We start from the raw sequence: 57,671 nt of genomic DNA, 5'->3' as shown, positions 1-57,671 counted from the left end.
CAGGTTTTAGTATCAAAGTTCTTGCAAGTCCAATTCTTTTGCGCATTCCGCCGGAAAGATCAGAAGGCATTTTATCAATGGCATCTTTTAATCCCACCGCTTCTAAAACGTCCTCCACATTCCTGGTGGCCTCATTTTCATCCTTCATCTTTAACACACGCGTCAGCGGAAATGATAAATTTTCCCTCACCGTCATTGAATCATACAGGGCACCACTCTGAAAAAGAAAACCCAGCTTTAATCTTATATCCTTTAACTCCTCATCATCTAACTCTTGTATTTCTTTTCCAAAAACTTTTAATGAGCCGCTATCATAGTCCAGTAAGCCAACAACGCATTGTATGGCGACTGACTTGCCTTGTCCCGACCGTCCCAATACTACAAGGTTCTCGCCCTTGTGCAGCGTAAGATTGATGTCTTTCAAAACCTCTTTTTCGCCAAACGATTTTTGCAAATGTTCTATTTCGATGACTACATTGTCGCCATTTATTTCAATGTCTGTCGATTGTTTATTTTCGATTGTAAGTTCGGTTTGCATACTAACGATTAACTATAAGCGAAAATGTTTGTTAACTGAACAGCAATTCCATCCAATATAATGATCCATAGCGAAGCACTCACAACAGCTGAATTAGCAGCATATCCCACGCTTTCTGTTCCTTTGTTGGAGTTATAACCATGATAACAACCAATAAAACCGATAGCGAAACCAAAGAAAATCGTTTTAAGAAACCCGGGAATAAGATCGCTAAATGCCAGTGCTTTGAACGCCTTGTTGAAGTATAAGTGCAAACTCACTTTATTGTCGAGGTTAGAACCAATAAAGCCCCCAAATAAAGAAATTGCGTCCGCAATCATCGTCAGCAGCGGAATCATCAGTGTGCAGGCCAGAATGCGCGTTACCACAAGGTATTGAATAGGGTCTGCACTGGAAACTTCCATCGCACTGATTTGCTCGGAAACTTTCATACTTCCCAGTTCTGCGCCAATGCTGGATGCTACTTTACCCGCTGAGATCAACGCAATAATAACGGGGCCTATTTCCCGCACAACAGAGACTGATACCATGCCCGGAACATAACTTGTGGCTCCAAAATCTTTTAATGTTGGCAGTGATTGTAAGGTGAGAACAAAGCCAAGTATAAAACCAGTAATAGCAATTAAAGGAAAAGACTTATAACCAATAATAAAGCATTGCCTGATAAATTCGTTCCATTCAAATCCTTTTCTGAAGAGATGACGAAGAAAGGAGAAAAAGAAATTCACCTGATCGCCAACCTTTTCTAGCAACTTGTAAACGCCGGATCTTATCGTTTGTTCCATGGTATGGAAGAACGTTGAGTTTTAACTCCGCCCAGCGGATCAACTTTCTGCATATCAATAGAATAAATCAAGTGCCGCTCGGGTAGTGGCGTTTTGGAGGGGTTTTGTGGAAAATAATGCCCAGGAATGCAATGATTGAATAACTGAATAACTGAATAACTGAGTGGCTCACGTGGGCCAGCATGAGACGTAGCGAGGATGTTTCTGTGCGGCGACTTTTGACAAGCTCAGCGTGACAGCCTGTGCATAGAGTCAAGCTGAACTTGCCGAAGCCTTGTAATACAATCGGATAAGCTCTTTTCAATGTACACCTTTCGACTTTCAAACACTCAGTTATTCAGTCACTCAGTTTATTCAGTTATTTTCCCGGGTAGAAAACCAAAAGAAAAGTTGTTTTTGCAACCAATTTAATTATTTGAATAAATAAATTTGTTTCTTTGTGAAAATTCATGCAATGGATATCAAAAGAGCAGAGAAGATTTCTAAAGCTTTGGCTGATGCAAACCGCCTGACCATTCTTAAGGAAGTGAAGAAGAGCAAAGATTGTCTGTATTGTGTGGACCTCAACGAAACCCTCGATCTGGCCCAACCTTCCATCTGTCACCACTTGAAACAGTTAATCGACAATGAACTCATTTCTTCAGAAAAAGAAGGCCGTAATGTGAAATACTCTCTAAACAATTATGTGATAGATGATTATATTAAATTTTTGGAAGGACTAAAAGTCTAACAAAATTTTTTTTGAGTTATTTATTGATTTATTTAAATAAATCAATAGATTTGTATTCTATTTCAATTTTGAATTCCTCCATAAAGATGCAATTTATTTATTGAAATATTTAAATAAATCGAAAAAAGAACAACCATGCTGACAGATTTTAAAGGGGCGAAACGACTATTAAACTTATCCTTATTCATTATTGGTTCATCTATTTTACTGGCCGCATGCTCCAGCCAGGCAAAGGAACCAAATCACGCGGCCATCAACACCGTACCCCAGGCAACTGCTGTAGACGGTAACATTATAACTCCTTCCGTTTTAACAGACATACTGGAGGTAACCGGTACGCTGGTGGCCAATCAACAGGTGGATATTGCGAGTGAGCTTACCAGGAAAATTGTAAGCGTGAATGTAAAAGAAGGATCGCTCGTGAAGAAAGGCACTCTGCTTTTTCAACTTGACGACGCAGACCTGAAAGCGCAGCTTGAAAAATTACAACAACAGGAAAAGCTCGCAGCGCTTAATGAAGACAGACTTCGTGATTTGATCAAACATGAGGCAGTTGTGCAACAGGATTACGATCAGGCTTTTACCAACTTAAAAGTATTGCTGGCTCAAATACTCGAGTTGAAAGTAATGATCGACAAAACGCGCATCCGTGCTCCGTTTGATGGACAGATCGGTATCATTCATGCCTATCCCGGTGCTATCGTTTCTACGAGCACGATACTGACCAACATTCAAGACAATAGTTCTGTAAAAGTTGAATTCAACGTGCCGGAAAAATACACAAACACAATTGCTCCCGGAAGTTTACAAAAGTTCACTGTTGCTTCTGACAATAAACAGTACACTGCAAAAGTAGTGGCACGTGAAGCAAAACTTGATCAGAATACAAGGACCTTGTTAGTTCGTGCGGTGGCAGATAATTCAGGAAGGACATTGATGGCAGGACAAAGTGCAAGATTGAACCTTTCATTACATTCATCTAATAATGCATTGTTGGTGTCATCACAAGCGTTGATGCCATCTTCACAAGGCTACAATGTGTACGTTGCTAAAGATGGCAAAGCGCAGATTGTGCCGGTGGAAATAGGTCAACGTAACCCCTCGAATGTAGAAGTGCTGAAAGGTTTACAATCCGGCGATACGGTGATAACGAGCAATTTGCTACGATTGGTGCCGGGTTCAGCGATTCGTTTTGTTACCGTTAAATAAGTTGTTAGTTGATAGTTGTTAGTTGTTAGACTTCAATAACGACTATTCAATACTAAAGGCTAACAACTACCAACCAACAACGAACAACTATCACTAAAATCCCGCCCGTTATACTATAAATCATACAACATATTTATGAGTGCTATTTCACAAGTAAGCATATCCCGGCCAGTGCTGGCGGGGGTAATGTCAGTCCTATTGATTTTATTCGGGATCGTTGGTTACACGTATCTCGGTACAAGGGAATATCCCGTAACGGATTCACCCATTGTAACAGTAACCACCGTGTATCCCGGTGCCAGTGCGGATATCATCGCTTCACAAGTTACAAAGCCGTTGGAAGAAGCGGTTGCGGAGGCAAATGGTATTCGTGCCATCTCATCTCAATCAAGAGAGCAGGTCAGCATTATAACAGTAGAGTTTAACTTGAATGCAGATCTGGAAGCTGCTGCAAATGATGTACGGGACAAGGTTTCCAAGTCGCGTCAGCAATTACCTACAGACATTGAACCTACAATAGTTGAGAAGGCGGGTCCTGCAGATTTTCTTGTGTTCTTAACTGTTCAAAGTGATAATAAAAGCCTTGAAGACATTACTGACTTTGTAAACATCAATATCAAAGAAAGACTGCAATCCATACCCGGCGTGCGTTTGGTTGATACATATGCGGGTCGTAAACGTGCCATGCGCCTGCGCATGGACCCGGTAAAACTCGCTGCGTATCATTTAACACCTGCCGATATTCAGACAGCGTTGCAAAAAGAAAATGTCGATTTGCCAAGCGGAAGAATTGAAGGCGACAATACAGAGGTTACACTTCGTACACAGGGAAGATTGGTGACAGAAGACGATTTTAACAACATGATCGTGAGTGAAAAAGGTGGTGGTATCGTGCGGTTCAAAGATGTTGGTACGGCCATCATGTCCTCTCAAAACGAACGTACAGCAATGATCGTGGGCGAAGGACAAACGGCCCGCTACGGCGTGGGTACAGGAGTGCAGCCCCAACGTGGTGCAAACTCTCTGGCTATTGTGGATGAGTTTAAGAAACGCTTTGATGACATCGTAAAATCTGCGCCAAAAGATTACATCATTTCACTTGGTAAAGATTTTACCATTCCGGTACGCAACTCACTGGCTGAAGTAGAAGAAACATTGCTGCTCGCGTTTGGCCTCGTGGCAATGATCATTTTCATTTTCTTACGCGACTGGAGAAGTACGATCATTCCGTTGGTGGCCATTCCGGTGTCAATCATTTCTGCATTCTTCATTATGTACATCTGTAATTTTTCCATCAATGTATTGACGCTGCTCGGATTGGTACTCGCCATCGGACTCGTGGTGGATGATGCGATCGTAGTGCTTGAAAATATTTACAGCAAGGTAGAAGAAGGCATGACGCCATTGCAAGCAGCGCGAAAAGGTTCCGATGAAATTTACTTCGCGGTTATTTCCACCACTGTAACACTCGCAGCAGTATTCTTGCCAATACTGTTCCTGGGAGGAATTACAGGAAGATTGTTTAAAGAATTTGCCATCGTGGTATCTGGTTCTGTGCTGATCTCAGCTTTCGTTGCGCTGACACTTTCACCAATGATGAGTGCTTACTTATTGAAAGCTGGCGCCTCACACGGTTGGCTGTATCGTAAGACTGAGCCATGGTTCGTAGCATTGAACAGGGGCTATGCGAAAACATTGAGAGCGTTCTTTAAAGTAAGATGGCTTGGCTTTGCGATATTGTTGATATCATTTGGGGTTGCCTATTTTCTAGCTCCTAAATTACCATCAGAATTAGCTCCGCTGGAAGATAGATCAATGGTAGGTTTGGCAGTGATCGCACCTGAAGGAACATCTTACGAAAGCATGGAGCAAACCATGAAGGAGATCAGTAATTATGTGTCGGATTCTATTCCTGATTTAAATGAGAACAGAACATACGCAGCAGTTGCAGCTTCATCTGGAACGCTCGTTCAGCCTGTAAATGGCGGCTTCCAGTGGATATTCCTGAAAGATCCGAAAGATCGTAAAAGCGGAATGACGCAGCAGCAGGTGTATGAAAAACTCGTAGCGGCTTCCGCCCGATTCAGAAATGTGATTTGTATTCCTATACAAATACCAACCATCGGAGGTTTTTCCAGTTCACAACCTTTACAATACGTGATACAGGCTCCGGATTTAAAAAGCCTTGAAGATGTTATGCCTAAGTTAATGGGCGAAGTTTACCAAAGCAAAAAACTCAGCTTTCAGGATCCTGACTTCAAGATCAATCGTCCGGAAATAGGCATCACCATTGACAGACAGCGTGCTGCACAACTTGGTATTTCGACACAGGAAATAGGAAGAACCTTGCAACTCGCATTGAGCGGAAGACGATATGGCTACTTCATTTACAACGACAGACAATATGAAGTGATCGGACAACTGGAGAGAAAAGAAAGATCTGCACCAACCGATTTGAGTTCATTGTTCCTGAAGTCAGGTAGCGGAGATATGGTGTCGCTGGATAATCTTGTAACAAGAAATGAAAGTGTGAGTCCGCCTGCTATTTATCGCTACAATCAATCTTACAGTGCTACCATTTCTGCCACACCGGCAGCAGGCGTAAGTCTCGGCGAAGCGATCAAAGAAATGGACGGCATTGCAACAAAAGTTTTACCAAAAGGATTTAGAAAAGATCTAGCAGGACAAAGCCGCGACTTTTCTGAAAGTAGCTCCAGCCTTGTGTTTGCTTTCGTCTTTGCGATCATATTGATCTATCTCGTATTGGCCGCACAGTTTGAAAGTCTCATCGATCCATTCATCATTTTGCTGACGGTGCCAATGGCAGTAACAGGAGCATTGTTGAGTCTGTGGCTCACACATCAATCAATCAACGTGTTCAGTGAAATCGGTATCATCATGTTGATTGGTTTGATTACGAAGAATGGTATCCTCATTGTTGAATTTGCCAACCAGAGAAAGCAGGAGGGAATGAGTGTGAAGGATGCGATCCTAGATGCTGCGATCTCACGTTTCAGACCAATATTGATGACAACATTAGCAATGATTTTTGGTACGTTGCCAATTGCGTTGTCGCTGGGTACTTCATCAGGAAGCAGGACATCACTGGGTATCGTGGTAGTGGGCGGTTTGTTATTCGCCGGTGTACTTACGTTGTACGTAATTCCTTCGGTGTATTCATTCTTCTCCCGCACATATAAAAAGAAAGTTGAAGCTGGCATTGTTTCCGGTGGTCATGGAGAACTGATTGCTCAACCTTCTATTGTTCATTAAGTAAAATAATAATCATGCACGCGGATAATTTTAACTATAAATATTTTGTCTACACATTGCTGCTGTTCATAGCGTTGTGTTCCATCTCGTACGTCGCGAGTGCACAACAGCCGGGTGTTCAGCGGTTGTCCATAAAAGATGCGGTTTCGATGGCCGTACAACATAACAGGGAAATAAAGATCAGCAGCCTGGATATAAGCAAAGCACAGGAAGGTTCAAAGATAGCACGCAGCAAGTATTTGCCTGTAGTTGGCGTAACCGCACAAGTGTCTCATTATTTTTCTCAACCCATATTTTTTGGGTTGGGAAATAATGGCGCCGATGATAAAATTCCATATAGCCGTTTCGGTGGAAAAGATCAGGCGTTGGGAGCGTTCAATGTGATTCAACCTTTGTACGATCCTTCGGCAAAGTCTGCCAACACACAAGCGAAACTTTTGGAAGAGGAAAGCAAACTTTCATTGTCAGATAAACAAACGGCTGTTGCTGCATATGCACGCCAAACTTATCTATTGATAGTCGTTTTAGGCGAACGCATCAAGCTGCAAAAAGAAAGTCTTTCACGTAATGAAAAAGCCCTGCAGGATTCACGATCGTTGCTGGCACAAGGAAGGGCGCTACGCGTAGATACGTTGAGAGCTTATACATCGGTAAAAAATCTGGAACCTGATCTGTTGAAGTTGTCTAACGCAATTGAGGTAAACAAACAACAATTGAAAACATTGCTTGGTCTTGATTCATTACAGACAATTGAACTGATAGATTCCATCGCTTTGCCGCTTGCAGAAAAAACAGTTCCTTCTGAAGAAGATGTTTACAACCAGGCAAAAGAAAAAAGAGCGGACCTGAAAGCCGTTGCTTTGCAACAACAAATAAGCGATCAACAGATTCAATTAGCAAGGGCAGACAAGCGACCTAATGTAGCATTGGTAGGGCAATACATGATACAAACGCAAACGAATCAGTTTAACTATGCAAATGCTTATTATCCTTCTACAACCTTCGTTGGTGCACAGGTAAACGTGCCTATATTTAGTGGCTTTAGTAAAGATGCGAAGATTGCACAGGCGAAGATCGATAAACAACAGGCTGCCTTGCAAACGGAAAACGTGTATGAGCAATTGCATGTGGACGTAAAGCAGGTTGTGTCCGCGTTGAATGAAACAAGTGCACGCATGCAAACAAGAATCAATGTAAAAGAAACAGCACAGCTTAGTTATGACATCACTCAGTATCGATACGCAAAAGGTGTTGCATCACGACTTGAATTGACTGATGCGGAGCTGGCGCTCACCGCAGCACAATTGAATTACCTCGAAGCCGTGTATGATTATTTGACTGCGCAGATTTCATTGTACCGCGTGACAGGGAGAGTTGAAAATTGAAAATGGTAGGGGCGAATCGCATTCGCTCTTGTATCGATCAAGGCAATTTCGTGTTTGATATATTGTTTTTTAAAAAAGGAAAGGGCTGTTTTTCTAAACGGGCCCTTTTTTTGTAGAGACGCATGAAAATGCGTCTCTGTTGCAACAGAATCCTGTTTAGAAAAAACGTTCGGGTGCGACATGTGCCCGAACGTTATAATTAATGTATGTGTATGGGTATTTCGTGCTGGTGCCGCACCAGAGACGGATTTTTATCCGTCTCTAAAGGAGCGAAATAACGATGAGTTCTTTGCCCAAACCTTGCGTGTTGTTGTAAACACAATCGATAAACGTCGGCCCGTATTGCGCATAGAACGGCATAAAATTATCTGTTCTTTCCTGCAGGCTATTGTTTGGGAAGAGAGCCTGTTTAATAACTGCTATCTGACGCTGCTGTGCAGAGAATTTTCTTTTTTCAGCACGAAGCATTTTCTTTTGCAGATTCTGTAGTTGCTTGGCGCTTTTTGTGTGCAGTGCATCTACGTGTTGTAGCAATGTAGTGTCGATGTTGTTCACTATGTCTTTCAAATGTTTGTACAATGCGTCAAAATCCTTGAACTCATTGTTTAAGTCAACCTGTACGTTGGAGTCACGTTTTACCAGTTTCTCCAGCATTATGTTTTCAGGTTTGAAAAAGTCTGCAATGTCAAAATTGAGATGGCTGATCTTTTCATTCCATTTCTTTTCGACTACTAAGAATGAATTGCGCAACAGCAAAACAGGATAGGGCACATTGTAATGTTCGAAAAGATCTTTTAGTTCCAGCCAATACGCCAATTCGCCGCCACCGCCGATGAATACAATGTTCGGCAAAATTGTTTCCTGGAACATGCCGCGCAATATAACATTGGGGCTAAAGCGTTCGGGATGTTGTGCCAGTTCCTGTTGTAATTCTTCTTTGGTAAAATGTATTTGCTGGTGATCTACTTTATAGCCGCCATTATAGTCAACAATGCGTTCGCGAATATTATCTTTTAAGTAAAAGAGATTTATTTCTCTTGGATTCGCTTGTACTTTATAATGGTGATCCAGTTTTTTAATTGTGCCTTCAACAATAGAAGAAGGTGTTTTATACAGAAAATCTTCTTGGAAAATTTTGTACATGGTTGCTTTCAAAGCTGCACTATCAGGGATCAAAATGGTCAAGCCAAATTTTGAAAAAAGTGCATGTGCGAGTTTGAATGTAGCCGTTTGAATATTTGATCCTTCTGCATAACATTCACGCAGCAATTGGATCAAATCTTTGCCATGTGGGAAGACAGATAGTTGCCCGTCAAATGCGTCGATCATTTTCAGCAAAGCCTTGTCAACCTTCATTCTGCCAACAGCGCCGGTTTGTGTGGTTTGCCAAACAAACTTTTGTCCGTCTACTGTTACTTTGCCCAATTCATCAAGGTCAGCATCTTCGCTACCCATATAGTAAACAGGAACAAAATTGTATTGTGGCAGTTGTTGTTTTAGTTCGTTAGCAAGTTTGATCGTGTGCAATATTTTGTAAACGAAATACAAGTAGCCGGTGAAAATATTCGGCTGGTGCGCAGTAACAATCGTAAATGTATTTTCCTGTAATAGACTTTCTATGTTGTTGTTTACTTCAGCAACATTCGCTACGCCAGCATATTGCTCTTTCAATGCATCTACCAGCAATTGCCTGTTGGTTGGGAATGATTGTCGTGCTGCAATAGCTTGTTGAATGCCTTTTATATCCTGTGAATGTTTATAGAATGGTTGTAATGCCTCTGCGTTTGCAATGTAGTCCAAAGTTATTTTAGAGAAGAACCCTGTCTCTGCAAATGAAGCATTGGTTGATGTGCAATTCATAGTTTACAAAAGTACATGTAATTTGAAAATATGAAGATTTGAAAATTTGAAAATGGGGTTCAAGGGCAGAGATTGTGATGATCGGTAGGCATTTGTTTTGGAATTGTAATGTTGAATAAAAATGCCGAAGAATATTCTGCCGACGAACGGAGCGTCGCAAGGATGTTGGGATATGTTACAAATGCTGACAAAATAATTAGATCTATAAACAAACAATGCCGGTCATTAACCGGCACTGCTTGTTATTTGATTTCTTCAAACGTGAATTCAACAACCACGGAGACCGCAATTTTCAAATTATCACATTTTCAAATTCCGACAAATTATTTCAGGTAAGAGCGAAGCATCCACGCTTTTTGCTCGTGGAATCTCAACAGACCCGTAAGGAAATCTGCGGTTCCGGTGTCGCCAAGGCCATCGACTTCTTTGATGTCTTTTCTGATGAGATTGGCTAATGTTTCGTGATCGCTTACGAGGTTTTTCACTTGTTCATCCTGGTTGGTGGTATAAGCGGGTTCGTCTAAGCGAGCCAGTTCAAGATAATCTTTTAATCTACCCTCTGCGTGGTGGCCCAGCATTCTAATTCTTTCAGCAACACCATCGATGTGTTCTGCCAGCTCTTCATATTGTTCTTCATAGAGTTTGTGCATTTCCATAAAATTATCACCCTCGTAGTTCCAGTGGTAATTTCTCGTCTTTGTATATAAAATCGTTTCATCTGCTAAAAGGACGTTCAATTTTTCAGCTGCTTGCTTCAAATGATTTTCTGGAATACCAATGTTTGGTTTCATGATAATGCAGGTTTTATTTATTAATAAGTTTTGAGTAGAGAGTTATGGGTAACGAAAGTTACAAAAAAAATATGCCTGATATCTGAGATTTGCAGCTTCTTCGACTAACAAAACTCAGATATCATAACTGAAAAATTGCAAAAAAGTTTACTCGCCCAGGAGGTCGGAAAGCCCCATGAGCTCGTTATACTTGTACAAATGTTTGTTTTTTTCGAAACATTTGGCAAGTTCTTCCAGCAGTAATTGTATTACTTTTTTGTTATCGAGTGGCTTGAAGTAGGAGGTCACAGGTGGTACTGAAATACGGTGGAAGTAGGTATCCACGTCTTTTTGCGTGTACACTTGTCCATTGGTGGGGTCAATGTAAAATTGAATTCTGTCAGCGGGATTTTTCTTTACCTCTTCCCAGTCACCGTCTTCCACGTCATAATATGCAAGGATAAACTGTCGCGGAATATTAACTGCACGAATGGGAATGTCCAACAGATTTGATATGATCAACAATAGAATTCCATTGTTAAAGGTATTGCCTTTGCGTGCATCCAGCAGTTTGTTGAGCAGGAAATCGTTGGGTTCGGTATAGACAACTTCCACTCCCTTTATACGGTAGTATTTATAAAGAATGGTGGTGATGACTTTCGTTTGTTCCAGACTAGTTAGGTATCCATTCAGCTCCAGCCAGATGTTGCGGCGCATTTTTTCAATTTCCTGCAGAGGTTGTGCGGCTGTCAGTTCCGGATATTGATATTTTGCCGCCAGCAATGCTCCGCCCAGAATATCCGGTTCCGGTTGGTTCTTCCATTTTGTAAAATCATCTGTAAGATCACGGAAATGCAGGCGGTGGATGAGTAATTCGATGCGTTCCTGGGTAGTTTCGTCGGGAGTATTTTCCCAGAGATGCTCCAGGTTGGGGATAATGTTTTTCCCAAATGAAACGATCCGATCGCTTACCAAATTAAAGACTTCTCCATCGGGGTCGTCCATAAGGTGAAAAAGGGCAGATATTTCTCGGTTTTCTTCCATGCAGTTTTCTCATCCAATTTGAAATTAAATTTCGTGTTAAGTCTACAATTTTTCAGATTAACTTTTCCACAGGGGTGCATAAGCGCAGTAATTTGAAAATTTGAAGATGTGAAAATTTGAAAATGGGAGAGAATGGAACGCGGATTTTTACGGTTGATGATGATTAAAATGATTTGAAATTTGAAACGTTTGTCAAATTTCACAGGGTCGTGACTGTCTATGTTCTAATGAGCAATCTCTTCAATTGCTTTCGCGAGCTTTTCCCAGCTGTATTTCTTTTTTTCCTCACGCAAAAAAGGAACGAAGCGTTCTTCACCGAAAATGAAGTACTGAAGAATAGTTTGTGCCAGATCAAGTGCCTCAGGTTTGCAAACAAGGCCCACTTTGCCATTTGGTACATAATCAGGTAAAGCGCCAACGTTCGTGACGATCATCGGCTTTTCAAAATGATAGGCAAGTGGTGTGACTCCACTCTGCGTTGCATTTCTATACGGTTGGATAACAACATCCGCCGCACAAAAGTAGTATTTCACTTCATCGTCTTCTATAAAATCAGAGCTAATGATGACGTTGTCGCCTATATTTAATTGTTGTATTTGTTGCAGGTAAATGTTTTTATCATCGTAAAACTCTCCAGCTACCAGTAGCTTGAATTTACCATAAACGAATCCTGTGTCTTTTACGATTTTAACAGCATCCAGCAAAATGTCTAGGCCCTTGTACTTGCGGATGAATCCGAAGAAAAGTAAAACTTTGTCTTGCTGATCCAGCTTGAGATGTTGCCTGGCTTCAGTTTTAGCAACAGCCTTTCCAAAGTTATCGTACAGTGGATGTTCCACTTTTTTAACAGGAACAGTTATATTAAACTGCTTCAGATCCTTCATTACTTTATCGCTCATGGTAATGAAAGCATCACAGGGTTTGAGGAAATATTTTGTAAACGCAGTATCGCCGGGACGTTTTTCGTGCGGTAAAATATTGTCGGTAATGGCGACGATCTTTGTGTGTTTGTTTTTTCTTACTATTCTTAAAACGCTTCCCAGCGCTGGTCCCATTAAAGGTAACCAATAGCGCACCACCACTAAATCTGGCTTTAACGCCTTAATCTCTCTGCCGGTTTTTAACCAGCTGAGCGGCCAAATGGAATTAAGGCGCTGAAGTATTGTCAAATCCTCCGGAGCCGGGCCGGTTGCGTATTGCGTTTTCCCCGGAAAAAGAAAAGAAGGATACAGCAGTGTGAAATTGTAAATAGTTACATCATTGCCCATGCTCATAAATTCCCTTGCAAGGCGCTCATTAAAAGTTGTAATGCCTCCGCCTCTGAAGGGATGCGCCGGACCTAGAATAACTATTTTTTTGCTCATGCCTGATGTTGGTTCAATCCTAACTTTTGCTCAATTAAATAGGAGTTTCTCGAAGCAGAATTACGTGCGATCAATTCACCCAAAAATCCTGCGAGGAACAACATTGTACCCATTACCATAGTGGTAAGGGCTATATAAAACGAAGGTCTTGTAGTGAGTGAAAAACTGAAATCTATCAGTTTTGAAATGATCAGGTAAGCGCTTACTCCAAAACCGATGAGGAAGAATATTGATCCTGCCAATCCGAAGAAGTGCATAGGACGTTTGCCGTACCTGCCCACAAATGTTATTGAGGCAAGATCAAGGAATCCGTTTACAAATCTTTCCAAACCAAATTTTGTAACGCCGTATTTGCGGGCTCTGTGCTCCACCACTTTTTCGCCAATTTTTCTAAAGCCGCTCCACTTGGCAATTACAGGAATGTAGCGGTGCATTTCTCCATATACTTCAATGCTCTTTACCACTTTTTTGCGATAAGCTTTCAGGCCGCAGTTGAAGTCGTTCAACTTAATGCCAGAAACCGCACGGGTAGCCGCATTGAATAGTTTGGAAGGAATATTTTTAGTGAGTTTGTTATCAAAACGTTTCCTCTTCCAGCCGCTTACCAAGTCGTATCCGTCAACGAGGATCATTTTCCTCAACTCCGGAATTTCATCTGGAGAATCCTGCAAATCGGCGTCCATCGTAATGATCACTTCGCCTGTAGCAGCCTTGAAGCCTTCGTTCAGCGCTGCAGATTTGCCATAATTTCTCTGAAAACGTATGCCTTTGATACAGCCGTTTTCGGAACGAAGTTTTTCAATCACCTCCCATGAATTGTCCGTACTTCCATCATCAATCAGAATAACTTCATAGCTATAGTTATTCGCGATCATCACTCTTTGTATCCATGCACAAAGTTCCGGAAGTGATTCATCTTCGTTTAAAAGCGGTATTACAACAGATAGATCCATTCAATAAAGTTACTGGATGATAAATTGCTATTTATGAATTCTTTTTTCTAAGTGCAGCACCCAAAGCAGAACCGATTGCGCCGGTTACCAGCGTACTGATCAATGCCGATGAAATGGCTATTGGAATATAGCCTTTATTCACACTATCTCTCGCTGTTTTTTCAAAGTCTGCAGGAAGTGTATTCCCTTGTTGTTTCAATGCTTCAATGGTTGCTTTAACGGCTTCTTCTTTTAGTTCGGGAAACAAAATCGTAACGGAGAAAACAGAGTAAGCGATCATAATGACCGAGGTTACGGCGATGCTTTTAAAGCCAAACGCGAATGCGTTGCCAAATGAAAGTGGTTCCTCCGCTTTACGGCTGTAGTTTACAACGTTCAGTGCAGCTAACACAAACAAAACGATCGCCGGCAAAAAGCTTACGGTTGCATTGTTTTTTAAGCTGGTATATGAAATAAGGAGATACGCAATGATCACGGCGATTCCAATTACTAAGCCTGCCAGTAAATGTGCATTTTTGGTCTTCATAAGTACTATTGATTAAGCGACAACTTTTTTCCGTAAACAGTCCCTGCAACTTTTCCTACAAAGTCTTTACCAATGAAAGGAGTGTTGCTGCATTTGGAAGCTACATTTTTTTGAGTAAATTTATAATGTTCATCAGGTTGGTAAAGTGTTAAACTTGCTTTTTGATCAACATTGATGCTTGCGGGCTGGTCAAATATTTTTCTTGGATTAACAGAAAGCAATTCTACAATTCTTTCTTCCTGCAATTGTGGTAAATAAGTTCTGAGAATGCTGTAGCAAGTCTCGAGTCCTATCATGCCATCTTTTGCGTATTCAAACTCGAGCACCTTGGCATCATAATCCTGCGGCAAATGATGGGTGGCTATACAATCGATCACCCCCTCGGCCACGGCTACACGAAGCGCTTCCATGTCTTCACGTGTACGAAGTGGCGGATTTACTTTAAGATTGGTATCATATTGCATCAGGTCCTCATCACAAAGGGCGAGATGATAGGGGGCAACAGAACAGGTTACCTTGACGCCATGCTCCTTTGCTTCTTTGATTAGTGCCACAGATTTCGGCGAGCTGATGCCTGTAAAGTGAACACGTGAATCGGTATATTTTGCGAGTTGTATATCTCTTGAAACGATTAGCTCTTCTGCAATCGAAGGCTTTCCGGGTAGACCAAGGCGCGTGGAAATAATGCCTTCGTTCACCAATCCGTGAGCAGCGATGCTTTCATCGTCGGGCAACTGCAGGATCACACCGTCGAATGCTTTTACATATTGCAATCCTTTCAGCAAAATGCCCGAAGACTGCAAAGGATGGAGACCGTCGGTAAATGCTGCGGCGCCGCTGGCATGCATGTCGTACATTTCAGCCAGTTCCTTTCCTTCGGTTTTCCTGGTAATAGCGCCTATCGGCAAAATTTGTGCGGGAAGACTCTCAGACGCACGAACGATGTATTCCACTTGTGATTTGGTATCGATCACTGGTTTGGTGTTTGGTAAAACCATAACTGTGGTAAAACCGCCCGCAGCTGCAGCAGAAGCGCCTGTTGCAAGTGTTTCCTTATGTTCGATGCCCGGATCACAAAAGTGTGCGAAAACATCCATCCAGCCCGGTGAAACCGAAAGGTTGGGGATATCAACCACTTCATCGGCAGATTCCGTAATAGCAGAATCGATGGCGCGGATGATGCCATTTTCAACTAAAATATCTTTTTTGCTGTTGTGAAAAGGAGAGGCTGGATCGTTGATTTTTGCTTTCTTGATTAGGACCTTCATTGCTTGAGAATTGAGCGAAGTTACGGGTTGTAATTCAATAATTTGAAAATTTGGGAGCTGGAAAATTTGAAAATTTTCGGAGTCCGCTTCAAAATGTTTAGGTGCTTTGATCTTGCGTCTGAATCCTTCATTGACGGCGTTCCTCATTTTCAAATTTTCAAATTATCGTCTTTTCTCTTAGCTTTGCAGCCCTCAATTATATGTGATTGAGTAACTTGCAGGGATCTGACGGGTAAAGTAACTCTTCATTCTGCTGGTAGTTCGGATGTTGGCGCAGCCCGGTAGCGCATCCCGCAGGGCGGGAGGGTCGCAAGTGAGCTGCAGTAAATCGTTCTTTGTATTAGTTTTAATAGAAAGGTTCTTTAAGCTTGCTCACCCCAAAATAGCAAGCAGAAAACTTCGAAATAACCGCAAGACAACTGTCTTGTATGGAGTTCGGGTGGTGGCGCAGCCCGGTAGCGCACTTGTATGGGGTGCAAGGGGTCGCAAGTTCGAATCTTGTCCACCCGACTAAAAGGGTAACAACCCGATTTAAAGAAGCTCATAAAACATTGATTTTGTGAGCTTTTTAATTTTTAGCCAATCAAATAATTTCAAATAAATTCAAATTTTTCGTGTGCAAATCCTTGAGCAAAATGCAATTTTTAATTTGCTCAAGGATTTGCACACAGATTTGCTCACAGAATTTGACATAGTGCGTTGATATTTAGTCGGTTATCTGCTTCGCATTAGGTCATAGTTCGAATCTTTTTGCTTTGCACTGCATGAGTATTTCTAAGGGCTATTTTCTAACATCTTATTTATTTTTTATGAGAACAGAACATAGTTTTAGCGTTGATTTTATTGTAAGAGTTGATAGAACCATTAAAGAGAAAGCTGACGTATTTGCAAGGATTACCGTTGATGGGATTATCCGAGAAATCTCTATTAAGCAAAAAGTAAATCTTGACGAGTGGGATTCAAAAAGAGAGCAGGTAAAAGGCAATAGCATTACCGCAAAAGAAACCAACCGTTACATTTCATGTATACGCTTTCTGATTACCGAAAAATACCGAATCCTTCGAGACAAAGATCTAACAGTGACCGCAGATACTGTTAAAGACGCATACTTAGAAAAACAGACGAGAACAAAAACCGGCCATACACTGAATGAATTGATAAGCTATCATTATAAAATTTATGCAGATCAATTAGAAGAAGGAACAATGAAAAATTACCGCACAACGGCGGAATATCTTAAACAGTTTTTGAAACAAGAATTGCGAAAGGAAGATGTTTACCTGATAGAACTGGATTATCAGTTCCTAACCAATGTAGAATATTTTATTCGGCACCGGCCAATTAAAAAGCATGATCCGTGTGAAGGTAACGGCGTTTATAAGCACCTGGAGAGAATCAAAAAGATGATACGCTGGGCAAAGAAACTAGGGTGGATAAGTTCAAATCCTTTTGAAGATTACGAATTGAAGTTTAAAAAAACGAAAAGAAAAAAATTGCACATTGATGAATTGATAAACATCGAAAATCAATCATTCGGCAACCCGAAGTTAGAATTTGTAAAAGATCTTTTTGTGTTTAGTTGCTACACCGGGCTCGCCTATGCAGATGTAATAAAACTTTCTGAAAAGGATTTCTATGTAAGCAATGATGGCAAACGCTGGCTTACAACTTACCGGAAAAAATCGGATGAACTTTCTCCAGTTCCTTTATTGGAAATCGCTTGTGAAATTATTGACAGGTATAAATGTTTGCCCGCATCTATAGCAAACGGAACTGTATTTCCAAAAACTAGCAATCAGGAAGTAAATAGAAATTTGAAAATTATCGCTGAAATCTGCGGCATAAAAAAGGAGCTTACGTTTCATATTGCTCGTCACACATTTGGTACAACAGTTACACTGAAAAATAATGTCCCTATAGAAACAGTGTCGAAAATGTTAGATCATTCTAAGCTTACTACAACTCTAATCTATGCCGAAGTCGACGAAGAAAAGATCGAAGAAGATATGTTGGGTGTGGAACTGAGACTTCGACAGAAGAAATTGAAAAGAAGTGAATAACCTGCCAGCTTAACATTTTCTTGGCAGGTCCTTTTTGTTTGTAGAAGGACATTGTCAAGAAAATGTTATTAGTAGAATTGTAGTACAAGTTCAGACTTATCTAAGCCTGGATCAACTAAAAAATAGTTTTTTCTTTCAATTTTTGCAATTGGTTCCCAAGTTGGGAACCAAAATCCTGTAGGTTTTCCAACGAATTTCCAATTGGCTAACAGCTTGCCGGCTAAATTTCAGGCATATCTGCCTGGCTCTAAAAAGCGCTGATCAAAGTCTTGGGATTTCCTTTTACGCATACATTTGAAGGTTATCCTCGGTATATTTTGCTTAGGATCGTTTCAAAAACCCTTTCTACTTTAGTAATCCAAATAAAATAAAATGATAATAAACAAACACCCCTTTAATTTTTGAAGATGTTGTTTGTTTACAAATCACATGGATTAGATTTGAAACTAGTAGCTCTATTTAAAAAACGAAAAACGTGAAGTATGAAAGAGTTAAAAACAAACGACACATTGGAGTATCCAAAGAGGATTTATGCGTCTCAGTTAGTCACCACAGACGACTTACAGGAACTAAGAAAAAGTATTGTAGCTGATCTAATCTCCGCATTGAAACCCTCCCTGCAACCACCATTGAAGAAGTGGTTGAATTCCCACGAAGTACGACGTCTTCTAAAAATTTCTCCGGGTACATTACAAACCTTAAAGAACAATGGGATAATTACTTTCTCAAAGATTGGCGGCGTTCATTTTTACGACGCTGACGAAATTCAAAAATTGCTTGAGTCGGGTAAGCATACGCATTGAGCGTATCGATACCTCTCTGTCGTCTTTTCAAAAGACAGATTTTGTCAATTCTTTTTTCCTAATTAAAGGTTTGCAAAATGGACAAAGAATATTTTAATACACGTCATGCAAAGTCAATTGATATAGTGGACTGGCTGACAAAAAAGGGCCACTCCCCACAAAAGATTTCCGGCAATGACTACTGGTATTTATCGCCCTTGCGGCAGGAGAAAACAGCCTCTTTTAAGGTTAATAGAAAGCTGAATGTTTGGTACGATCACGGACTTGGAAAAGGTGGAAACATGATTGATCTTGGCATTTTGTACTACGGTTGCAACGTAAAAGAATTGCTGCAAAAATTGAAATCTCCTTTTCTTTTTCAACCGCAAGAAGGTGTTAAAAACTCCGATGAAAAGCATGCATCCAAGATCACCATTCTGGATGCCAATCAACCGATTTCGAACGGTAATTTGCTGGCTTATTTACAAGAGCGAAATGTTTCACTGGAGGTTGCGATAGAATTCCTTTATGAGGTAGATTTTGAAACAAATAGTAAACGCTATTATGCTCTTGGATTTAAGAATAATAGCGGCGGTTTTGAGCTTCGAAATAAATATTTCAAAGGGTCAAGTTCTCCTAAAGATACCACGCTCATTGATCAAGAAAATGTCGAAAATCTTTTAGTGTTCGAGGGCTTTTTCAGTTTTCTTTCATACGAAACGATGCATAACAGTGGGAACGAATTGACAAATTTTCTGGTGCTGAATAGCCTCTCCTTCTTTGAAAAGAGCATTGAAAAAATGATGACCTATACAGTAGTGAAGCTATGCTTAGATAACGATCCTGCAGGAGAACGGTGTGTTCAACTCGCTTTAAAGTTATCAGAAAAGTTCAAAGATGAGCGACATCTTTATAAAGACTTTAAAGATTTAAATGATCAACTGATGCACTTAAAGCCTGCTTTTAAACAAAGGCAAAGACTGCGGTAAGGATTTTTTTCAACCGTAGCCAGCTATGTTTCTCCTTCGTCGAAACTAGGCTGGCTCTATTCATGCCGCTTGTGGCGGCATTCATAGAGTTAGTGCGATAGCTATTGAAAAGAAAATATGAGGATATGGATAATGAGGAAAAACCAACGAAACATGCGGGAGGCAGACCCAAAAAGTTTGTCAGAAGGGATCAACAATTGGCCGTTATGTGTAACCGTGTGGAGCGGATGATCATTGAAACAAAAGCTGAGAAGGCAACTGTTTCAGTGTCGGAATTCTTACGCAACCTCGCCCTGGGTGGACAGGTTGACAGGAAGGTAAAAGCCCTCCCAAAAGAAATTTTACTGTTCACTGCAACATTAAATCACCTTGCGGCAAACATGAACCAGGTGGCAAAAAAGCGTAACCGGGAAGAGGAGTTAAATGCCATTGAACGAGCAGAATTAACGGTGTTATCAACGCAGATTAAACAGTTCGCTACTGATATCAAAACCTACTTGAAATGATCGGCAAAATAATCACAGGGAAATCTTTTAATGGGTGTCTAAAGTATTGTCTGAATGACAAATTATCGGAAGAGGAATTTGGCGAACAAGCGCTTAAAAACAGGGCGGAAGTTCTTGTTTTTAATCAATGTTTTGGCAACGAAAAAGAACTTATTCAGCAGTTTAACGAGGTACGAAACCTGAATAGAAAATTGTCAAAACCGGTGATGCATATCACCCTAAGTTTTGCACCGGGAGAGCAACTTTCAAAGTACAAACTCGGCGAAATTTGTGAGGATTGCGCAAAAGAAATGGGTTTTAACAAGAATCAGTTCGTTGCCATTTACCACAACGATACCAGGCATCAGCATGTGCACATTGTGGCTAACAGGATCGGATTTGACGGAAAGACTTTAAGTGATAGTAATAACTATAAGAAGGTTGCAGACTATTGCCGGTGCACGGAATTGAAATATCATCTCAGGCAGGTGCTTAGTCCGAAAAAGTTTTTATCGAAGGAGTTGCGTCAAACAAATCGTCAGGATCAGAGAAAGGACAAGCTTAAAACTGATATTAAAGAAAGCCTTCTCAAGGCTTTTAATTTCCATGAATTCGAGCAAAGGATGAGGGCTTTGAAGTATGAAGTAATAAAGTCTAGGGGGATTGCATTTAGAGACAAGCAAAAGGTATACACAAAAGGCAGTGATGTAGGATTTTCTCTAAGCAGAATTGAAAAGTTGCTGGAATTAAAACCTTCTTTAAAAGTTCAGCTCTTTCACAAAGAAGAGAAAATAATAGCACAGCAAAAACAAGATTCGAGACCTAAAAATAATCTGCAAATTATCAAAACAAATACGCCGGACCTTACGGGAAATGGTGAATCTGACATGAAAATTGCAGACGAATTTATCAAGATTAATTCCAATGCGCTGGAGATTTTGATGGCAAACGAAAAAAGTATGTCAGTGCCAAGAGAATTAACTGAGGAGGAAAAACGAAGACGAAAACTAAAACAAAGGCGATCAATGTAGGGGTGATGTAATATTCAGAAGAATGTAAAAAAATAATAATAGCAGTGTTATGGAAAATGAAGTAATGATTACGGTTTTGAATGAAGTGTTGGAAGAACAAAAACTGGCAAATCAGAAAATAGATGAGCTGGTATTAATCGTTAGCTCTTTAAACGAAATGAATAGAAAGCTGGTTAGCAATTTCGAGGCTTTTGAAAACAAACCCGCACAAGTCGACCTCCGGTCAACTGAAATACTAATTAGCCGGAGCGCTGATGAAATAAAAAGACTAATTGAGGAACAGCCGAAGGAGATTAAACAGGAAAAGAGGTACTTATTTTTCCCGGAAAGCAATGTAACAGAATATTATGATGTGTGTATGAAATGGTTGTTGCGCATAGTGGTAGCTAGCTATTTATTTTTTCTGTTACATTATTTAATTGAACGCCTGACAGGACATTGAAACTTTGAAAATACAAGATCTAAGATACTGCGTCCTCGGTGTGTTGGTGTAGTCTGCTGATAGAGCTTTACTGGGAGTTGGGTAAAATGAATGCCGAAAAGTAAACAGAATGGGGCAGTAGGTTTTTGGAGACACTTTCCAAGGATCTACGCAAAAGAATTCCCGGAATCCCAAGTTGGGAACCAATTAGAAATAAGTTCACAGCCTGTGAACCAAAATTTTACAGACATTTCAAACAAGAAAAAAATTATTAAGCGGAACTCGTCTAACTTGAAAGCTCAAAACTTATTTCTTTTGTTTCGCTAGAATTACTCCCAATATATACTTTGAATGTGCCTGGTTCATATGTCTTCTTTAAATCCTTATCGAAAAAATACAAATCATCAAGACCAATAGTAAAGTTTACGATTTTGGATTCGCCTGGTTTCAGTTCTACGATGCTGAATTTTTTGAGTTCCTTAATTGGGCGTATTATAGAGCAAACCGGGTCGCCAATGTATAATTGCACAACTTCACGTCCGGTATATTTTCCTTTATTGGTAAGCGTTATAGTAGCATTTATGAAACCATTTGGCTTCATTTTTATGTCGGACAATTTAATTTTTGAATATTCAAAATGAGTATAGCTTAATCCGAAACCGAATGGGAAGAGTGGTTTATTACTGGCATCCACATACCCCGTCTCAGATTGTTTTTTTCGTTTAGCATAAAAATTAGGAATTTGTCCTGCGTTGGCCGGAAAAGTAACCGGCAATTTACCTGACGGATTATAATTTCCAAATAACACGTCCGCGACGGCATCTCCCCCCATAGTGCCCGGAAGCCATGCTTCTAAAAGCGACGTAGAATTATCAGCTATCTCTGTTAAGACCAACGGGCGACCATTAAAAAGTACATTTACTATGGGCTTTCCGGTTTGATGTATGGCACGGACCAACTGTTCCTGCTCAGGAGTAATATGCAAACCAGCCAATCCGGCAGTTTCTCCTGTGAAATTCGCCTGTTCACCAACCGCAAGAATAATCACATCAGCCTGTTTTGCTATTTCAATAGCTTTTGAAATTGAATCACTCCCATTATTTTTATAGCCATTAAGCCTACAACCTTCTGCATATAAGATTTTTGTAGACGGCCCTACAACATTTTTAATACCATCAAATAAACTAATTACATCTTTCTCATCACCCTTACAATTCCATCTACCCATTAAATCTTTTTTATCCTTTGCTAATGGTCCAATGATTGCTATTGTTTTAATATTTCTGGACAAAGGAAGCAAGTCACCGTCATTTTTTAAAAGTACCATGCTTTTTCTTGCCATATCGAGGGCCTTCTCCTTGTTTTCTTTCGAAAGTATTTCCTTTTTTTCGCGTTCTTCATCAAAATATTTGTATGGATTTTCGAATAAACCCATATCGAATTTAGCATTTAACACATTGCGAACAGCCCTGTCAATTTCCTTTACATCAATTTTTCCTTTCCTGATTAAATCCGGGCCAACCTTCATTAATATCCCGCTAGTCATGTCCATATCAATACCTGCTTCTAATGCCATTGCTGCCGCCAAAGAATCATCCCCGCAAACTCCCATGGAAACCAGGTTTGAAGTTGTTCTCCAATCAGTAATAACCATCCCTTTGAAACCCATTTGGTCACGAAGTACAGTTTTCAATAAGAATTTGTTGGCACTAGCCGGAACTGCATTGTAGGAGGTATATGCACTCATGAGGCTACCTGCACCTGCGTTAATAGCAGCCTGAAATGGCGGAAGATACAATTCACGCAAATCCCGTTCCGAATAATCAAGGATAGCATAATCTTCTCCTGACAAGGCAGCACCATATCCTGCAAAGTGCTTAACACACGCCATTATATTGGTACCATTAGTATAACTGTCACCCTGAAATCCTTTCACCCTGGCAGATGCTACTTCACTACCCAGATAAGGATCTTCTCCGGCACCCTCCATGATGCGCCCCCAACGGGGGTCGCGACAAATGTCCACCATTGGTGCGTAAGTCAGCTGAACTCCTGCAGCCGAAGCCTCGCTGGCCGCAACGGAAGCAGACTGTTGTATAGCCTCCATATCCCAACTGGCTGCCTCAGCTAAAGGAACAGGAGCAATTGTTTTATAACCATGGATAACATCTTCCTGGAACATCAGGGGAATGTGAAGCCTTGAATTCTCAACTGCTACTTTCTGCAATTCACGATTATTGGCAGCTCCGTTTGCTTTTAGCAAAGCGCCTATTTCTCCCTTTTTTATCCTTTCTTTTATGATTTCTTTTTGTGAGCTATAATAAGCAAGCAAATTAATCTGCCCGAACTTCTCTTCCAGAGTCATTACTTTTAACAAAGAATCGATTTTTTGATTCTTATTTTCCTGAGCATTCAATCCAATTGCGGCTACAAGCAATACAAGTGTGGGTATATATCTAAATCTAGTCATATATTTCAACTTTGCAATAAATTATTGTAATGGTCAAGCTGACCGAGGGTATGGCCTTCTTCAACTCCCACATCAATTAAATGTAGTTCCTGAAAGTAAAATTAAACAAATGGCATTTACCGTCCCTGTTTGCGAAGCAAATCGCGCAACCGTTTGCGTGTGAAAAAATAATTCGATGAGTATTAAAACGTTTTGTTCTTCAAGTTGTCAGGTCGGTCCTAATCCATTGCGTAATAAAATTGTCCAACTCATAATGAAGAAAACAAATGATATTAGTAATGCGATTGCAAGTCCAATTAATATGCGATAAAGTTTAGATTGCTCACTTCGCTTCCAAACTATTGGAATCGTTACCAGTGGCGTTATGAAAATGGCGAACCATATTATTTCTCCTATGCTATCTAACATGTGAATTTTGTTTTTTGTCTATGCAAAACAATAATCAATGTGATATGGCTTGTTCTTGTGCTTGTACAAATAGAAGGTAGGATGTTCTCCTTTGTCTGGATGGTTGAAGAGTGAACTTACTATTTATTCAGGAAATCAAAAAAAACAGGTAACGGCATAACTCACACGATTTTTCGAAAATGGCTTTTATTAGAATGTCATTTCTTGCTATTTTTGTAGGGTATCAGCTCTTAAAATATTCCTGTGTGCAAATCCTTGAGTAGTTGATTTTTTAGAAATTTATTCGGTTAAAAATCAATTTTTTATAAAGCATTTTCGAATCTTGTCCACCCGACTTTTAAGCTCAATAATGTAATATTATTGAGCTTTTTTATTGGCTATAATGCAATAGGAATAAGGATTCTAGGGATTTCTAGTTAAATTATAATAATTTACTATATGATCAAAATAGCTTCATTTTAGGCTAATTCCTGAGACCAATCCAGTTACCACCGCTGAGACCAAAAAAACCTCCAAAACCCTTACTCCATCTATATTTCAATTTTTCACCCTTTTAAAAAGTACTAAAAAATGAGACCAAATACGTTTGGTGTCCATTTTATTGTTAGAAGCAATAGAGAGGACAAGCAAGGCCATGTGCCTGTATATGCCAAGGTCAATATTAATAGCCAAGTTCTGCTTCTTTCATTAAATCATAGAATCCCGTTGAAATCTTGGGACAGTGCAAACAAACAACCCAAAAACACTTACAAAGACTATCACCTTATCCTCAATGGGCCAAACAGAAACTATGTACTTTTATGGGAAGTTTAGTTTTGTCTTTTGTTGTTAGAGAAGATAGGAATTTCACCCATGGCTCAATTCCATTTTCTATGACTATTTTTGAGTTTGGATCCAAAAGGTCAACGATGATTTCCAAAACGTTTTTTTGTGGATCCTTTTTTAGATTTAACCTTGAAAATAAGTACAAAAGCCGATGTATATCCGTCAGTCCGAACTATAGCCGAAGTGCTAACACCGCTGATGTTTATTCCGTCCTACCACGCTTGGGCAAAAAAGCTATTTGAAATAATCTTTATACTCTTCGTCAATCATTGTCATATCCACACTTTTGCTTTTTCTTTTTGGGTCAAACAAATATACCTTCCATAATTCATCCAACTTGGTCAAGTTTATTAATTCTTGTTTTTTGTCTCCATAAATAAACTTTAAAACTTTTTTACCGTTACAGTCAATTATTTTCAGCTTTACACTATCAAGAAATGTTTGAGTCTCGTTTAAATAAAAAGCATAATCGTCTTCACCTACATAAAAGTCTTGTCCTAATTCCTTTTTTCTTTTTGCAATTTGTGAACTATCTGCAGTTACAATTACCGCACAAGTCTGGTCAATAATTAAAGTGTCACTAATAGCAACGATTTTTTCTACTTGAGTCGCTACTTTCTTCATACTGTCAGCATGGTCTATTTTGTCATTGCCACTATTGGCTGCTTCATTACAAGAAGCAACCACTATGACAATTAGTCCAACACAAAATGTCTTTAAAAAAGAGTTGAGAAATGTCATTGTTTTTTTAAACGAAGTTAGGGTTCGAATAAAGTTGCCCGCAACGAATCCGTATTTGCGATGGCAGGGCGTTCTGTCGCGCCAAGCTATTGGAAATACTTGCGTTAGCGTAGTTTTTAACTTCACCTTTTGGGCAGTGTCAATTCAGCCACGAGCTCTGCTAAATTCATAATCAATGTCGCTTCATAAGGAAGTGCTTCATCTCCAAAACTGTCCAAATAGTTATTGACGAATTTTATTTTAGAATTTACAATGTCAACGACTTTTTGAAGTTTTGATTTTGATGATTTTTTTATCTTTTCATCTCTTTCCAAGTCGTCCGAAATTGCCCATTCCTCAAAATATGGAACTAAGTCCCGTAAGTCTTTGGGAATTTTTGAAGTGTCAATTATTTCAACACTATCAGGAAATTTATCTTCAATAACCAACTTTATTTTTTGCAAGAATTCAATTTCTGGAATAAGTTGTCTTGCTTTGTCTACCAATAACTTAATTACATTTCGGTAAACAAAAAGAGCTTCGTTCTTCTGAAGTTGAATTTCTTGGATGTCTTGCTGAATTAAGTCAACACAGGAAAGAACAGAATTGTCATTTGAATGATTAGTGTAAATATTACGTTCTAAAAGCTCGTTAGCTAAACATATATTTTCAGGCTGATTTATTGCAAATAGTAACGATGTTTTCACTTTTGTTTCAAGCATAATTCTATCTGAAAAATCATAAAGTTTGAATCCATTACCTTTTTCATCTTTTATCTTGAAAAATCTAGTGCAGGTATTACGAACATTAGGGTCGTAAAGATTTATTTTTTGACTCGTCGGTTTAAATTGTTTTGTCGAGTTTTTAATATGCTCAGAGATTGTCATAAAATTAACGCTAACGTTATAGTATTTGTGATGGCAGGGCATTCAGTGTTTCGTCACGCTGGTACCGAAGTTGATTTAATTGTTTTGCCGAAGATAACTACAAATACACAACAGTGCACTGCCAGCCGATAACCGGAGCTGAACAGAATTACTGCTGCCGAAGTGCGGTTCGTCAGCCCTGCTGTTGCAAAGCATCTTGTTGGGCGTTCCTTTTTGGGTTTGATTTTATTATTACTGCTATTTTCTATAAGAAATTACTGTATAACAGCATTTGCTATTTGAAAATTTTTTCTAGCAACACGTTGATAACTTCCACTAAGATCAAAAGAATGATAACCCATTCTAGCACCACGCTGTTTCGATATTGGAGTAAGTCCTTGAAAAGTTCTAAATTGTCCTTTACAATTTGCAGTCCTTCCTGGATGGTGCGAAATCGTGATTGCAGATCAAACGTTTTTTTTAGCCCTATGTCCAATTTATTGAGCGTTTCATTTTCCCACGTTTCTTCCGGCGAGTCAAAAATGTATAAATTTGCAGAGATTTTGTTTTTAAGGTTAAGCGTCCTGCCAATGTATTTTTTCAGCTCGACACCACCTAAGTCGATTTTCCCTTTTCTTTCTAAAGCTTGAGTATGGTAATTAGTTTCTTCCAGTAACAAGTTGGTTTGCTGGTTGTAATGATCCAAGGCTACACTTTGTGAAGCGTTGAGCATAATCAGCCTGATCATTTCAATATCAGGTTGGGGTATTTCAAGTTTATTATAACCGTAACGGATAGAGGATGCATTGGTTTCTATCTCAAATTCATCGCTCAATCTTTGGTCAATAGGATTTTTGCAATAAGAAGTTATCAGTTTTAAAAGTGAAGTCGTATCAATTTCATTATAACCCAAGAAAGAGACCACGCCATATTTAAATACATATAGATATTTATATGCTTCCATATGGTAAAACAATTCGTCTGTATCAGCATAATGAACATTGACAGTAAAGGCAGTTCTAAACTGTTTTAAATCAATGCTCTCGGCTACCTGAAATGAAATAACTTTTAAATTCATTGAAACAGAATTAAATGTGTGAATTGATTGGGCCACGGCAACTAGTAGAAAAATGCTAAAGTCATTATTATAGGCAGTTCAAAAAATGAAGCCCGACGTTCACGGCTTGCCGAAGAACTGGTATTTGAAATTCGTCCAGCCCGAACTGCTGCTAAATTTATAATTAAAAGTTCATTGTTATCCGATTACTAAACACCTTCAACTAAAATCATTTTTGTTTTTGCAGTTCTTTGTCTAATACTTTTAGCTTTTGAATACATTTCAGAGCTCCACCATTCTTTGGCTCGTTCAATTGTTGGAAACTCTAAAACTGCAATTCTTTCTGGTTGCCAATTTCCTTCCAAATTTTCTGTCTGCCCACCACGAACGATATATTTGCCTCCATAAGATGATATGGAAGAAGGGGCTGATTTTTTATATTCTTCATACCCTTCTTTGTCTATAACCGATAGTTCAACAATTATATAGGCTGGCATAAGTTAAAAGAAGATTTATTGATTTTATTTTAATGGTTCATTTAATTCAAAATGGTTAGTCCTCAATCTCAACTATTACTTCAACTTCTACTGCTATATTCATTGGTAAGACATTTATTCCTACCGCACTACGAGCATGCCTTCCTTTGTCATCAAAGACTGAAACCATCAAGTCGCTATAACCATTTATAACTTTTGGTTGCTCAAAAAAGTCGTCTGTACAATTTACCATTCCCAAAACTTTTACTATTTGTTTTACTCTTTTCAGGTCGCCTAATTCAGTTTTCAAAACAGCTATATGACAAATGGCTGCGAGTCGGGCAGCTTCATAACCTTGTTTAATACTAAGGTCTTTTCCAAGTTTACCAGTAATGTAAGTATCGTCAGACTTTAAAGGTCCCTTGCCTGACATGAATAACAGTTTACCTACTCTTACACAGTTTACATAAGTGGCAATAGGTTGAGATGCCTCTGGTAAAATAATTCCAAGTTTTTCAAGATTTTGTTCAGGTGTTTGTGCCATAATAGTATTGATTTGTATTACCGACAATAATTTAAAAGCTTGGGTTTTTCTCAACACGATATCAAAAGCATTCTTCGTCGTTTTCAAATCTTACATCTACTTTAATATTCGTATTGTCAGATAGGGTTTCTTCTTCGTAAATCTTTGTATACTGGAAATCGAACGGGGGAATAGTACTTCGATTTATCGCGGCAATGCAAATATTTTTAAGGGAGTTGTCTGACTTTTGCATTTAGGAATCTTTTTAAGCATTCTTACTTCCAACTTATTTTTACTCTTATTCTTTGCATGCCTTTTGCAGAAAATTGTTCCCCAAATATCAGGTCATTTTCAAAAATATCACTTGCGCCTTTGGTGTCAGTTTCAGGTTGATATGTTTCTTTACCCTTAATATAAGCAGCCAGTTCTTTACGATTTTTTTCAAGCAACTCATTAAAATCGGCTTCTGAATTGGTATCCCCTTCCCACCAATATTCAATCAATCTCAATGTGCTATCGGGTAATGAGTAGTAATACGAAGTTTCATAGCTAAACCCTTTTACTTCTTTACGGTAAACTATAGGTTGAGCAAGCTTGTATTTTGTTCTTCCTGGAAAATAATCTTCGGAAACTCCAATTGGGTAACCGTATTTGAATAGACGACTGTTTTGCTTTTTTTCAATTGAATCGATAGCACCTATTGATATTCTTTGAAATTGAAAACTTTGTGCACGCGTAATGAATGGCAGCATGAGAAGTAGTCCGTGAAGAAAGGCATGTTTCATAGTTAGTTGTTTCAAGGGTTATTATTTTATGTTAGGGCTATTCAGCTATTTAAGTTATTGAAATCGACGATAAGGCAATGCTTCGCCACCTAAGTCACAGACAAAGGGTTTGGGTGGTTAAAAAGTGAACTTACTATTTATTCGGGAAATCAAAAAACAAACGGGTAACGGCATAACTCACACGGTTTTTTGAAATAGCAGTATACAAGAATGGTGTTTCTTCCTATTTTGTAGTCTATCAGTTCTTAAAAATATTCCTGTGTGCAAATCCTTGAGTATTTAATTTTTTAGAAATTCAGTTGATTAAAGATCAAAGTCTTATATAGCTAATTCGAATCTTATCCACCGACTTCAAAGCTCAATAATGTAATATTATTGGGCTTTCTTATTTGCGTAATTTATTGGTAATAAGGACTTATGACTCAGTTGCAATTATTCCCTGCAAACAAAGACGTCCTCATTTCAGGCTATTTAGGAGTCCACAAACGGAGTCCATGACTGAGTCCAAAAAATCCTCTGTAACCCTGATAGGTCAGGGTTGTAATTTTTCAACTTTCCAAAAGCACCTAAAATGAATCCAAATACATTTGGACTCCACTTTATTGTCAGAAGCAATAGAGCGGAGAGTCAGGGGTGCCCCTATATATGCCAAGATCAATATCAACGGGCATGAATGCCATTAGGATTGCGGGAAGCCGGTGTCGAAAAGAATTAATTTTTCGCAAAGAGCAAAAGTGTCTGAGAGGATTATTAGCAGACCAAAAATTAATGTGCAAATACCTATTTTTATTGGGCAGACTATGCAGGGCTATATTTGTGTAGCTGTATCTGATCTAGAGCACTTGATAAAATAGTGGTGAAGTTGAAATAAGTTATAATAAGAATCGAAAACCGGTCGTAGTTGTATGAAGAAACAGATTGCAATAGCCAGAATTGTATTTTTCATTTTTGTTAGCAGTATATGTTGGAAGGCCCAAGCTCAAAAGGGAGTGGATAGCAATACTCATGTGTACCTGCTCATTGGTCAATCGAACATGGCGGGCAGGGGGCTGGTTGATGCTGAAAGCAAACTCATCGATCCGCAGATCATCATGCTCGATTCGCAAAATCATTGGGTGCCTGCAACTGATCCTGTTCATTTCGATAAGCCCAAAGATGCAGGTGTGGGCCCCGCCATCAGCTTTGCAAAAACTATTAAAGGAGCGAATAAGAAAATTAAGATTGCACTTGTTCCCTGTGCATGGGGAGGTTCACCCATTAAAGTATGGGAACCCGCTGCCAGTTATTTAAACGCTCACCCTTACGATGATGCCATTAAGCGTGTAAAGATTGCTATGCAAACAGGCGTATTGAAAGGTATTCTCTGGCACCAGGGCGAATCGGATAATGATTCGGCAAACTCCTGCGTTTATGTGGAGAAACTCGTTGCACTGGTAAATCGCTTAAGAAACGATCTTCAAATGCCAAACCTTCCCTTTGTCGCAGGAGAGATCGGCTATTTCAACAAGAAAAATTTTATCAATAAAGAAATCAATCGTCTGCCACAGCAGGTGAACAATACATTGGTTGTTTCTGCTAATGGGTTGGAGCACAAAGGCGATAATCTTCACTTTAACACTGCATCGGCAAGAGAACTGGGCAGGCGTTATGCGGCGGCTATGCTACAGTTGCACCAGGACAATTCACTGGCAATTGCTGAATATCAAAGCAATACTTCGTTTCAGCTGTTCAACAAAGCTTCAGTTGCTTCCATTATGGTTGATGAAAAAGATGCTAAAGTGGTATCACTTGCAGCTGAAGCATTTGCCCGTGATGTAGCATTGGTTTCCGGAAAACAAATGCAGTTAAAGAACAGAACATCTTCTTCATCCATACAAATTATTGCAGGTACCCTTGGAAATTCTGAAGCAGTCGACGCACTCATAAAAGAAGAAGGGATTGATGTATCTGCTGTAAAAGGAGCGTGGGAAAGTTTTCTTATCAAAGTAATCAGTCCAACGAAACTGCTGGTTGCCGGCAGTGATGCGAGAGGAACGGCCTATGGCATTTTCCATCTATCAAAACTCATGGGTGTTTCTCCATGGGTATGGTGGGCGGATGCATTGCCAGAGAAGAAAAACCAATTGTACATTTCAGGAACATATACATCGAAAGCACCGTCGGTAAAATACCGGGGCGTTTTTTTGAATGATGAAGACTGGGCCCTGCAACCGTGGGCCGCAAAAACATTTGAACCTGAAACAGGCGACATAGGGCCAAAGACCTATGCAAAGATTTTTGAATTGCTGTTGCGGCTAAGGGCGAATCTTATCTGGCCCGCGATGCATCCTTCTACAAAAGCATTTTATCATTATCCTAGCAATATACAAATGGCTGCCGATTATGCTATTGTTGTTGGTAGTTCACATGCTGAGCCCATGTTGCGGAACAATGTGGATGAATGGAAAGAGAAAACAATGGGTCCTTTTAATTTTCTTACCAACCACGATTCGATGTATCACTACTGGGAGGAAAGAGTAATACAAAGCAAAGGGTTGAACGCAATTTACACGCTTGGCCTTCGGGGTGTACACGATGGACAAATGCTTGGTGCGAAAACGCTGCAGGAACAAAAGGAGCTGTTGGGTAAGGCGATGAAAGAACAACGGGAAATGTTAGCAGCGCATATCAATCCGATAATTGAAAAAGTCCCGCAGGTATTTATTCCTTACAAGGAGGTGCAGGATATTTATGATGATGGATTTGAAGTGCCGGAAGACGCAACCCTCGTTTGGTGTGATGATAACTACGGTTACATCAAACACTTTCCCAATGAAAAAGAAAGAGCGCAAAAGGGCGGCAATGGTGTGTACTATCACCTTTCATATTGGGGCAGGCCCCATGATTATCTCTGGCTGGCAAGCACTCACCCTGCACAGCTTTATACACAGATGCGAATGGCGTATGACAAAGGAGCAAAAGAAATGTGGGTAGCTAACGTGGGAGATATTAAGCCTTGCGAATATTTAAGCGAATTATTTTTTGATATGGCATGGAACATTGATTCCATTACCAATAACAGGAAGGGACTGGAACAACATTTACAAAGCTGGCTTGGAAGGGAGTTTGGAACAGCTAACGCTAAAGAGATAGCTTCAGTTATGAATGAATATTACCGCCTTGCTTATATCCGTAAGCCAGAATTTATGGGTGGAACCCGAACAGAAGAAAGTGATCCGAAATATAAGGTGGTGACAGATCTTCCCTGGAGTGAAGACGAGATCAATCAGCGGTTGAAAGCTTATGACGTAATTGATCTGAAAGTGCAGCAGCTTGCTAAAAGCATGCCTGTTAAAAAGCAAGACACCTGGTTTCAATTAGTTGAATATCCTGTAAGGGGTGCGGCAGCTATGAATAGAAAGTTATTGTATGCACAACTGGCCAGGCATGGTAAAGCTGGATGGCCATTAAGTGATGCAGCTTACGATACCATTGTTACACTTACCAATAAGTACAATGCATTGGGGAACGGAAAGTGGAAGTACATGATGGATTTTAAGCCAAGAAAACTTGAAGTGTTTGATAAAGCAATTCAAACGCACACAGATAAGCCGTTGGTGCAACCTCTGCAACCGTTGCTTGTTCTCAATGGAGCAGATTATAGCTCATATACAGGTCAAAAGCCTATTGCTTATGGTTTGGGTTATCTTGGTGGGGCTGTAAGTGTAGCAAAGGGCAGTTCAATTCAATTTCAAGTTGCGCTTAATAAAAGTGATTCAATCGGTATTCGTTTGGCTTTAGCGCCCAATCATCCTGTTGAAGGAACAAAGATTCGCTACTCGATCCAAGTGGATGATGGTCCTCCTCAAACAATTGATTATGCCACCCAGGGGAGAAGCGAAGAATGGAAGCAAAATGTTTTAACAAACCAGGCAATCCGTACAACAAAACATTTTATTGGGAAGCCGGGAAAACATGTCGTGAAAATCACAGCAGAAGATGATGGTGTGAGCATCGATCAGGTAAAAATATACTCGGAATAAATAAGGCGGCGGGGAAAATTAACTATTCTATAAAAACATCCATTCTTGTTTTTCTATTACAGATATTGCGCCTTACTTATCGATCATAGGCTTTTTGCTTATGGATTTCACTTTTTGAAAGGCTTTGCTGGTGCTTCACATCAGGGTTGGGTGTTTAAATCGTTATCAGAGCATTCGATACTTGTCCTGAATAGCCGCTAGGTACTCGGCAGTTTGTCTGGCTTTGGCGGTGAAATCCAAACCAATGATTACGTTCCTGTTTAAATTTTGATAAGGATCGTTGTAGCAAAAAAGCTTTTCTTTTTTAATATTTTTAATATAAGTAAACAAATAGTTTCCGATAAAGAACTCCAATTTTACATATATGCCAAAGAAAAAAACATCCGTTACCGTGATTTTATATTGTGCTGGGATGCTCATATCTTTTGTCGGTATCGCACAAAATCGAAATCCTGTTTACAACGAAGAAATAGAAAATAGAATAAAACAGGTTGAAAATAATTTAAGTGGGCAAGTGCACATACAGGATAGCGTGAATACTTGCAGCCTGCAGCAACGTATGAAAGATAACGGGATTTTTGGTGTCAGCATTGCAGTTGTTCACAATTATAGGTTAGAATGGGCGCGTGGTTACGGTATGGCAGATGCTGTTACACAAACACCTGTAACAACGCGAACGCTTTTTCAGGCGGCATCCATTAGTAAATCAATTAACGGGATTGGTTTATTAAAACTGGCGCAGGATAAAAAGATAGATTTGTATGCAGATATAAATACATACCTCACCTCCTGGAAATTTCCATACGATACCATAAGTCGTGGTAAGAAAATTTCTGTTGCCAACTTATTAACTCATACTGCAGGTCTCACCGTGCATGGCTTCTCCGGTTATTCAAAAACAGATACGCTTCCTTCAATTATCCAAATACTCAATGGTGAAAAGCCTGCAAATAATACAGCTGTACGTTCGCGTGAAGAACCGGGCAAACGCTCTCAATATTCAGGAGGTGGTATTACTATTTCCCAGCTCATAGTTGAAGATGTTACGCATCAGCGTTACGATGAATACTTGTGGCAGCAGGTGTTGAAACCGATGGGTATGTTGGCAAGTTCGTATGCACAGCCACCTGCAAAAGATAAAGAAAAAATTCTTGCTACTGGCTACCGCCAGAATGGAAAACCGGTGGAAGGTAATTATCATATTTATCCTGAAGAAGGTGCTGCTGGTTTGTGGACTAACCCCGCCGACCTTGCTGCCTATATAGTGGAAACACAATTGTCGTTACAAGGTAACAGCAGCAAGGTATTAAACAGTGAAATGACCAGACTTCGTTTAATGCCTTATATCGATAGCAATGTCGCTCTTGGTGTTTATATCATGCAAAAAGGCGATGATAAATATTTTAATCATAATGGCGCCAATGAGGGTTTCCGGTGTGTATATTATGGAAGTATGAATACCGGCAATGGGGTTGTGGTGATGGTTAATTCAGACAATGGTAGCATTCTTGAAGAGATTGTGAACAGCGTTGCTACCGTATATGGATGGAAATATTTTTTTAGACCTGAAGTAAAAAAAGCAGTGGCTGTTACAACCGAAATGGCCAATGCATATACTGGCAGGTATGTATTAGCTAAAGACACAATTGACATTAGGTTTGAAAAAAAACCAATGCTTATCGTAAATAACCAGGAATTTTATCCCATCTATTTTTCAACTGAAAAAGATTTCTTCTCACTTGATCTGCCTTTCAATCTGAGCTTTGAAAAAGATGCCAGTGGAAAAGTAAAAGACATTTATTTTAAAAATAGTGGTAAAGAATTCCGGGCGAATAGACTATAGTTGGACGGTTTGTTAGCCTGATCGGTATCGTTTATTTTCAAATGTGTTCTTTAAATCAATAAGTCGCTGTTTTACGTTTGCCTGCAAGTTGTTTGTAATAAATTTTGTCATTAAGTTAAATGGAAATCTAAGTGTGAAAGAATATAGAAAAATGACTTCTGTCGTGCTGTTTGAAACTTGCTTAAATGTCCAGGAACCTAAAAACGACTTGAACAAATAAGGGCCTTTAGTCATTTTGATTGCTGTTACTCTTGGTCTGCTATATGTCACATATTCTGTCACCATACCAAGCCCATTTTTAGCAACACAATAGGCTTTAACACCTTTGTCAGCTTGCTTGGCGCCTTCTATTAGTTCAGCCTTTTTTAAAAAAGTATCCCAGGCTAAACGATTATTATAGTCTTGTGTATAGTCAAAAACGGTTTCTGCTTTTTCGTTTATCAGGATTGTCTCTGTAAATTTTATTGATTCCATTTATTCAGCGTTTTTCTTTATCGATTTCAATAAATAACGCTGAAAAACTTTCAATATCATTCTTGCAGGAATATTGAATAGAAAGTAAAAACGTTTGTTAATGCTATATGTCGTTGTTAGTTGTAGTGTTGTCGTTTGTCCCGCTGTTGTTAAATAGTAAGCGCCTGTTGGGATTTGAAAAACGCCTTCGGAAAGTTCAAAGAAGTATAAAACTTTAAATCCTTTTTCCGGATTGAATGAAAACGAATATTCTCTCAATGGTTTCCAAACTAATATTTCCTGGATAAACTTTTTCCCACTGTCAAAGTACGCAATTCGTTTTCCACCTTGCCCTTCTGAAATAATGTCTGCTCTTAATGGTTTTGGAATGTCAAGTAGTTTGAAGATTGTCGGGTCAGAAAATTGTTCCATTTTTACATTCGTAATGTTTTCCCAAATGCTTTCAGGTCGAGCCTTAATCTCTATTGCCGACCCAAGAGTCTTAACGATATGTCGATTAGTAGTTGTCAAATTTCTTCTGTTTTTAGTATCTCTTTCCTTCATGACGAAATGCCGATCTTTGTTCTGGATTAACTACAAATCAAATGTATTATTTCACTACAGTTATAGATGTAGCATAGCCATTTCCAACATGTACAACTGATCCATCTTTCCAATAATCTGCTGTATTAAACGAAATATAAATACTACTGTCGGAGGCAAGAATAGCATTTCTGTTTCCGGTAGTATTCATATAGTTTGCTGGATTGTTTAAGAAAGTCATTTTACCATTCTTCCAACAGACTGCAAAGTGATTATCAACATAACCGGCCACATTCATATCGTTTCCAATGAAAGCTATTCCCGTTGCATCCGTTGTAGTAATAGTACTGTCGGCAGGAGTAGGCAAATACAAGGAGTGCCTGGCATCATTTTTCCAGTACACTGCTCCTCTGGTGATCGTTGTAACATCTATTGTCCCCGCAATGTAAACGTCATTATTGTATATCAAAATTGATTTTGCAAATGAATGTGTTGAATTTTCAAGGAGGTGTAATGTGCCATTCTTCCAATATGCCGCTAAGGTGCCATAATTTCCTGCTGTTCCTACTACATAAATATTTCCATCGTTGGTCACGGCAATTGCATTGGCAGTTGAATATGGACTATTGCCGAGAGATACAATAGCTCCATTCTTCCAATAAGCAGCAACATAATTTCCATTTATCATTGCAATTCCCGCCACATACACATCTGAGCCGGAAACCACAATGGAATTTGCCTGAGAAGGAGCATTACCTAATCTTCGCAGGACTCCGTTTTTCCAATAGACTGCTTCTGTAGATGAACCTCCGCCAGGAAGATTGTATCCTGCATTACCTGCAACATAAACATCGGAGCCCACCACGGCAATGTCTATTGCATTCTGTCCGCTGTCGAGTTTTATGGGAGTGCCGTTCTTCCAATAACCGGCAGAGTTACCCAGTCCACCAGGGAAGTTCATATACCCGGACATATAAATATCAGGCTTATGCACTACAATATTGTCCTTCTTACTTTGACATGCTACGGCAAGAAAAATAATTAAAACTGATAATACCCAATCTTTAGTTCGTATCGTATTTTCCATTGAAGTGCTTGTCATAGCTTACTGTAAAATTAAGGGTTAGGAATTCAGAAAAATTGCTGGGGTTTGGGTGGTTAAAAAGTGAACTTACTATTTATTCGGGAAATCAAAAAACAAACAAGTAGGAGCATAACTCACAACGTTTTTTTGAAATAGACGTCTATAAGAATGGTGTTCATATTAAATATCAAAGCTTTATAAAGCTAATTCGAATTCCTGTTCACCGACAAAACACAAATGCAATGTTGTGCTCTGTGCTTGACTCATTTACTCATTGCAATCAGATAAATGAACCGAGCTAAAATAGAAAACAAAAGAGTCATAATCAGGTAATAGGTCGCGTTAAACGGCTTATATATTTTAAAATTGGTCAGCGATTTTGTAAATAGAAGCGTCACTATAGTGGAATAGGCCAATACATTGGCACTGGCCAAAATGAAAAAAGATATAAATGTGTGTTCTGCAAAACAATCCTCAATCAACAAAAAGGGAAATAAGTAGGTTATTTTTTCTGCTAAAAAGTTAGCTATTGCACCGTCACCCAATGTCCCTTCATCCTTCGCAAATGCACAAATAAAGGAAAAGCAAAATAAAAAGACAAACAGTATTGTCCCTGCAAGACAAATGTCTATTCTAGTTTTGCTTATTGTAGTCATTCATTTCATTATTTCCTGTGAGAATATTTGAAACGTCATTATCAATTAAACACAAAACAAAATAGCGATTTATAGTTGAATGCTCACTCATTCAGCCACAATTTAATAGACACGCTGTTGGGTGCTCGTTGTTTTCTACTTATGCTTTTCCGTTATAATTTGGGTCAAATTCCACAATCCATTCAATGCCGTATTTGTCTCTGAAGCAACCAAAATATGACCCCCATGGACTATCTCCGATAGGGCCTTCTACCTGTCCTCCCACAGAAAGCCCATTAAATAATTTATCTGCTTCTTCTTTACTTTCCGTGATTATAACAATTTTACTTCTGTTCTCATTTTCGTTTGTTTTTCCCATACTTTCCGGAACATCATTAGCCATCAGCATATTACTTTTTCCGATAGGCAAAGCAATATGCATAATTTTATTTTCTTCTTTTTCTGCTACCGGAAATTCAGCGCTTGCAATGTCTTTGAAACGTACAACTTTTGCAAACTCTCCGCCAAATACTGATTTGTAAAACGTAAATGCCTCTTCCGCATTTCCGTTGAAGTTAATGTGAGGATTGATAAGTGCCATGGTTAGGTTGATTTTTGCTGCTCAAACGTACGGCTTAACTACGAAATAAATAGGGTATGATCGCGTCAAAAAAAGAGCTGATTGCGCCAGAGGTTGTAAGGATGTGTCCGTTTAGATTGATCGCAAACGGTTAATAGATTCCGGTGCATGTATTCCGGAAAGGACCTTTTCACAGACTGGGCACCCGGAAAGCATGGGCGGGTAACCATTTAAAAAGGATTATGGAATATTGACATTTTACTGTAGTATTTTTATTTGTTTAGCTAATATTCTACAGTTAAAGTAGGCACTCAATAATAACAAGCGTAGATGTCTATGAACAAAGAGCACACAGCCTCGTGGAAATTTTCATCTGCTCTGAAAGTAAACAGGGATGGGGTTGCGGTACATTAAATGAAAGTTGCTCGCCCAACGACCAGTGCCCTATATGGGGTTTCGATGCCCGCCTAGAATGAAGAAAAAAACATCGATTTAAGAAGAATAAAAATTGCGCAACCGTTTGATAAGAGTTTTTGACGTGCGGTTTGATATATTTATGTCAATATCTTAGGTTTTTTATAACCTGTTGTGCCACGGTCATCAAGAGTAAAAATATTTTGGAAATAATGATAAAGAAAATAGTTTTTGTTTTAGTCTCACTGTTCATGCTGTCAAACAGCTACGCACAAGGCAAACATGTTTTTAGTTTAGGGAAAAATGATTTTTTATTAGATGGAAAACCCTTCAGAATTATAAGCGGTGAAATGCACCCTGGCCGCATTCCCAAAGAATATTGGCGCCACCGCATACAAATGACAAAAGCGATGGGATGCAATACCATTGCCTTGTACGTATTTTGGAACCACCATGAAACAGAACCGGGAAAATTCGATTTTACAAGTGAGAATAGAAATATCGGTGACTTTCTGAAAATATGTGAAGAAGAAAAGATGTGGGTGCTCCTGCGCCCGGGTCCATACGTATGCGGTGAGTGGGACTTTGGAGGTTTGCCTTCTTATCTTTTAAAGACACCGGATATCAAGCTCCGTTGCATGGACAGTACTTACCTGAGTGCTGTTAAGCGCTATGTTAGCCGTTTATCCGCAGTTGTAAAGTCGCACCTTGTGACTAATGGCGGCAACATACTCATGGTGCAGATTGAAAATGAATACGGCAGTTTTGGTAACGACCGCACTTATCTTGAAACATTACATGGGTACTGGACAAGCAACGGCATTAACACGCCATTTTACACCGCTGATGGTCCTACGCCGTATATGCTCGAAGCCGGTTCCTTGCCGGGCATGGCTGTGGGCCTCGATTCCGGCGGTGATCCACGCGATTTTAATCTGGCTGCTAAAACGAATCCCGGTGTTCCCGTTTTTAGCAGTGAAACATATCCCGGCTGGCTTACCCACTGGGGTGAAAAATGGGCGAAACCCGATACGACATCACTGTTAAAAGAAATAAAGTTTTTGCTGGACAGCAGTCACTCTTTTAATTTTTATGTGATTCACGGCGGAACAAACTTCGGCTTTACAGCAGGTGCAAATTCTTTTAGCGCAACGCAATACCAACCAGATATTACGAGCTACGACTACGACGCTCCTATAAATGAACAGGGAAGAGCAACTCCTAAATATTATGCCCTTCGCAATCTGATCAGCAAGTACATAAAAGATGTGCCTGCAATACCGGCGCCAATACCTGCAATGAACATACCTGAAATTAGAATGCAGACATACTCATCACTATGGAGCAACCTGCCTGCACCTGTTAAGTCTGCACAGCCAAAACCCTTTGAGTATTATGGCCAGAACCAGGGCATGATGGTGTATAAAACAAAACTGATCGGACATAAAAGCGGCAAGTTAACCATTACGGAACCTCATGATTATGCGCTGATATTTTTGAATGGAAAATTTATAGACACTATTTTTAGAGATCGCGGAAAATGGACAGTGAATCTTCCCAAAACAGATGTAGCAAACCCCGAACTGGAGATATTGGTAGAAGGCATGGGGCACATCAATTTCGCTCAATTCATGATTGACAGAAAAGGTATAACGGATAGGGTTACACTAAATGGAATGACACTGATGAATTGGGAAATTTACCCATTGCCATTTAACGAAAAATATGTAACGCAAATAAAGTCTTCAGCGGTAGACACAGCCCGTCGTGGTACGTTTTTCCAGGGAAGTTTCAATTTGCCGCAAACAGCCGATACTTACATAGACATGAGTCAATACAAAAAAGGAATGGTATGGGTAAATGGTCATAACCTGGGCCGCTACTGGTATGTGGGGCCGCAGCAAAGATTGTATTGTCCAGCTTCCTGGTTGAAGAAAGGAGAGAACAAGGTTGTGGTTTTTGATTTATTAGAAAATCAGGCAAAAAATATCATTGGTAAAGAAACCATGGAATAGGAGTTAGTTTTTTTCTATTTAAAAAATAAAGTTCAAACAGAATGATGACGTCAAGATTGTTTGCTATTGCAGTTAGTTTTTTTCTTTTAGCTAGTGCAACTGCACAGGAAATTCTTATTACGCCCAAGCCCGTTTCCGGTGTTGCCGGGAAAGGTATGTTTGTAATTAAACAGAATGCAGGTATTAAAACCGCAGCCGGCTCTATGAAGTCTGCGACATTTTTGAAAGACTACCTTTCTAAAATGTATGGCGTTTCAACCAACGTAAATGGTAAAGGCAAAGCTGATATTGAATTGAAAATAGCTGCCAAAAACAACGCTATTAAAGGCGCATACCATTTATCGGTTACCGGTAAACACATCTCCGTTATTGGTGATGATGAAGAGGGTGTTTTTTATGGTGTGCAATCGCTTATACAATTATTGCCGGTTCAAAAAACAGGCACAGTAAGCGTTCCTGCCGTGGAAGTAGCAGATGCTCCACGCTTTGCTTACAGAGGTGCACATTTGGATGTGGGCCGTCATTTTTTTGATGTGGACTTCGTAAAAAAATATATTGATCTGCTCGCAATGTACAAGCTCAATGTGTTTCACTGGCATTTGACTGAAGACCAGGGCTGGCGCATTGAGATTAAAAAATATCCTGAGCTGACGCAAATCGGTTCTAAAAGAAATGGTGAGATCACTGGTCATTATCCGGGTCAGGGCAATGACAATAAACCTTCGTCAGGTTACTATACACAGGAACAGGTAAAAGATATCGTTGCATATGCGGCTGCCCGCTACATTACAGTCATTCCCGAAATAGAAATGCCTGGCCATGGAAGTGCCGCCATTGCTGCTTATCCGTCTCTCAGCTGTTTTCCAAAACGCGTTACACCTCTGCCAATCAACATGGTTTCTATGGAGAGTGTTAAGCAAGCACAAAAAGAAAACAGAGTGAAATTTGTTCAGGAAACATGGGGTGTATTTGACGATGTTTTCTGTGCAGGCAAAGACTCAACATTTATCTTCCTGCAAAATGTTTTGGATGAGATTATTCCATTGTTTCCTGCTAAGTACATACACATTGGTGGTGATGAATGTCCTAAAACAAACTGGAAGCAATGTCCTTTGTGTCAAAAAAGAATGAAGGAAAATAGCCTGAAAGATGAACATGCTTTGCAAAGCTATTTCATTGGAAGAATGGAAAAATATATCAACTCGAAAGGCAAAAGCATCATTGGCTGGGATGAAATACTTGAAGGTGGCCTGGCACCAAATGCAACTGTAATGAGCTGGCGCGGAGAGCAGGGTGGAATAGAGGCGGCCAAACAACATCACGATGTTGTTATGACGCCGGGAAGCAATTGTTATTTCGATCATTCCAATTCAAAGAATGAAGATTCATTAACCATTGGCGGACTGTTGCCCATCGAAACAGTGTACAGTTACAATCCTGTGCCTGCAGCTCTTTCAGCTGAAGAAGGTAAATATATTATTGGCGTGCAGGCTAATTTGTGGACAGAGTACATGAGCAATCCTGCAAAAGTGGAATACATGTTACTGCCAAGACTGAGTGCGATGAGTGAAGTACAGTGGACAGCTCCTGAAAATAAAAGCTGGGCCGATTTTCAACCTCGTCTGTTACATGAATTTAAAAAGTATGACTGGATGGGATTGAACTATTGTCCGGTTTATCTGAAAGAGAACAAGAATTAAAGCAGCTATATTTTATAAGTTCGAATCTTTTCAAAATAAAAGGTCCGTTGAGTAATGCTCAACGGACTTTTTTATTTTGTGAATAATGTTTTGTATTATGCAAGTGCTTTAACCTTATAAACCCAATATGAATTTTAACAAACCTTCTCTTACCTCAAGGGTAACTATTTTAATTTTTACTTTTTTTCTTACTACTACACTCTCAGCACATCAATTACCTGCCCGCATGTTTGGCAATTGGTACGCCGCATCGGGAGAATGGCGATATGGCTTATATGATTCTTATGCAGTTGCCAAGGGAGATTTTTGGCAATACAAAAATGTTGCGGCCAGGAAGACCGGTGGTTTTATAGTTACTTTAAGCAAAGGCGCAGATACAATGCTGATTGAAGTTTCCGAAAAATCAGGGCATTCGGCTGTTGTTAAAACCGGGATTAAATCAGAAACACTTTATGAAGCGCCGCCAACCAAAAAAGATTTTGCCAGTCATACCGATATGGCATACCCGAAACCTGTTTTTAATAAAGGAGTTTTTGTATTGAAAGGTGTTGTAGGTGGATTTAAATCCGGCTCACCGAAAGCTGCAATCATTTCAGGAAATTTTATTAGAAATAAATTTCAGCGTTTGGTACGAATAGATAGTATGGGCAAATTTGAGCTGTCTATTCCGCTTTTAGCGCCGCAGTACGTGTTTATTGAATACGGAGAGAGCTGGCATCGCATTTGGGCCGAGCCCAACCGTGAGTTAATGTGTTTTATCAGACCGGAAGGAAAGCAGGAATTGGCATATCCATTTGCATTCAGCGGCGATTTGGGTTTGCTGAATGAGGAACTGCAAGATTATCAGGCTAACCGGAATTTGAAATATTCACAGGACTCATTCAGAACTCAACTTTCCCTGCAAAAAAATGTGGCCGGATATTGCAAAGCGGTATCTACGTACTTTATGCGGTTGGACAGTTTAAGAGCGGCTGTTTTGAATAGCCACCACTACTGCGATAAAAGCAGGCAGCTAATAAATATGGATGGGGTGTATGAAAGGTTTGACTTCAGGTATCCCAAATTCCCGTTGAATCGTGCAGATTCTAATTACATAAGGAAATGGCAGGGCAATTTTCTTCTCCCGCTTCAGGAAAAAGAAGAAGATGGAATATTGAGCGATAATTATTTGTTTTTTATCAATCAACAGGTAAGGGATAGCAGTAAGTTTAGCCAGAAGTTTCAACAGTTGTCATCATCTCTGCAACATATCGACCTAACCCTGAACGATATTATATCTATTATGAAACAACTGGATAAGGAAGGTGGCTTAACTAAGATGGAAAGTTATCTTGTTGATTCCATTCAAGAAATACAAAGTAACAACAAATTAGATTCTACAATTGTAGGAACATTGAACTCACTTATCAAGCCGCATGAAGAATATATCAACAATCAGTTAGGGGACAGAACTGATAGTGTTAATTGTGATGTTTTAACCCAGGCAATGCAGGCTGTGATAAAAGAATCTAAGCATTCGGATTTCTCAAAAGATATTTTCCTTATTAATCAGATTAATACGTATCGCTGGGTTCGTGCCAAACTATATCAGCGTCTTTCTCCTATGATGGTGTCAGAAAAGCTGAAGGAAGTGGCAGAAGCAAGTGTCAGGGAACCCGAGTTTCAGTTTGAGGACGCTCAGAGTATGCAAGTCTTTCAACAAGTTTTTAGTCCGTACAAAGGGAAAGTGCTGTATGTCGATTTCTGGGGAACATACTGCTCTCCGTGTTGGGGCGAGACCGCGTATTTAGAGAAGTTAAGAAGTCATTTGAAAGACAAGGATGTAGTATTCTTATTTATAGCCATCGATGATAACAAAAGTAAGTGGCTTGCTGATAAAGAAAAGTTTGCGCCCGGCGCCGAGCATTTGTTTGTTGAAGGAGATACCGCAACCATATTGAAAGCGATGTTTGAAGTCTCCGGGGTTCCTCATTCGGTAATCATTGGTAAGGATGGGAATGTCGTGTCTGCAAATGCGCCAAGGCCCAACCAACAACAAGACATCGATAAGTTGATAAATGCGAATTATTGAGTTAATACGAGCATGATCCTGTTCAAAGTAAAAGTCCGTTGAGCATTACTCAACGGACTTTTTTAATTTGCGAATAATTCTGATAGAACTTTTTAAAATAACTTAACGAGAATGTTCTTTTTTTGATTCTCCGAACAGCCAGTTTTGTTTTCCCGTCGCATTAGGCATATTCTCAACCTGTCCATTATCTGTTTTCACAGAATTCATTTTATAACAAACGCTGTTGTTTGGAACGGTGCAAGGCATTTTATCTATAGGCATTTGATAAATATCGGAATGTGTGTTGCGACCTATCAATTTGGCTTGTTGTGATTGATAGGGCAGCAGTTTTGTTACAGAGATTTCAGTTATCTTAATTTTTCCTGCTGCACTGTTGTCCTTATTTTGTACAGGGCCAAGTTTGGGTAAATAATTCTTTAGATCGTAATCTTTCAATTGCGGAGTTTGCATTTTTAGTGTCTGTCCGTAGGAGTTCGTCAGTGCCAGCAGACTGATCACACAAACAACAAATGAAGGAATTATTTTTTTCATAACGCTTAGCAGTTTTAAAAATTGGATGTATAGGTAGCGATAAATAAGATTGGGAATTATTTTACCTACCTTATCCAGTTAAATATAATGCATTAAACTGAGATCGTCCAGAGATAGAGTTTCTTAACACCGATATTAACGTTTTGCAGTCGCCGAAAATACCGATAACCTCACATGATAACTATTCACTCACTCGGGCTGTTCGGGGTGTTCCGAAGGGCATGATCGTTATGACCATTCACAGTCATTTTAAGAATATTTTTCATTCAAAATAGCAATAGCCTCCAGATTAACTTCATCCTCAATTTCGTCTTTGGTCGGATACTTCGCAATCCGTTCAATTTCTTTCAAGAAAATGTGGTCTTTCTCTTTTCTTCCAAATGCTGTCAAGATTCCTAGTTTCCACATGCCATCGTTTGTCTTCAGGATTTGAAGCAAGTCAGGCACCAATCTGTCAGAATATTCATCCAGCACTCCTGCAATAGACCTTGCTATTGGCCAGTGCAAATCCTGTAGAAATTTCAGCAAATCAGGAACAATAGGCTTTATTTCCTCAAATGAAAGCTTTTTAAGTCCCTCAATGACCTCCTGATCGTCTTTATGTTTTGGAATGAGTTTTCGTACATCCATTGTTCTTTTTAGTTTTTTTTGAAAATTTTCAACCTTAGCTGTTCGGGATGTCCTGCGGAACATGTCGAATAGCCCTATAGCTCTCAAATCATAATAATCATGAGAATCATGAAAATCTGCGTTCTCTATTCACTCACTTCATCTGATTGAATAAACTCACTCGGCGTTTTTCCGAACTGCTTCTTAAATTCCTTACTGAAATATTTTCTGTCGTTGAATCCTACCATTACGCTAACCTCAAACACGGAGTATTGGCCTTGTTGCAGCAACTGAGCGGCTCTTTTCAGTCGTATCATTTTTGCAAAATCATTTGCAGACATGTCGGTTAGCGCCCTTATCTTTTTATACAACACTGATTGACTCATCATCATTTTTGTTGATAAAAGTTCAATATTAAATTCCGCGTGATCCATATATTCTTCTATCACGCCAATTAATCGTGTAAGGAATTGTTCGTCAACAGTATTGATGGTAATGTTTTGCGGCTGCAACACAAACTCCCTGCTGAACTTTAACCGCATTTTCTCTCTCGCCGCAAGAAGGTTTCTTACACTTAATTCCAGTACCTGTGTGCTGAATGGTTTGGTTAAATACAGATCCGCTCCTGTATCTAAACCCGTAACCTGGTCACTTTGTGAGCTCTTTGCCGTGAGCAGGATCACAGGAATATGGCTCGTGCGTTCGTCAGTCTTTAATTTCTGGCAAAGCATAAAACCATCCATCTCCGGCATCATTACATCGCTGATAATAAGATCAGGGATTTCTTCCGTAGCCGCTTCCCAACCTTCAACTCCATTAACGCACTCGGAAACATTGTATTGACGCAAACAGTTTTTGATCAAATTTCTCAATTCGTCATTGTCTTCAGTTACCAGGATATTGTAGCGCTTTTCTTCTGGTTCTGCAGCAGTGTTGGAAACCCGTTCTGTCTGTTTTTCATTTTCAGGTGTGGCAATATTTTTCGTTATGTCTTGCGATAACTCCGTAGTTCCAAAATGTTCATGACCTTTCAAAAGCGTTACCGTAAAGCACGTGCTGCCTTCCATGTTTCTTGTAGCTGGAGTGCTTTCTACCGTAAGTCCTCCATGGTGCAATTCAACAATCGTTTTCGACAAAGCCAGCCCAATGCCATAACCACTGCTTTGAGACTTGTTGTCACTCACCTGGAAATAATTGGTAAACAATTTATCGAGGTGCTGGGGAGCAATTCCTTTTCCGTTATCAGTTATATGAATTTTGACTTTGTCGCCTTTGCTTTCTACGTGCAACGCAATAGCACCGCCCGGTGGAGTAAACTTAAAGGCATTGGTAAGTAAATTATAGATCACCTTTTCCATCTGCTCCCTATCAAAATAAAGATTGACAGCACTTGCATCGTGTACAAATGAGGCTCTTATATTTTTTGCAAGGGAAACATCTTCGAACGACGTGTAGATATCGTTTAAAAAAGCAATCAGGTCATGGTTGGCAATATGCAGTTTCAAATGATGAGATTCCGCCTTTCTGAAATCCATTAGTTCAGTCACGAGTTTCAGTAGGCGGCTGGCATTTTTTCTGGCATTGTCCAGGTGATGTTGCAATACATTATTGTGTGCGTTTTCCTGTTGCATTTTTTCTATCGGCGCCATGATCAGTGTAAGATGCGTCCTTATCTCGTGAGAAATATTGGTGAAGAAGTTCAGTTTTATTTCATGCAGCTCCTTATCCCGCCTCAACAGCGCCCTGATGTAAAAGAAACGGACAACAAGGAATACAATGGCGGCCACAAACAAAGCATATAACAGGTATGCCCAGCTGGTTTTCCAAAATGGGGGCGATACCGTTATTTTCATGGACACAGGCTGGCTCAATACACCGTCGTTGTTCACTCCTTTGATCTGCAGTGTGTAGTTACCCGCCGGTAAATTGGTGAATGTGGCAGAAGGAGTGTTGATGGCCGTCCAGTCTTTATGCACGCCTTCGAGTTTGTAAGCGTATTTGTTTTTATCGGGACGAACAAAATTCAACAATGCAAATTCAATGGTGAACGTATTTTGCTGATAGGAAAAACGAAGATGATCAGTCTGGCCAATGTCCTTGTGCAGAATTTTAAACTCATCATTTATAACCACTGGTGTATTGAAAATTTTCAACCCTGTAAAAACCAGCGACGAAGCCTTCGTGTTGCGTTCTATTTTACCAGGGAAAAAACTGGTCAACCCTTTCATGCCTCCAAAAAATAATTCACCGTTTCGGTTTTTGTAAAAAGCATTATTGTTAAATTCATTTCCAGCTAATCCATCACTCGTGGTATAGGTTTGAAAAGTCTTCGCAACGGGATCAAAACGGGCAAGTCCGTTACCCGTGCTTAGCCAAAGTTGGTTTCTGTCATCTTCAAGAATGCCAAGGACATTATTGTTCGGCAAACCGTTTGCAGTAGTGTAAACCGTAAAAGTGTTGTCGTTGTTATTATATTGGGCAAAGCCATCATTGTACAACCCGATCCAGACGTTCCCTTTGGTATCCGCCAGTATACAATTGATATTAGGTGAGGTCTTATTAAGTATGGAAACTGGCTTAATGGTTTTGGTTGTGTGACGAAATAAAAACAAGCCTTCTAAAGCTCCAATCCAAATGTTGTGATGTTGGTCTTCCGCCAGTGCACTGATATTTTTTGCATCCATGTTTTTCAACACATCTTCATAACCAATGGAGGAAAGATTTGTCCCGTCCCGCTCAAACACTTTGAGACCGCTGTGATTTCCTACCCAAAATCTGTGCTGGCTATCTTCGAAGAGTACCTCTACTTCTGAATGTTTTCGATTTTCATTATTTAGATAATACTTGAATTGTTGTGTTTTCGGATTAAAAAGGTTCAAGCCGCCGCCATGCGTGCCCACCCAAATATTTTTATCTTTATCAATGAAAACTGTTTTAACAAGATTGGAGTTCAAACTGCCTTGCCGGCCAACTTCGTTTTTATACGTTTTAAATTGTCCCGTAGCTCTGTTGTAAAAATTCAATCCACCACCTTCTGTGCCTATCCATAAATTATTATTTTCATCTGCGACGATCGAGCTCACTACATTATTGCTGATGCTCGATTTTGTGTTTCTATGTTGCCATGCAGTGAACGAGGTAGTGATCGCGTGCGTTACATTGGCGCCTCCAAAAAAAGTACCGATCCAAATCGAACCATTAGCATCTTCAAAAATGCTGTGCACTGAATTCTGACTCAGGCTCTTTTCATCTTCCGCATTGTTTGCAAGCGACTCTATTTGTCTGGTAACTGGATTCATGATACTGATCCCTTCCTGCGTGCCGATCCATAACTTTCCTGATTTGTCCACAACTAGTGACCTGACATTATTATTAATAAGGCCGTTTCCCGAAGGTTGGTTGCGATAGCTTTTAAATTTCCCGGTAACGGGGTCATAACAGTTCAAGCCATTCATGGTACCTATCCAGATCTTACCCGTTTTATCTTCTGCAATGGATTGGATCACGTCGTCGCTCAAAGTCGAAGGATCGGCAGGGTCGCTCTTAAATTCTTTTGTTTTATAACCATCGGAGGTCTTACTAAAGTGATAGAGGTGTTTGAACGTGGCCACCCAAAGTCCTTCCTTAGAGTCGGTAAAAAGTTTTTGTATGGCTTTCGTTTTTACTTCCGCGGGGAATTCTTGTTGGGGGGCAGGAATAAATCGGACGGTTGCCGTATTTCCACAATAGAAAAGTCCCTTCGATGTGCCTAGCCACAGTTCCTCCTTTTTCCCTTCGGCCAAACCGTATATCTCAGGTTGTTGATCCTTATTGAAGCCCGGTAAATAGATCCTCGCAAATGAATTGCTTGCCGCATTAAATATATCCAGTCCATTGGCCGTGCCTACCCAAAGTGTTCCTTCTAAATCAAAAAAAAGTGTGTTTATATAATTGTTGGAAAGCGAACGGCTGTCCGCCGGGTTATTTTTGTATACAACCACATGCGTGCCATCAAAACGATTGAGGCCATACCGTGTTCCCAGCCAGATAAATCCTTTGTCATCCTGTGTAATGCACAGCACCGAACTTTGTGACAAACCCTGTTCGACAGACAAGTGGTCAAAAGAAATTTTCTGAGCGCCTGCCCGGAAACCTGTAATAAAAAAGGAAAGCAATCCAATAAAATAGAGTAGGGTGTATCTGCTAACTAACATGGCCTATGGTAATACTAGGTATGAAGGTAGTTGAAAAATGAAAACGTAGAGACAAGGCACTGCCTTGTCTTTCGAACAGGCGGTAATAGCAAAGACAAGGCAGTGCCTTGTCTCTACAATTAATCATTTTTTAATCTTATGATAATCAATGGTTAATATTTTCTCTTTATAGAAAACAGGATTTTACCCCTTCATAAACGGAATCTTCACCCGTGGTTTTTGGAATATCGACAGAAATTTAAAGCACCAACTCACCAGAGTTTCTCAACTTAAAACCAACTAAAATGCGATTCACCAAAACTCGTTGTAGAGAGAAAAACTTTTGGCAACTATGGCGATTGCCTGCGGCAAAAAAGACTCCCATATTATTGGCTGTTGTTTTTTGTTTCCAAAAACAAACAATGGCTTTACCGGGAAATTTGACCTCTCCTTATAATAACCTGAGGGTTCCCACAAAATCAATCGGAGGAAAAGTAACTGATAACGCCGGCAAACCGCTTGCCTTTGTATCAGTAAAAGTAAAAGGCACCACCCGCGGAACGGCCACGAATGCCGATGGCGTGTTTAACATTGATGCCAACAAAGGAGACATTCTTGAATTTTCATTGATTGGTTACGTCGCTACAAACGTAACAGTTGGTGACAATACCAGTATAAACATCACCATGAAGCCTGAATCCGCAGGCTTATCTGAAGTGGTAGTGGTTGGGTATGGCTCGCAGAAAAAAGTAAATCTTACCGGCGCAGTTGCTCAGGTTACCGCAAAAGAAATTGAGGGCCGTCCGGTTGCCAACGTTGGGCAGGCACTGCAAGGCGTTATTCCCAACCTGAATGTTACCATTAGCAACGGAAGTCCTAACACTACCCCGTCATTGAACGTGAGAGGAGGTACTTCATTTACCAAAAGCGGCACCGACTTTGTCATTCAGACAGGTTCGCCTTTTACATTGGTAGATAATATTCCAATGGACATCAGCCAGGTGAACCCGGAGGACATTGAAAGCATTTCACTTTTAAAAGACGCCGCTTCATCTGCAATTTATGGAGCAAGAGCTGCATACGGTGTGTTGTTGGTTACCACCAAAAAAGGAAAGAAAACGGAGAAGCCAAGCATTTCCTATTACAATGATTTTCAGTGGAACAAACCCGCAGCCATTCCTGACTTGTTGAATGCCTACGAAATTCAGGATGCGTTGATCAAAGCACAAGCCCTGCAAAATGCATCGGCTTCTACAGACATGATCACTAAGCTGGCAGCCATCAAAGCATACATGGACAACCCCAAAACAGCATCGCCTTACATCATGAGTGTGCCGGGCAACGATGCGAGTTCCATCATTTGGGTGGCTAACCAGAATCCTTATAACGAAGCAGTTAAAGCTTCTTCACCCATGCAAAAGCACAACCTGAGTTTATCGGGCGGTAGCGAAAAAAATACTTACTACGCATCGCTCGGCTACCTTGACCAGGATGGAATTTACAAACTGAATACCGACAAATTCAAACGTTACAATGCGACTTTCAATTTGTCCTCTCAGGTAACAAACTGGTTCAAACTTGATTTCAGAACAAACTATTATAACACAACTTACACGCAACCGGTTAACCCGTCGGGAAAAGGAGGTTGGTGGAGAGCTTTGTCGCAGGAGCCTGATAGAAATGTGAACATGCCAATGCATGCTCCGGCAAATGCACCTAACAATATGGGAGGCAGGTACACGGATAATATTTTGTCATTCATGGATTATGGTTCGTTAGACAGGCAGAACACAGAAAACCTGTTGTTAGGTGTTTCTCCATCCATTAAGCTGGCCAAAAACTGGAACATTAAAAGTGATATCGCATACACGTCGAATAGCTATTCTGAAAAAAGAATCATACCGGAATTAAACAGGATAGAAACGAGCTGGTACTCTACCACCAATGTGTACACCAGTCCCAGCTCTGTTTACAAGATATCCGATCATTTCAATCAATATCTCGTGAATGTTTATACTGATTATTCCTACTCGCTGAAGAACCACAACTTCTATGCGTTGGCGGGCCTCAACCAGGAATGGTACAAAGACAATTATCTTGACGCAACAGGAAACAGCATGATTACTCCTTCTGTGCCGGTGATTACTCAAACTACCGGACAGAGAACAGCAAATGATGCTGAAAGTGAATGGGCGGTACGTGGTGCGTTTTACAGATTCACCTACAATTACAAAGGCAAATATTTGCTTGAATCAAACGGCCGCTATGACCAGACTTCCCGTTTCCCCGAAGATTCAAGAAGCAAATTCTTTCCGTCTGTTTCCGCAGGATGGAGAGTGTCAGAAGAGAAATTTGCAAGTATTATAAAACCAGTGGTGACAGATCTTAAACTGCGTGCTTCTTACGGCAGCATCGGTAACCAAAATGTGGCAAACTACATTTACGTTCCTTCTTACGGAACCACTTCGCAGGTTACACAACTATTCAATGGTACAAGACCTGTTGGTATTACACCTCCGGGATTGGTTGATCCTAACATCACATGGGAAACCGCGTCTACATTGGATTTTGGAGTGGATGCGACTTTAATCAACAAACTGGATATGCAATTCGACTGGTATAACCGTACAACAAAAGACATCCTTGTAGACGGTAGTAAGTATCCTGCGGTTTTAGGAACAAACCCACCTACGCAAAATTCAGGTGAATTGCAAACCAAGGGCTGGGAGTTGTCACTGAAATGGAGAGATGCTGCCAGCAACGGTTTCAGATACGATGTTGCTTTTGGTTTATCCAATTATCAAACCACCGTTACGAAGTTCAACGGCAATCCTAACAAGTTGTTAAGCACTTTATATGCGGGTCAAAAAATGGGAGAGATATGGGGCTATACAACAGAAGGTATTTTCCAGTCAAATGATGAAATTGCAAAAGCGCCAAGTCAGAAACAGATATACTCCGGCCTTCTTTATCCGGGCGATGTTCGTTATGCTAACCTGGATGGTGATACCATCGTTTCCCAAGGCTCCAACACTGTCAGCGATCCTGGCGACAGAAGAATTATCGGTAACAGCACACCACGTTTTCAATTTGGTCTCAATAGTAATTTTTCATGGAAAAATTTCGATCTGAATATTTTCTTCCAGGGCGTGGGTAAACGTGAAGTTTGGGTTGGTGATAATTTATTCTGGGGCGCAATCGCCGGTGGTATTGGTACAAGACAAGTGTACAGCGATTCATGGACACCAGACAACACCGATGCATTTTATCCTGCATACAAAGCGGCGTCGCAAAATATACAGGTGCAAACAAGATATCTGCAAAACGCAGCATACATCCGCCTGAAAAATTTCACACTCGGTTATTCTGTACCTATGAAGACGATCAGGCACATTGGTTTGCAAAAGGTGAGAGTTTATGCCGCAGGTTACAATGTATGGCAGTACAGCAAAGTGCCAAACGTGTTTGATCCTGAAGTGCTGAGCGCAAATTATCCGATGATGAAATCTTTTGCTTTTGGTCTGCAAGTAACATTCTAACACTCAAAAATCATTATACATGAAATCGAAAATATTAGGCTTAATTGCTTTTTCGGTTACTATTTACAGTTGTAATAAAGACTTTTTAAACAAGTATCCGTTAGATAGCATCAATGATGGGAACTACTGGAACTCAGAACAGGATTTGCAATTGTATAATAACAGCATTTATCCCACCTATATTGTTGGCTTTGGATACGGTTTCGGCGATGCAACCATAGCGCCTTATGGCTATACACAAGCTGCCATTGCGTATGGAGATGTGATCACCGACAATGCCGCCCCGAATACATATTCTAAAGTTGCGGCGAACCAATACATAAGTCATTTAACTGGTGGAAGCGGCTCCGGCGGATGGAACTTTTCAAACATTAGAACACTCAACTTGTTCCTGGAAAATTTCAGAAGAACAAAAATTCCCACCGCCACACAAAACGTTTACGGCGGCGAAGTGTACTTTTTTAAGGCATGGGACTATTTTGAAAAAGTAAAACTTTTCGGCGATGTGCCGTGGCTCACAAACACATTGACTACAACGTCTCCTGAATTATATGCGCCAAGAACACCGCGTGCGCAAGTGATGGATTCTGTTTTAAGAATCATTGATACCGCCATCGCATGGTTGCCTGCAAAAGGAAAGGAGATAACAGATCGCCTCAATAAAGACCAGGCGTTGTTTTTAAAAATGCGCATTGGTTTGTATGAAGGCACTTACAGAAAATATCACACTGAATTGAATCTCGATGGGAAAAAATTCCTGCAGGCCGCGTCAGATGCCTGCGAACAGTTAATGACCGGAAATTATTCCTTAGTTAAGTCAAGCAATGCGGCACAAGCATACAACTCTTTGTTTGCACAGTACACTTACAAAGGCAACTCAGAAGTTATATTGACCAAAGAGTATTCTGAAAGTCTTCAAATGGGCGTTGCATTCAGCCGCTACTTTGCACAGAATTTAAGGCACCAGTTTGGCGCGACGCGCAACTTCGTTGACGAGTATTTGTGTAAAGATGGTTTACCTATTTCAACCAGTCCGCTTTTCTTAGGAAGAGATTCTATTCAACTGGAGCTTCAAAACCGTGACCCACGCTTATCACAAACCATTTGCAATTTTGGTACATACTGTTTGGCAGTGGGCGTTTCACAAGGTGCAAACAATGCGCCCAAGCCAAATATTCCAGGGCTTTCAGGTAACAAATGTCCTACAGGCTATCGTTTGGCAAAATGGTTCCTTAACGATCCTGTAGATTGGAACAGAGTTACGAATGGCATGCAGGCCGCACCGGTATTCAGATACGCTGAAGTGTTGCTGAGCTATGCGGAAGCAAAATTTGAATTGGGTCAATGCGATCAGGCTGTTGTTGACAAAACCATCAACGCAATAAGAGACAGAGTTGGAATGCCAAAACTCCTGATTACTGCGATTCCAACTGATGCTGTGTTAGACGGCAATTACACGAAGTATTGTGCTTATATACCTGCTCCGCTGCTGCGCGAAATAAGAAGAGAAAGAAGAGTAGAAATGGCATTTGAAAATACAAGATGGGATGATCTTATGCGCTGGAAAGCAGGTCGCTTCTTAGAGATACCGGTAGAAGGAATGAAGTTTGTGCAGGCGCAATTTCCAACAGTTAAGATCAATACAGATGTTTACTTAAGCAGTGGTGGTTACTTGCTGCCGTACGCGAAAACATTGCCTAACGGAAGAGCATTTGACGAAAAGAAACAATATTTATTTCCTATCCCTGTAGAGGATTTGACATTGAACCCGAAATTAAAACAGAACCCGGGCTGGGAACAATAGTTTTTTCTCATGGGCAGTTTTTTAATCAGCAAGAGGCCCCGTGGATTTTCTCGGGGCCCAGTTTAAAAACTTATGATCAGTGCATTGAAATTTAGAAGGTCTGACGCAATATCCTTCAATAAAATGCGACTTGTCAGATTAATGCCCCACGGGCAAAAACGTACGTTGGTACCTTGTTCTATTGATGTTATTTCCCTACGGGAAATCCCTTGCCCGTAGGGCATTGATATCAATAGAAAAACAGAATCAGTTACAACATTGCCCGTAGGATATTAATATCAATAGAAATTTAAAACGAATCCAATTATTGAGTAATGAAAAGAGTAGGTTTGATGACGGTTATTGTTGTGGGCTTTTTTGTTGCGAAGGCTCAAACAACCGATAGTAAGATAAGAATGGCAGAGCTGGTTCACGAAAATTTTTTGCTTGCGGATAGCCAATACCGTTATATGTTGACACAAATACCGGCGGGTCAGATGCCGCAATCTTATGACGAAAAAAATAAGAAGTTGCTTGCCAATGAAATTACCTGGTGGTGCAGCGGTTTTTATCCCGGATCACTCTGGTACATCTACGAGCAAACGAAAGATGAGACTATTAAAAAAGAAGCGGAAGCTGCTTTAAATCTCATTGAACCCAATCAAACCTACACAGGTAATCACGATCTGGGTTTTATGATGTTTTGCAGCTTCGGCAATGCTTACAGGCTTACCCAAAACGAAAAATACAAGAACATTATTTTCCGCTCCGCGGAAACTTTATCGTCACGTTATCGTCCTTCCATTAAAGCAATTCAGTCATGGAACAGTAATGTATATTTCAAATGCCCTGTTATCATCGACAATATGCTGAACCTTGAAATGCTTTACTGGGTAAGCAATAACGGCGGCGAAGCAAGATTCAAAGACATCGCAATTGCACATGCAAACACTACTTTGAAGAATCATTTCAGACCTGATTACAGTTCATATCATGTGGTGGATTATGATTTGAAAACAGGCGGTGTAATTCGCAAAGCAACCTGGCAAGGAGCTTCCGATAATTCATCATGGGCGAGGGGACAAGCGTGGGGGCTGTACGGCTACACGATGATGTACCGGTTTACAAAAAACAAAGACTATTTAAAACAGGCCTGCAATATTGCGAAATACATTTTGCATCATCCTAATTTGCCAGCTGATAAAATACCTTACTGGGATTTCGATGCGCCTTTTATTCCTAAAGCAAAACGAGATGCTTCAGCTGCGGCAGTTATGGCTTCGGCATTGTTGGAATTGGGACAGTATTGTTCGAAAGACGAAGGCAAAGAATTTGTGGCTGCGGCAGAAACTATTTTGCAATCTTTGTCAAGCGATACCTACCGGTCGAAGTTTAAAGAGAGTGGCGGCTTTCTGTTAAAACACAGCACCGGAGGGTTACCATTAAATTCCGAAATTGATGTGCCGCTTATCTATGCTGACTATTATTTTCTGGAAGCATTGAAAAGATATAAAGACTGGTATTTACTAAATACATAACCTATTACTATGACTGGAATTGATCAATACAAGAAAAACAAACGATCGCTTAAGTCGATATTACTTGCAGGGAGCTTGTTAATATCTGGTCTTTTGTCTGCACAGCAACCCAAAGTTTTGCAGCATGGAGCACACCGAGTAGGAAAAAGAACGGATGTCGAGATGGCCACCTGGCGTGGTTATGGAATGGGGCAGTTTATTCACTGGGGTGTTTATTCTTTGTTTGGCGGAGAGTTGAACGGTAACTACTACAATGGTGCAGCAGAATGGATCCGCTCCTGGAAAGACATGCCGAATGGCGTCTATGACTCTGCCTATAAACAATTCAACCCTTCATCATTCGATGCGACACAGTGGGCAAAGATGGCGAAGCAGATGGGTGTGCGCTACGTGACCTTTACTACAAAGCACCATGATGGTTTTTGCCTTTGGCCAAGTAAATACACAGATTATACAATTGCTAACTCGCCCTGCAAAAAAGATATAGTAAAGCAAGTAGTGGACGCATACACCAAAGAAGGCATTGATGTCTATCT

45 protein-coding genes and 1 tRNA gene (2 of these 46 cut by a window edge) are annotated in these 57,671 nt (G+C 40.0%); 21 read left to right on the top strand and 25 right to left on the bottom strand.

The annotated features are described in order from the left end of the window. A protein-coding gene (locus QJ048_RS16170) for an ABC transporter ATP-binding protein (protein WP_282335439.1) crosses the window boundary here: on the bottom strand, window positions 1–538 show its 5' portion. It extends 248 nt beyond the left edge of the window; 538 of the gene's 786 nt are visible here — the first part of the coding sequence; the start codon lies at window positions 536–538; its stop codon lies beyond the left edge, outside the window. A gap of 8 nt (window positions 539–546) precedes the next feature. Continuing rightward, window positions 547–1,323, bottom strand: coding sequence for an MlaE family ABC transporter permease (locus QJ048_RS16165; protein WP_282335438.1), 777 nt, complete (start codon window positions 1,321–1,323; stop codon window positions 547–549). Between the two features lie 439 nt (window positions 1,324–1,762). Between QJ048_RS16165 and QJ048_RS16160 the strand changes: the two genes are divergently transcribed. The 4 genes from QJ048_RS16160 (at window position 1,763) to QJ048_RS16145 (ending at window position 7,920) form a co-directional block, all read left to right on the top strand. After that, window positions 1,763–2,053 (top strand): ArsR/SmtB family transcription factor, encoded by a 291-nt coding sequence (locus QJ048_RS16160; protein WP_282335437.1) that lies wholly within the window; start codon window positions 1,763–1,765, stop codon window positions 2,051–2,053. Between the two features lie 135 nt (window positions 2,054–2,188). Continuing rightward, the gene (locus QJ048_RS16155; RefSeq protein ID WP_282335436.1) at window positions 2,189–3,262 is read left to right on the top strand and encodes an efflux RND transporter periplasmic adaptor subunit; all 1,074 of its coding nucleotides are present in this window, start codon (window positions 2,189–2,191) and stop codon (window positions 3,260–3,262) included. A 135-nt stretch (window positions 3,263–3,397) separates the two neighbouring features. Beyond that, a complete protein-coding gene (locus tag QJ048_RS16150) occupies window positions 3,398–6,535 on the top strand; it encodes an efflux RND transporter permease subunit (RefSeq protein ID WP_282335435.1) in 3,138 nt (1,045 codons plus the stop codon). Window positions 6,536–6,549: 14 nt separating this feature from the next. After that, a complete protein-coding gene (locus QJ048_RS16145) occupies window positions 6,550–7,920 on the top strand; it encodes a TolC family protein (protein ID WP_282335434.1) in 1,371 nt (456 codons plus the stop codon). 261 nt (window positions 7,921–8,181) lie between these two features. On the opposite strand, the gene bshC is transcribed toward QJ048_RS16145, so the two are convergent. The 7 genes from bshC to QJ048_RS16110 form a co-directional block, all read right to left on the bottom strand. After that, window positions 8,182–9,780 carry a bacillithiol biosynthesis cysteine-adding enzyme BshC gene (gene bshC, locus QJ048_RS16140; RefSeq protein ID WP_282335433.1) on the bottom strand — a complete coding sequence of 533 codons (1,599 nt, stop codon included), beginning with the start codon at window positions 9,778–9,780 and terminating at the stop codon, window positions 8,182–8,184. Between the two features lie 323 nt (window positions 9,781–10,103). Further along, on the bottom strand, window positions 10,104–10,571 hold the full coding sequence (locus tag QJ048_RS16135) for a Dps family protein (protein WP_282335432.1): 468 nt from the start codon (window positions 10,569–10,571) through the stop codon (window positions 10,104–10,106). Between the two features lie 147 nt (window positions 10,572–10,718). Further along, a complete protein-coding gene (locus QJ048_RS16130; protein WP_282335431.1) occupies window positions 10,719–11,594 on the bottom strand; it encodes a transglutaminase family protein in 876 nt (291 codons plus the stop codon). Window positions 11,595–11,818: 224 nt separating this feature from the next. Beyond that, window positions 11,819–12,958, bottom strand: a complete 1,140-nt coding sequence (locus tag QJ048_RS16125; protein WP_282335430.1) for a glycosyltransferase — start codon at window positions 12,956–12,958, stop codon at window positions 11,819–11,821. Then, window positions 12,955–13,911 carry a glycosyltransferase family 2 protein gene (locus tag QJ048_RS16120; RefSeq protein WP_282335429.1) on the bottom strand — a complete coding sequence of 319 codons (957 nt, stop codon included), beginning with the start codon at window positions 13,909–13,911 and terminating at the stop codon, window positions 12,955–12,957. Before QJ048_RS16120 ends, QJ048_RS16125 begins: the two co-directional genes overlap by 4 nt. A 31-nt stretch (window positions 13,912–13,942) precedes the next feature. Then, a complete protein-coding gene (locus QJ048_RS16115) occupies window positions 13,943–14,437 on the bottom strand; it encodes a DUF4199 domain-containing protein (protein ID WP_282335428.1) in 495 nt (164 codons plus the stop codon). 5 nt (window positions 14,438–14,442) lie between these two features. Continuing rightward, window positions 14,443–15,705 (bottom strand): dihydroorotase, encoded by a 1,263-nt coding sequence (locus tag QJ048_RS16110; protein ID WP_282335427.1) that lies wholly within the window; start codon window positions 15,703–15,705, stop codon window positions 14,443–14,445. 436 nt (window positions 15,706–16,141) lie between these two features. Here QJ048_RS16110 and QJ048_RS16105 point away from each other — a divergent pair. From QJ048_RS16105 to QJ048_RS16075, 7 genes are all read left to right on the top strand, one after another. Then, window positions 16,142–16,215: transfer RNA gene (locus QJ048_RS16105), tRNA-Pro, on the top strand. A gap of 299 nt (window positions 16,216–16,514) precedes the next feature. Beyond that, the gene (locus tag QJ048_RS16100) at window positions 16,515–17,765 is read left to right on the top strand and encodes a site-specific integrase (RefSeq protein WP_282335426.1); all 1,251 of its coding nucleotides are present in this window, start codon (window positions 16,515–16,517) and stop codon (window positions 17,763–17,765) included. 482 nt (window positions 17,766–18,247) lie between these two features. Beyond that, complete coding sequence (locus QJ048_RS16095; protein WP_282335425.1) at window positions 18,248–18,568, top strand: helix-turn-helix domain-containing protein; 321 nt, start codon at window positions 18,248–18,250, stop codon at window positions 18,566–18,568. Window positions 18,569–18,645: 77 nt separating this feature from the next. Further along, window positions 18,646–19,536, top strand: coding sequence for a toprim domain-containing protein (locus QJ048_RS16090; protein ID WP_282335424.1), 891 nt, complete (start codon window positions 18,646–18,648; stop codon window positions 19,534–19,536). A 125-nt stretch (window positions 19,537–19,661) separates the two neighbouring features. Further along, window positions 19,662–20,042: a plasmid mobilization protein gene (locus QJ048_RS16085; protein WP_282335423.1), complete on the top strand. Its 381-nt coding sequence runs from the start codon at window positions 19,662–19,664 to the stop codon at window positions 20,040–20,042. Then, on the top strand, window positions 20,039–21,052 hold the full coding sequence (locus QJ048_RS16080; protein WP_282335422.1) for a relaxase/mobilization nuclease domain-containing protein: 1,014 nt from the start codon (window positions 20,039–20,041) through the stop codon (window positions 21,050–21,052). The genes QJ048_RS16085 and QJ048_RS16080 overlap by 4 nt, the downstream gene beginning before the upstream one ends. 49 nt (window positions 21,053–21,101) lie before the next feature. Continuing rightward, window positions 21,102–21,494, top strand: coding sequence for a hypothetical protein (locus tag QJ048_RS16075; RefSeq protein WP_282335421.1), 393 nt, complete (start codon window positions 21,102–21,104; stop codon window positions 21,492–21,494). A 265-nt stretch (window positions 21,495–21,759) separates the two neighbouring features. Here the strand turns inward: QJ048_RS16075 and bglX are convergent, their stop codons facing one another. After that, window positions 21,760–23,943 carry a beta-glucosidase BglX gene (gene bglX, locus QJ048_RS16070; RefSeq protein ID WP_282335420.1) on the bottom strand — a complete coding sequence of 728 codons (2,184 nt, stop codon included), beginning with the start codon at window positions 23,941–23,943 and terminating at the stop codon, window positions 21,760–21,762. Between the two features lie 978 nt (window positions 23,944–24,921). Between bglX and QJ048_RS23470 the strand changes: the two genes are divergently transcribed. Beyond that, a complete protein-coding gene (locus QJ048_RS23470; protein ID WP_425607791.1) occupies window positions 24,922–25,164 on the top strand; it encodes an Arm DNA-binding domain-containing protein in 243 nt (80 codons plus the stop codon). 246 nt (window positions 25,165–25,410) lie between these two features. Here the strand turns inward: QJ048_RS23470 and QJ048_RS16065 are convergent, their stop codons facing one another. The 7 genes from QJ048_RS16065 to QJ048_RS16035 form a co-directional block, all read right to left on the bottom strand. Then, window positions 25,411–25,917, bottom strand: coding sequence for a hypothetical protein (locus QJ048_RS16065; protein WP_282335419.1), 507 nt, complete (start codon window positions 25,915–25,917; stop codon window positions 25,411–25,413). 122 nt (window positions 25,918–26,039) lie between these two features. Beyond that, window positions 26,040–26,783 (bottom strand): hypothetical protein, encoded by a 744-nt coding sequence (locus QJ048_RS16060; RefSeq protein WP_282335418.1) that lies wholly within the window; start codon window positions 26,781–26,783, stop codon window positions 26,040–26,042. A gap of 274 nt (window positions 26,784–27,057) precedes the next feature. Further along, complete coding sequence (locus tag QJ048_RS16055; protein WP_282335417.1) at window positions 27,058–27,840, bottom strand: RMD1 family protein; 783 nt, start codon at window positions 27,838–27,840, stop codon at window positions 27,058–27,060. Between the two features lie 188 nt (window positions 27,841–28,028). After that, window positions 28,029–28,316 carry a DUF1330 domain-containing protein gene (locus QJ048_RS16050; RefSeq protein ID WP_282335416.1) on the bottom strand — a complete coding sequence of 96 codons (288 nt, stop codon included), beginning with the start codon at window positions 28,314–28,316 and terminating at the stop codon, window positions 28,029–28,031. A gap of 55 nt (window positions 28,317–28,371) precedes the next feature. Beyond that, window positions 28,372–28,839 carry a RidA family protein gene (locus tag QJ048_RS16045; RefSeq protein ID WP_282335415.1) on the bottom strand — a complete coding sequence of 156 codons (468 nt, stop codon included), beginning with the start codon at window positions 28,837–28,839 and terminating at the stop codon, window positions 28,372–28,374. A 61-nt stretch (window positions 28,840–28,900) separates the two neighbouring features. Further along, on the bottom strand, window positions 28,901–29,071 hold the full coding sequence (locus tag QJ048_RS16040) for a hypothetical protein (protein WP_282335414.1): 171 nt from the start codon (window positions 29,069–29,071) through the stop codon (window positions 28,901–28,903). 22 nt (window positions 29,072–29,093) lie between these two features. Continuing rightward, window positions 29,094–29,618, bottom strand: a complete 525-nt coding sequence (locus QJ048_RS16035) for a hypothetical protein (RefSeq protein WP_282335413.1) — start codon at window positions 29,616–29,618, stop codon at window positions 29,094–29,096. 890 nt (window positions 29,619–30,508) lie between these two features. Here QJ048_RS16035 and QJ048_RS16030 point away from each other — a divergent pair. Both QJ048_RS16030 and QJ048_RS16025 read left to right on the top strand, forming a co-directional pair. Then, a complete protein-coding gene (locus QJ048_RS16030) occupies window positions 30,509–33,625 on the top strand; it encodes a glycosyl hydrolase 115 family protein (RefSeq protein WP_282335412.1) in 3,117 nt (1,038 codons plus the stop codon). Between the two features lie 364 nt (window positions 33,626–33,989). Then, window positions 33,990–35,468 carry a serine hydrolase domain-containing protein gene (locus QJ048_RS16025; RefSeq protein WP_282335411.1) on the top strand — a complete coding sequence of 493 codons (1,479 nt, stop codon included), beginning with the start codon at window positions 33,990–33,992 and terminating at the stop codon, window positions 35,466–35,468. Between the two features lie 12 nt (window positions 35,469–35,480). On the opposite strand, the gene QJ048_RS16020 is transcribed toward QJ048_RS16025, so the two are convergent. The 5 genes from QJ048_RS16020 to QJ048_RS16000 form a co-directional block, all read right to left on the bottom strand. Continuing rightward, window positions 35,481–35,942 carry a type II toxin-antitoxin system RatA family toxin gene (locus QJ048_RS16020; protein WP_282335410.1) on the bottom strand — a complete coding sequence of 154 codons (462 nt, stop codon included), beginning with the start codon at window positions 35,940–35,942 and terminating at the stop codon, window positions 35,481–35,483. Then, the gene (locus QJ048_RS16015) at window positions 35,943–36,353 is read right to left on the bottom strand and encodes a hypothetical protein (RefSeq protein WP_282335409.1); all 411 of its coding nucleotides are present in this window, start codon (window positions 36,351–36,353) and stop codon (window positions 35,943–35,945) included. Between the two features lie 178 nt (window positions 36,354–36,531). Next, entirely contained in the window at window positions 36,532–37,566 is a 1,035-nt protein-coding gene (locus QJ048_RS16010) for a hypothetical protein (protein WP_282335408.1), read from the bottom strand. 245 nt (window positions 37,567–37,811) lie between these two features. Next, window positions 37,812–38,204 carry a hypothetical protein gene (locus tag QJ048_RS16005; protein WP_282335407.1) on the bottom strand — a complete coding sequence of 131 codons (393 nt, stop codon included), beginning with the start codon at window positions 38,202–38,204 and terminating at the stop codon, window positions 37,812–37,814. A 139-nt stretch (window positions 38,205–38,343) separates the two neighbouring features. Then, window positions 38,344–38,784, bottom strand: a complete 441-nt coding sequence (locus tag QJ048_RS16000; RefSeq protein WP_282335406.1) for a VOC family protein — start codon at window positions 38,782–38,784, stop codon at window positions 38,344–38,346. Between the two features lie 605 nt (window positions 38,785–39,389). Here QJ048_RS16000 and QJ048_RS15995 point away from each other — a divergent pair. From QJ048_RS15995 to QJ048_RS15985, 3 genes are all read left to right on the top strand, one after another. After that, window positions 39,390–41,192, top strand: coding sequence for a beta-galactosidase (locus tag QJ048_RS15995; protein WP_282335405.1), 1,803 nt, complete (start codon window positions 39,390–39,392; stop codon window positions 41,190–41,192). A gap of 41 nt (window positions 41,193–41,233) precedes the next feature. Then, complete coding sequence (locus QJ048_RS15990) at window positions 41,234–42,892, top strand: beta-N-acetylhexosaminidase (protein WP_282335404.1); 1,659 nt, start codon at window positions 41,234–41,236, stop codon at window positions 42,890–42,892. Window positions 42,893–43,019: 127 nt separating this feature from the next. Beyond that, window positions 43,020–44,963: a TlpA family protein disulfide reductase gene (locus QJ048_RS15985; protein ID WP_282335403.1), complete on the top strand. Its 1,944-nt coding sequence runs from the start codon at window positions 43,020–43,022 to the stop codon at window positions 44,961–44,963. A 102-nt stretch (window positions 44,964–45,065) separates the two neighbouring features. On the opposite strand, the gene QJ048_RS15980 is transcribed toward QJ048_RS15985, so the two are convergent. From QJ048_RS15980 to QJ048_RS15970, 3 genes are all read right to left on the bottom strand, one after another. After that, complete coding sequence (locus QJ048_RS15980) at window positions 45,066–45,494, bottom strand: hypothetical protein (protein ID WP_282335402.1); 429 nt, start codon at window positions 45,492–45,494, stop codon at window positions 45,066–45,068. 249 nt (window positions 45,495–45,743) lie between these two features. Then, window positions 45,744–46,124, bottom strand: a complete 381-nt coding sequence (locus QJ048_RS15975) for a DUF5071 domain-containing protein (RefSeq protein WP_282335401.1) — start codon at window positions 46,122–46,124, stop codon at window positions 45,744–45,746. Between the two features lie 125 nt (window positions 46,125–46,249). Continuing rightward, a complete protein-coding gene (locus QJ048_RS15970; RefSeq protein WP_282335400.1) occupies window positions 46,250–50,296 on the bottom strand; it encodes a hybrid sensor histidine kinase/response regulator transcription factor in 4,047 nt (1,348 codons plus the stop codon). A 401-nt stretch (window positions 50,297–50,697) separates the two neighbouring features. On the opposite strand from QJ048_RS15970, the gene QJ048_RS15965 reads away from it, so the two are divergent. The 4 genes from QJ048_RS15965 to QJ048_RS15950 all read left to right on the top strand — a co-directional run. Further along, entirely contained in the window at window positions 50,698–53,814 is a 3,117-nt protein-coding gene (locus QJ048_RS15965) for a SusC/RagA family TonB-linked outer membrane protein (protein WP_282335399.1), read from the top strand. A 19-nt stretch (window positions 53,815–53,833) separates the two neighbouring features. Continuing rightward, a complete protein-coding gene (locus tag QJ048_RS15960; RefSeq protein ID WP_282335398.1) occupies window positions 53,834–55,618 on the top strand; it encodes a RagB/SusD family nutrient uptake outer membrane protein in 1,785 nt (594 codons plus the stop codon). Between the two features lie 314 nt (window positions 55,619–55,932). After that, window positions 55,933–57,135: a glycoside hydrolase family 88 protein gene (locus QJ048_RS15955; protein ID WP_282335397.1), complete on the top strand. Its 1,203-nt coding sequence runs from the start codon at window positions 55,933–55,935 to the stop codon at window positions 57,133–57,135. A 9-nt stretch (window positions 57,136–57,144) separates the two neighbouring features. Continuing rightward, window positions 57,145–57,671, top strand: partial view of an alpha-L-fucosidase gene (locus QJ048_RS15950; protein WP_282335396.1) — the beginning only. It continues 919 nt past the right edge of the window; the window shows 527 of its 1,446 coding nt (coding positions 1–527); it begins with the start codon at window positions 57,145–57,147; its stop codon lies beyond the right edge, outside the window.

The organism is Pinibacter soli, assembly GCF_029961145.1.
Taxonomy (GTDB): Bacteria; Bacteroidota; Bacteroidia; order Chitinophagales; family Chitinophagaceae; genus Pinibacter; species Pinibacter soli.
The sequence above is the reverse complement of the archived record's forward strand: the minus strand, read 5'-3'. Positions and strand labels throughout refer to the sequence as shown.

Bases quoted from the DNA above. Each gene is read 5' to 3' on its own strand.
- QJ048_RS16165 (WP_282335438.1), bottom strand. From the start codon at position 1,323: ATGGAACAAACGATAAGATCCGGCGTTTACAAGTTGCTAGAAAAGGTT.
- QJ048_RS16155 (WP_282335436.1), top strand. From the start codon at position 2,189: ATGCTGACAGATTTTAAAGGGGCGAAACGACTATTAAACTTATCCTTA.
- QJ048_RS16150 (WP_282335435.1), top strand. From the start codon at position 3,398: ATGAGTGCTATTTCACAAGTAAGCATATCCCGGCCAGTGCTGGCGGGG.
- QJ048_RS16145 (WP_282335434.1), top strand. From the start codon at position 6,550: ATGCACGCGGATAATTTTAACTATAAATATTTTGTCTACACATTGCTG.
- bshC (WP_282335433.1), bottom strand. From the start codon at position 9,780: ATGAATTGCACATCAACCAATGCTTCATTTGCAGAGACAGGGTTCTTC.
- QJ048_RS16135 (WP_282335432.1), bottom strand. From the start codon at position 10,571: ATGAAACCAAACATTGGTATTCCAGAAAATCATTTGAAGCAAGCAGCT.
- QJ048_RS16130 (WP_282335431.1), bottom strand. From the start codon at position 11,594: ATGGAAGAAAACCGAGAAATATCTGCCCTTTTTCACCTTATGGACGAC.
- QJ048_RS16125 (WP_282335430.1), bottom strand. From the start codon at position 12,958: ATGAGCAAAAAAATAGTTATTCTAGGTCCGGCGCATCCCTTCAGAGGC.
- QJ048_RS16120 (WP_282335429.1), bottom strand. From the start codon at position 13,911: ATGGATCTATCTGTTGTAATACCGCTTTTAAACGAAGATGAATCACTT.
- QJ048_RS16115 (WP_282335428.1), bottom strand. From the start codon at position 14,437: ATGAAGACCAAAAATGCACATTTACTGGCAGGCTTAGTAATTGGAATC.
- QJ048_RS16110 (WP_282335427.1), bottom strand. From the start codon at position 15,705: ATGAAGGTCCTAATCAAGAAAGCAAAAATCAACGATCCAGCCTCTCCT.
- QJ048_RS16100 (WP_282335426.1), top strand. From the start codon at position 16,515: ATGAGAACAGAACATAGTTTTAGCGTTGATTTTATTGTAAGAGTTGAT.
- QJ048_RS16095 (WP_282335425.1), top strand. From the start codon at position 18,248: ATGAAAGAGTTAAAAACAAACGACACATTGGAGTATCCAAAGAGGATT.
- QJ048_RS16090 (WP_282335424.1), top strand. From the start codon at position 18,646: ATGGACAAAGAATATTTTAATACACGTCATGCAAAGTCAATTGATATA.
- QJ048_RS16085 (WP_282335423.1), top strand. From the start codon at position 19,662: ATGGATAATGAGGAAAAACCAACGAAACATGCGGGAGGCAGACCCAAA.
- QJ048_RS16080 (WP_282335422.1), top strand. From the start codon at position 20,039: ATGATCGGCAAAATAATCACAGGGAAATCTTTTAATGGGTGTCTAAAG.
- QJ048_RS16075 (WP_282335421.1), top strand. From the start codon at position 21,102: ATGGAAAATGAAGTAATGATTACGGTTTTGAATGAAGTGTTGGAAGAA.
- bglX (WP_282335420.1), bottom strand. From the start codon at position 23,943: ATGACTAGATTTAGATATATACCCACACTTGTATTGCTTGTAGCCGCA.
- QJ048_RS23470 (WP_425607791.1), top strand. From the start codon at position 24,922: ATGAGACCAAATACGTTTGGTGTCCATTTTATTGTTAGAAGCAATAGA.
- QJ048_RS16065 (WP_282335419.1), bottom strand. From the start codon at position 25,917: ATGACATTTCTCAACTCTTTTTTAAAGACATTTTGTGTTGGACTAATT.
- QJ048_RS16060 (WP_282335418.1), bottom strand. From the start codon at position 26,783: ATGACAATCTCTGAGCATATTAAAAACTCGACAAAACAATTTAAACCG.
- QJ048_RS16055 (WP_282335417.1), bottom strand. From the start codon at position 27,840: ATGAATTTAAAAGTTATTTCATTTCAGGTAGCCGAGAGCATTGATTTA.
- QJ048_RS16050 (WP_282335416.1), bottom strand. From the start codon at position 28,316: ATGCCAGCCTATATAATTGTTGAACTATCGGTTATAGACAAAGAAGGG.
- QJ048_RS16045 (WP_282335415.1), bottom strand. From the start codon at position 28,839: ATGGCACAAACACCTGAACAAAATCTTGAAAAACTTGGAATTATTTTA.
- QJ048_RS16040 (WP_282335414.1), bottom strand. From the start codon at position 29,071: ATGCAAAAGTCAGACAACTCCCTTAAAAATATTTGCATTGCCGCGATA.
- QJ048_RS16030 (WP_282335412.1), top strand. From the start codon at position 30,509: ATGAAGAAACAGATTGCAATAGCCAGAATTGTATTTTTCATTTTTGTT.
- QJ048_RS16025 (WP_282335411.1), top strand. From the start codon at position 33,990: ATGCCAAAGAAAAAAACATCCGTTACCGTGATTTTATATTGTGCTGGG.
- QJ048_RS16020 (WP_282335410.1), bottom strand. From the start codon at position 35,942: ATGGAATCAATAAAATTTACAGAGACAATCCTGATAAACGAAAAAGCA.
- QJ048_RS16015 (WP_282335409.1), bottom strand. From the start codon at position 36,353: ATGGAACAATTTTCTGACCCGACAATCTTCAAACTACTTGACATTCCA.
- QJ048_RS16010 (WP_282335408.1), bottom strand. From the start codon at position 37,566: ATGACAAGCACTTCAATGGAAAATACGATACGAACTAAAGATTGGGTA.
- QJ048_RS16005 (WP_282335407.1), bottom strand. From the start codon at position 38,204: ATGACTACAATAAGCAAAACTAGAATAGACATTTGTCTTGCAGGGACA.
- QJ048_RS16000 (WP_282335406.1), bottom strand. From the start codon at position 38,784: ATGGCACTTATCAATCCTCACATTAACTTCAACGGAAATGCGGAAGAG.
- QJ048_RS15995 (WP_282335405.1), top strand. From the start codon at position 39,390: ATGATAAAGAAAATAGTTTTTGTTTTAGTCTCACTGTTCATGCTGTCA.
- QJ048_RS15990 (WP_282335404.1), top strand. From the start codon at position 41,234: ATGATGACGTCAAGATTGTTTGCTATTGCAGTTAGTTTTTTTCTTTTA.
- QJ048_RS15985 (WP_282335403.1), top strand. From the start codon at position 43,020: ATGAATTTTAACAAACCTTCTCTTACCTCAAGGGTAACTATTTTAATT.
- QJ048_RS15980 (WP_282335402.1), bottom strand. From the start codon at position 45,494: ATGAAAAAAATAATTCCTTCATTTGTTGTTTGTGTGATCAGTCTGCTG.
- QJ048_RS15975 (WP_282335401.1), bottom strand. From the start codon at position 46,124: ATGGATGTACGAAAACTCATTCCAAAACATAAAGACGATCAGGAGGTC.
- QJ048_RS15970 (WP_282335400.1), bottom strand. From the start codon at position 50,296: ATGTTAGTTAGCAGATACACCCTACTCTATTTTATTGGATTGCTTTCC.
- QJ048_RS15965 (WP_282335399.1), top strand. From the start codon at position 50,698: ATGGCTTTACCGGGAAATTTGACCTCTCCTTATAATAACCTGAGGGTT.
- QJ048_RS15960 (WP_282335398.1), top strand. From the start codon at position 53,834: ATGAAATCGAAAATATTAGGCTTAATTGCTTTTTCGGTTACTATTTAC.
- QJ048_RS15955 (WP_282335397.1), top strand. From the start codon at position 55,933: ATGAAAAGAGTAGGTTTGATGACGGTTATTGTTGTGGGCTTTTTTGTT.